At 37.7% G+C, this 53,750-nt stretch carries 49 protein-coding genes, 1 tRNA gene and 1 pseudogene; 40 read left to right on the forward strand and 11 right to left on the reverse strand.

The features are described 5' to 3' along the window. A partial coding sequence (locus CL42_RS06395) for a muconate/chloromuconate family cycloisomerase (RefSeq protein WP_035266329.1) occupies positions 1–726 on the reverse strand: 726 nt, incomplete at its 3' end. Between the two features lie 114 nt (positions 727–840). Here CL42_RS06395 and CL42_RS06400 point away from each other — a divergent pair. The 5 genes from CL42_RS06400 to CL42_RS06420 all read left to right on the forward strand — a co-directional run bounded on the left by CL42_RS06400 (position 841) and on the right by CL42_RS06420 (position 6,457). Then, positions 841–1,731 (forward strand): LysR family transcriptional regulator, encoded by an 891-nt coding sequence (locus CL42_RS06400; RefSeq protein ID WP_035266330.1) that lies wholly within the window; start codon positions 841–843, stop codon positions 1,729–1,731. 169 nt (positions 1,732–1,900) lie between these two features. Then, positions 1,901–3,247: a spinster family MFS transporter gene (locus CL42_RS06405; RefSeq protein WP_051586548.1), complete on the forward strand. Its 1,347-nt coding sequence runs from the start codon at positions 1,901–1,903 to the stop codon at positions 3,245–3,247. A 78-nt stretch (positions 3,248–3,325) separates the two neighbouring features. Beyond that, a complete protein-coding gene (locus CL42_RS06410; RefSeq protein ID WP_171076762.1) occupies positions 3,326–4,276 on the forward strand; it encodes a helix-turn-helix transcriptional regulator in 951 nt (316 codons plus the stop codon). Between the two features lie 88 nt (positions 4,277–4,364). Then, positions 4,365–5,480: an NAD/NADP-dependent octopine/nopaline dehydrogenase family protein gene (locus CL42_RS06415; protein ID WP_035266332.1), complete on the forward strand. Its 1,116-nt coding sequence runs from the start codon at positions 4,365–4,367 to the stop codon at positions 5,478–5,480. Then, positions 5,471–6,457, forward strand: coding sequence for a 3-hydroxybutyryl-CoA dehydrogenase (locus CL42_RS06420; protein WP_171076763.1), 987 nt, complete (start codon positions 5,471–5,473; stop codon positions 6,455–6,457). Before CL42_RS06415 ends, CL42_RS06420 begins: the two co-directional genes overlap by 10 nt. Positions 6,458–6,487: 30 nt before the next feature. Here CL42_RS06420 and CL42_RS06425 read toward each other — a convergent pair. Beyond that, positions 6,488–6,956, reverse strand: a pseudogene (locus CL42_RS06425) (MarR family winged helix-turn-helix transcriptional regulator). Between the two features lie 138 nt (positions 6,957–7,094). Between CL42_RS06425 and CL42_RS06430 the strand changes: the two are divergent. The 17 genes from CL42_RS06430 (at position 7,095) to CL42_RS06510 (ending at position 23,968) form a co-directional block, all read left to right on the forward strand. Continuing rightward, positions 7,095–8,228, forward strand: a complete 1,134-nt coding sequence (locus tag CL42_RS06430) for an amidase (RefSeq protein ID WP_035266335.1) — start codon at positions 7,095–7,097, stop codon at positions 8,226–8,228. Further along, a complete protein-coding gene (locus CL42_RS06435; protein WP_035266336.1) occupies positions 8,225–9,382 on the forward strand; it encodes an acyl-CoA dehydrogenase family protein in 1,158 nt (385 codons plus the stop codon). The genes CL42_RS06430 and CL42_RS06435 overlap by 4 nt, the downstream gene beginning before the upstream one ends. 24 nt (positions 9,383–9,406) lie before the next feature. Next, positions 9,407–9,766: a hypothetical protein gene (locus CL42_RS06440; protein WP_035266405.1), complete on the forward strand. Its 360-nt coding sequence runs from the start codon at positions 9,407–9,409 to the stop codon at positions 9,764–9,766. 10 nt (positions 9,767–9,776) lie between these two features. Then, positions 9,777–10,313, forward strand: a complete 537-nt coding sequence (locus CL42_RS06445; protein ID WP_035266337.1) for a nuclear transport factor 2 family protein — start codon at positions 9,777–9,779, stop codon at positions 10,311–10,313. Positions 10,314–10,343: 30 nt separating this feature from the next. Further along, on the forward strand, positions 10,344–11,621 hold the full coding sequence (locus CL42_RS06450; protein WP_035266339.1) for an aromatic ring-hydroxylating oxygenase subunit alpha: 1,278 nt from the start codon (positions 10,344–10,346) through the stop codon (positions 11,619–11,621). Between the two features lie 10 nt (positions 11,622–11,631). Further along, the gene (locus CL42_RS06455; protein WP_035266341.1) at positions 11,632–12,117 is read left to right on the forward strand and encodes an aromatic-ring-hydroxylating dioxygenase subunit beta; all 486 of its coding nucleotides are present in this window, start codon (positions 11,632–11,634) and stop codon (positions 12,115–12,117) included. Positions 12,118–12,126: 9 nt separating this feature from the next. Next, the gene (locus tag CL42_RS06460) at positions 12,127–12,864 is read left to right on the forward strand and encodes an SDR family NAD(P)-dependent oxidoreductase (protein ID WP_035266343.1); all 738 of its coding nucleotides are present in this window, start codon (positions 12,127–12,129) and stop codon (positions 12,862–12,864) included. A 29-nt stretch (positions 12,865–12,893) separates the two neighbouring features. Next, entirely contained in the window at positions 12,894–13,847 is a 954-nt protein-coding gene (locus CL42_RS06465; RefSeq protein ID WP_035266344.1) for a PDR/VanB family oxidoreductase, read from the forward strand. Between the two features lie 49 nt (positions 13,848–13,896). Then, the gene (locus CL42_RS06470) at positions 13,897–14,859 is read left to right on the forward strand and encodes a p-hydroxyphenylacetate 3-hydroxylase reductase component (RefSeq protein WP_035266407.1); all 963 of its coding nucleotides are present in this window, start codon (positions 13,897–13,899) and stop codon (positions 14,857–14,859) included. Positions 14,860–15,085: 226 nt separating this feature from the next. Then, positions 15,086–16,321: an OprD family outer membrane porin gene (locus tag CL42_RS06475; RefSeq protein ID WP_035266345.1), complete on the forward strand. Its 1,236-nt coding sequence runs from the start codon at positions 15,086–15,088 to the stop codon at positions 16,319–16,321. Positions 16,322–16,356: 35 nt separating this feature from the next. Next, positions 16,357–17,499 carry an ABC transporter substrate-binding protein gene (locus CL42_RS06480; protein ID WP_035266348.1) on the forward strand — a complete coding sequence of 381 codons (1,143 nt, stop codon included), beginning with the start codon at positions 16,357–16,359 and terminating at the stop codon, positions 17,497–17,499. 85 nt (positions 17,500–17,584) lie between these two features. Beyond that, positions 17,585–18,622: a branched-chain amino acid ABC transporter permease gene (locus CL42_RS06485; protein WP_035266350.1), complete on the forward strand. Its 1,038-nt coding sequence runs from the start codon at positions 17,585–17,587 to the stop codon at positions 18,620–18,622. Next, positions 18,619–20,421 carry an ABC transporter permease subunit gene (locus CL42_RS06490; RefSeq protein WP_035266351.1) on the forward strand — a complete coding sequence of 601 codons (1,803 nt, stop codon included), beginning with the start codon at positions 18,619–18,621 and terminating at the stop codon, positions 20,419–20,421. The genes CL42_RS06485 and CL42_RS06490 overlap by 4 nt, the downstream gene beginning before the upstream one ends. After that, positions 20,418–21,191, forward strand: a complete 774-nt coding sequence (locus CL42_RS06495; RefSeq protein WP_035266352.1) for an ABC transporter ATP-binding protein — start codon at positions 20,418–20,420, stop codon at positions 21,189–21,191. The genes CL42_RS06490 and CL42_RS06495 overlap by 4 nt, the downstream gene beginning before the upstream one ends. 38 nt (positions 21,192–21,229) lie before the next feature. Further along, a complete protein-coding gene (locus CL42_RS06500; protein ID WP_035266353.1) occupies positions 21,230–22,231 on the forward strand; it encodes a ketopantoate reductase family protein in 1,002 nt (333 codons plus the stop codon). Beyond that, positions 22,221–22,964 carry a class II aldolase/adducin family protein gene (locus CL42_RS06505; protein WP_228133237.1) on the forward strand — a complete coding sequence of 248 codons (744 nt, stop codon included), beginning with the start codon at positions 22,221–22,223 and terminating at the stop codon, positions 22,962–22,964. Before CL42_RS06500 ends, CL42_RS06505 begins: the two co-directional genes overlap by 11 nt. 17 nt (positions 22,965–22,981) lie before the next feature. Then, positions 22,982–23,968, forward strand: a complete 987-nt coding sequence (locus tag CL42_RS06510) for a TauD/TfdA family dioxygenase (protein ID WP_035266355.1) — start codon at positions 22,982–22,984, stop codon at positions 23,966–23,968. Positions 23,969–24,578: 610 nt separating this feature from the next. On the opposite strand, the gene CL42_RS06515 is transcribed toward CL42_RS06510, so the two are convergent. Next, positions 24,579–25,940 (reverse strand): spinster family MFS transporter, encoded by a 1,362-nt coding sequence (locus tag CL42_RS06515; protein ID WP_035266356.1) that lies wholly within the window; start codon positions 25,938–25,940, stop codon positions 24,579–24,581. Positions 25,941–26,114: 174 nt separating this feature from the next. Between CL42_RS06515 and CL42_RS06520 the strand changes: the two genes are divergently transcribed. Both CL42_RS06520 and CL42_RS06525 read left to right on the forward strand, forming a co-directional pair. After that, positions 26,115–26,564, forward strand: coding sequence for a MarR family winged helix-turn-helix transcriptional regulator (locus CL42_RS06520; RefSeq protein WP_035266357.1), 450 nt, complete (start codon positions 26,115–26,117; stop codon positions 26,562–26,564). 98 nt (positions 26,565–26,662) lie between these two features. Beyond that, a complete protein-coding gene (locus CL42_RS06525; RefSeq protein WP_035266358.1) occupies positions 26,663–27,739 on the forward strand; it encodes a nitrilase-related carbon-nitrogen hydrolase in 1,077 nt (358 codons plus the stop codon). A 48-nt stretch (positions 27,740–27,787) separates the two neighbouring features. Here CL42_RS06525 and CL42_RS06530 read toward each other — a convergent pair whose 3' ends face one another. From CL42_RS06530 to cysS, 3 genes are all read right to left on the reverse strand, one after another. Then, complete coding sequence (locus CL42_RS06530; protein ID WP_035266359.1) at positions 27,788–28,447, reverse strand: cupin domain-containing protein; 660 nt, start codon at positions 28,445–28,447, stop codon at positions 27,788–27,790. A 227-nt stretch (positions 28,448–28,674) separates the two neighbouring features. Continuing rightward, positions 28,675–28,750: transfer RNA gene (locus CL42_RS06535), tRNA-Gly, on the reverse strand. Positions 28,751–28,814: 64 nt separating this feature from the next. After that, a complete protein-coding gene (gene cysS / locus CL42_RS06540) occupies positions 28,815–30,236 on the reverse strand; it encodes a cysteine--tRNA ligase (protein WP_035266361.1) in 1,422 nt (473 codons plus the stop codon). A 195-nt stretch (positions 30,237–30,431) separates the two neighbouring features. Between cysS and CL42_RS06545 the strand changes: the two genes are divergently transcribed. The 11 genes from CL42_RS06545 (at position 30,432) to CL42_RS06595 (ending at position 42,268) form a co-directional block, all read left to right on the forward strand. Beyond that, positions 30,432–31,424, forward strand: coding sequence for a KpsF/GutQ family sugar-phosphate isomerase (locus CL42_RS06545; RefSeq protein WP_035266363.1), 993 nt, complete (start codon positions 30,432–30,434; stop codon positions 31,422–31,424). Positions 31,425–31,427: 3 nt separating this feature from the next. Continuing rightward, on the forward strand, positions 31,428–31,967 hold the full coding sequence (locus CL42_RS06550; protein ID WP_035266365.1) for a KdsC family phosphatase: 540 nt from the start codon (positions 31,428–31,430) through the stop codon (positions 31,965–31,967). 39 nt (positions 31,968–32,006) lie between these two features. After that, a complete protein-coding gene (gene lptC, locus CL42_RS06555; protein ID WP_035266366.1) occupies positions 32,007–32,552 on the forward strand; it encodes an LPS export ABC transporter periplasmic protein LptC in 546 nt (181 codons plus the stop codon). 25 nt (positions 32,553–32,577) lie between these two features. Further along, positions 32,578–33,108, forward strand: coding sequence for a lipopolysaccharide transport periplasmic protein LptA (gene lptA, locus CL42_RS06560; protein ID WP_416202010.1), 531 nt, complete (start codon positions 32,578–32,580; stop codon positions 33,106–33,108). Then, entirely contained in the window at positions 33,108–33,854 is a 747-nt protein-coding gene (gene lptB / locus CL42_RS06565) for an LPS export ABC transporter ATP-binding protein (RefSeq protein WP_035266369.1), read from the forward strand. Before lptA ends, lptB begins: the two co-directional genes overlap by 1 nt. 1,426 nt (positions 33,855–35,280) lie before the next feature. Then, positions 35,281–36,684, forward strand: a complete 1,404-nt coding sequence (locus CL42_RS17730) for a TolC family outer membrane protein (RefSeq protein WP_035266409.1) — start codon at positions 35,281–35,283, stop codon at positions 36,682–36,684. Next, the gene (locus CL42_RS06575) at positions 36,681–38,816 is read left to right on the forward strand and encodes a type I secretion system permease/ATPase (RefSeq protein WP_035266372.1); all 2,136 of its coding nucleotides are present in this window, start codon (positions 36,681–36,683) and stop codon (positions 38,814–38,816) included. The genes CL42_RS17730 and CL42_RS06575 overlap by 4 nt, the downstream gene beginning before the upstream one ends. Continuing rightward, positions 38,813–40,000 (forward strand): HlyD family type I secretion periplasmic adaptor subunit, encoded by a 1,188-nt coding sequence (locus tag CL42_RS06580; protein ID WP_035266373.1) that lies wholly within the window; start codon positions 38,813–38,815, stop codon positions 39,998–40,000. Before CL42_RS06575 ends, CL42_RS06580 begins: the two co-directional genes overlap by 4 nt. A gap of 108 nt (positions 40,001–40,108) precedes the next feature. Further along, a complete protein-coding gene (locus CL42_RS06585; RefSeq protein ID WP_035266374.1) occupies positions 40,109–40,711 on the forward strand; it encodes an IMPACT family protein in 603 nt (200 codons plus the stop codon). Continuing rightward, positions 40,689–41,315: an acyltransferase gene (locus tag CL42_RS06590; RefSeq protein ID WP_035266377.1), complete on the forward strand. Its 627-nt coding sequence runs from the start codon at positions 40,689–40,691 to the stop codon at positions 41,313–41,315. The genes CL42_RS06585 and CL42_RS06590 overlap by 23 nt, the downstream gene beginning before the upstream one ends. Before the next feature lie 110 nt (positions 41,316–41,425). Next, complete coding sequence (locus tag CL42_RS06595) at positions 41,426–42,268, forward strand: universal stress protein (RefSeq protein ID WP_035266378.1); 843 nt, start codon at positions 41,426–41,428, stop codon at positions 42,266–42,268. A 279-nt stretch (positions 42,269–42,547) separates the two neighbouring features. Here the strand turns inward: CL42_RS06595 and CL42_RS06600 are convergent, their stop codons facing one another. The 4 genes from CL42_RS06600 to mutS all read right to left on the reverse strand — a co-directional run bounded on the left by CL42_RS06600 (position 42,548) and on the right by mutS (position 47,411). After that, on the reverse strand, positions 42,548–43,213 hold the full coding sequence (locus CL42_RS06600) for an O-methyltransferase (RefSeq protein WP_035266381.1): 666 nt from the start codon (positions 43,211–43,213) through the stop codon (positions 42,548–42,550). Between the two features lie 136 nt (positions 43,214–43,349). After that, a complete protein-coding gene (locus CL42_RS06605; protein WP_035266384.1) occupies positions 43,350–44,069 on the reverse strand; it encodes a D-Ala-D-Ala carboxypeptidase family metallohydrolase in 720 nt (239 codons plus the stop codon). A 131-nt stretch (positions 44,070–44,200) separates the two neighbouring features. After that, complete coding sequence (gene fdxA, locus CL42_RS06610; RefSeq protein WP_035266386.1) at positions 44,201–44,524, reverse strand: ferredoxin FdxA; 324 nt, start codon at positions 44,522–44,524, stop codon at positions 44,201–44,203. Positions 44,525–44,759: 235 nt separating this feature from the next. Next, positions 44,760–47,411, reverse strand: coding sequence for a DNA mismatch repair protein MutS (mutS, locus tag CL42_RS06615; RefSeq protein WP_035266388.1), 2,652 nt, complete (start codon positions 47,409–47,411; stop codon positions 44,760–44,762). A gap of 298 nt (positions 47,412–47,709) precedes the next feature. Between mutS and CL42_RS06620 the strand changes: the two genes are divergently transcribed. Genes CL42_RS06620 through CL42_RS06640 form a run of 5 tightly spaced genes read left to right on the forward strand, consistent with a single transcriptional unit; the run spans position 47,710 to position 52,569 of the window. After that, positions 47,710–48,960: a dienelactone hydrolase family protein gene (locus tag CL42_RS06620; protein ID WP_035266390.1), complete on the forward strand. Its 1,251-nt coding sequence runs from the start codon at positions 47,710–47,712 to the stop codon at positions 48,958–48,960. A gap of 21 nt (positions 48,961–48,981) precedes the next feature. Beyond that, positions 48,982–49,767: an SDR family oxidoreductase gene (locus tag CL42_RS06625; protein ID WP_035266391.1), complete on the forward strand. Its 786-nt coding sequence runs from the start codon at positions 48,982–48,984 to the stop codon at positions 49,765–49,767. A 21-nt stretch (positions 49,768–49,788) separates the two neighbouring features. After that, positions 49,789–51,027, forward strand: a complete 1,239-nt coding sequence (locus CL42_RS06630) for a styrene monooxygenase/indole monooxygenase family protein (protein ID WP_035266394.1) — start codon at positions 49,789–49,791, stop codon at positions 51,025–51,027. Between the two features lie 19 nt (positions 51,028–51,046). Then, positions 51,047–51,571, forward strand: a complete 525-nt coding sequence (locus tag CL42_RS06635; protein WP_035266396.1) for a flavin reductase family protein — start codon at positions 51,047–51,049, stop codon at positions 51,569–51,571. Between the two features lie 53 nt (positions 51,572–51,624). Continuing rightward, the gene (locus CL42_RS06640) at positions 51,625–52,569 is read left to right on the forward strand and encodes a SphA family protein (RefSeq protein ID WP_035266397.1); all 945 of its coding nucleotides are present in this window, start codon (positions 51,625–51,627) and stop codon (positions 52,567–52,569) included. 48 nt (positions 52,570–52,617) lie between these two features. Here the strand turns inward: CL42_RS06640 and CL42_RS06645 are convergent, their stop codons facing one another. Further along, complete coding sequence (locus tag CL42_RS06645; protein ID WP_035266399.1) at positions 52,618–53,655, reverse strand: AraC family transcriptional regulator; 1,038 nt, start codon at positions 53,653–53,655, stop codon at positions 52,618–52,620. Positions 53,656–53,750 lie beyond the last annotated feature (95 nt).

A 53,750-nucleotide genomic window follows, 5' to 3' on the forward strand; every position in this document is an offset into this window, starting at 1 on the left:
GATGGCAATATCAAAACGACGAGTTAAACGCTCCATGGCATCAATATTGTCAATCGCACATGGCTGTTCAATTAGATCCACACCACCATCTTGCAGCAGTTGAATACCTTTGATCGCTTCTAACTCAGACCAAGCACGGTTCACATCGACACGGATAGAAATATCAGCACCTAACGCTTTTTTGATGGTGAGAACATGCTCAACATCTGCTTCTACAGCACGAGAACCAATTTTTAATTTAAAGAAGTTATGACGCTTAGCTTCGATCATCTTTTTCGCTTCAGCGATATCTTTATCCGTATCACCAGAAGCCAACACCCAAAGCACAGGAACGCTGTCACGCAGACGACCACCTAACACTTCAGACAGCGGCAAGCCTAAACGTTGAGCTTGAATATCGAGTAAAGCAGTTTGAATGGCACATTTTGCAAAACGGTTACCATTAATATTCTTCTTCAACACTTGCATAATTTGAGCAACGTTGAGATCAGTAAAAGTTTTGAGTAGTGGAGCAAAATAAGTATCGATATTGGTTTTGATACTTTCAGGGCTTTCTTCACCATAGCCTAAGCCACCGATGGTGGTTGCTTCGCCCCAACCAATGAAACCATCCGAAGTTTCGATTTTAATGAGGACTAAGGTTTGAGTTTGCATCGTTGCGACCGCCATCTTGTGTGGGCGGATCGTTGGGATTTCAACGAGCAAGGTTTCAATATTTTTGTACATGCAGCAATATATTCCATTAATATATGCTAAATACCTTATTTGAAATAAAGTATTGAAAATAGAGGTTAAGTAGTATATTAAAATACTAAAAAAGTATGGATTAAGGAAATTTCAATGGAATTAAGAACATTAAAGTATTTTGCTACGGTGGTCGAAGAAAAAAGTATTACAAAAGCTGCTGAAAAGTTATGTATCGCACAACCACCACTTACACGACAAATCAAAAACTTAGAGTCAGAGTTAGGTGTCGTATTATTTGAAAGAGGCATGAGACCGATTAAAACAACTGAAGTTGGAGAATTTTTTTACCAATATGCTGTACAGATACTGACCTTAACAGCACATGCTAAATCGATGGTAAATCGATATAAAGTGACAGATACAACGGTACGAATTGGATATGTTGGTTCGCTTTTTTATTGGAAATTACCTGAGATCATTGATTATTTAAGAAAGCATATTGCAAATATAAAAGTTGAATTAGTGGAATGCGGAACCAGGGACCAGGTAGAAGCTTTGAAATTGGGAAAAATTGATATTGGGTTTGGTCGATTAGGAATTAGTGATCCTTCAATAAAAAGAATAGTGATCGAAAGAGAGCAACTTTTTTTAGCAGTGCACAAAGATCATACATTAGTGACCCAAAATGTTAAGGAAGTACATTTATCACAATTGGTCAACGAACATATTTATATATATCCAAATACTCCTAAACCAAACTTCTCAACTTTTGTTCAAGGAATATTCTCTGAACTTGACTTAATTCCCCAAAATCTGATCGAGACGAGAGAAATCCATATGGCATTGGGGATGGTGTCATCTGGTGAGGGGGGGTGTATTATTCCAAAGAGTGCATGCTCTATAGGTATGAAAAATTTGAAATTTATACCTATTCTAGATAATGAGGCTGAAAGTCCAATTACAGTTGCCTATAGAAGTATCGATAATAATGAATACATAAAACAAATATTAGATTATCTAGACGAATTGAAGAGCATGAACTAATTTTTTTTAAATTAGATTAATATAAAATATCTATTTATATGTAATATTTAATGGAAAAATAAATAGAATAATAGTGTTAAAAATGATATTTATTTTATAAATCAGTATAAATTGGCATGGATTTGTCATAGGGATAGCGCTGATCTATAAAATATTTAGGATGATTTCGATGGAAAAAATTTCCGAGTTAAAGAGCAATGATGCGAAAAAAAAGGATATTTATGCTTGGTATGTTGTAATACTTTGCATGGTTGCATATATATTTTCTTTTATCGATCGTCAAATTTTGGCTTTGATGATTGAACCGATAAAAGCAGATTTGAATTTAACAGACACGCAATTTAGTCTACTCCATGGACTAGCTTTTTCTTTATTTTATGCATTCATGGGTCTGCCGCTGGCTTATATCGCAGATCGATTCTCAAGACCAAAATTAATTGCTGCCGGGATTGTATTTTGGAGCATTGCAACAGCTTTATGTGGTTTAAGTAAGAACTTTATCCAGTTGTTTTTGAGCAGAATGGGAGTAGGAATTGGTGAAGCTGCTTTGTCACCTGCAGCCTATTCAATGTTTAGTGATATGTTTGCAAAAGATAAATTGGGTCGAGCTGTCGCTATTTATTCGATTGGTTCTTTTGTTGGTGGGGGAATCGCATTCTTAGTAGGTGGTTTTGTCATTGGATTACTCAAGGACATGTCTCTTATCGCTGTACCCTTATTTGGAATGTTAAAGGCATGGCAAGTGGCGTTTATTTTAGTAGGTTTACCAGGAGTCATTATTGGCATATTGGTACTTTTAACTGTTAAAGATCCTAAGCGTAAAGGGCAAATGGTCGATGCGCAGGGGAACGTGGTAAAAGTAAAGCTTAGTGATACTTTTAAATTTTTGAAAAAGCATAAAAAAACATTTACATGTCATTATTTAGGATTTACTTTTTATGCTATGGCATTGTTTTGTTTAATAAGCTGGACACCTGCATTTTACATACGACATTACAATATGACAGCCACTGAAGTGGGCTATATGTTGGGTGCCGTGTTACTGATTTCAAATACTTTAGGTGTATTTGCGGCTGGTTGGATGAATGATTATTTTATTCAAAAAGGCAGAAAAGATTCGCCTATGTTTGTGGGTGTGATTGGAATTGTAGGTCTGATTATTCCAATGATTTTGTTTTCACAAGTTAATGAATTATGGTTATCAGTTACATTGTTGGTTGTTGCAATGTTTTTCGCTTCTTTCCCAATGCCGATCTCAACAACAGCAATGCAAATGCTTTCGCCAAATCAATTACGTGCCCAAATCTCATCTATTTTTTTACTCATCAGTAATTTGATTGCTTTAGGTATTGGTACCACATTAGTAGCTTTAATTACGGATCGTTTTTTTGAAAATCCTTTAATGGTCGGTTCATCGATATCTATTGTTGGTGCAATATCATGCGTATTGTGCTTTGTATTATTGAAAGTGGGTTGTAAAGCCTTCGAAAATAGTTTGCAAGTTGAGTGTAAATAAATCATGTCTGAATAAAATAATGAGGGTACACCTATCATGTATTTATCGAATCTGAAACTTTTAAAGCAATTCAACTTATTGTCTTCAAAAGATTATTTTCAGATTAGAGATGTGATAGGACAATACTTGTGCCCTCATCAATTTGAAGTATTGAATGATGAATCTTTAGAAGTAAAATTAAGTGGGTTTTCATTTGGTCAAGTTGCACTATTTGAATTAAGTTACAATGCTCCAGTTCAAATTAGTTTTGGTGCTGAGTGTCAAAGTTATCTGTTTAGATTTAATTTGGAAGGGGAATGTAAAGTCAAATATGATCATTCAACTTATCAACAACGTCCTGGATTACTTACAGTTTCTCATCCTCATTTTGAAAATAGAATTGAACTCCAAGCCAAATGTAGAAATATTATATTAAAAATTGATCATGAGTTGATCAATACTGTTTTATATCGCTTATTGGGATATATACCTCAAAAAAATCTTATTTTCGATAGTGGCATTTCCTATACATCTGAAGAAAGAATTTCAATTTTAGAAACCCTGAACTACTTATGCTTTGCATATTCAAATATTGAAAACTGGTGGCAAATTTCTGATAGCTTTAGTTCATATTTGACTGAGTTATTACTGATCAAAATTCCACATAATTTCAGTGAACGAATCGCAGATAAAAAAAATCAACTCATCCCAAGTTATATCAAAAATGCAGCTCATGTGATTGAACAACATTATATGGAGGCAATCTCGATTGAGGAAGTTGCGAGGCTTGTAAAAGTCTCGGTAAGAACGCTTCAAAAGGGATTTAATACCTATTTGAACCAAACGCCTCTCAGTTTCATGACATCAATCAAATTGGACCGAGTTCATCAAGAACTTAAACACACTCAGGTTGATCAGCCTATAATTGATATCTTCAATGCTCATGGTGTAAGAAGCTTTGGACACTTTACTCGGCTTTATAAAAAACGTTATGGATGCACGCCTTCAGAAACCGTGAAACAAAACAAATTAATAGAAATAATTTCGTAATTCGAATAGCAGTACCGCTTTTTGACGCGAGCAAAAAGAAGAATCTTTCCTACTATCACAATACACAATAAATATGTAAGGGAAGAAAATGAAAATCACGGTTCTTGGCGGTGGACATGGATGTTATGCATCAGCAGTGGAGATGGCGGAAAAAAATCACGAAGTTAAATTATGGCGAAGAGATCGAGATTCACTAAAAGAATTAGCGAAATATGGTGAGCTTACTGTAAAAGACTTTCGTGGCACTAGAACAGTATCTGTTGGGGATGAACATCAAAAAATCCAACTTGAAACTGATTTATCCAAAGCTATTGAAAAAGCTGAATTGATTATTATTCCTTTACCCGCAACAAGCCATGAAGATTTATCGATTGAAATAGCACCCTACTTAACATCTGGTCAAGTCGTATTTTTACCCCCAGGTACTTTTGGAACATACCTATTTGCTCAAGCAATGCTTAAAGCTGGAAATAAGTCTGACGTGGCTTTTGCCGAAACGGGTACTTTGCCATATTTAGTAAGAAAACATAGTCCGAATTCTATCGTGATTAGTGTATATGCGACGCGATTGCCTACTGGGGTCTATCCAGCAAAATTAAAAGATTATGCTATTAGAATATTAAAGCAAGCTTATGACAGCATCGAGCCTATAGAGGATGCTTTGAGTGGGGCTTTAATGAATGCAGGACCCATTATTCATCCTCCATTAATTATGCTCAATGCTGCACCTTTAGAACACTTTGATGTATGGGATATTCACAATGAAGGTACTCAACCTTCAGTGAGAAGAATAACGAGCTTATTAGACCAAGAGCGAATGAATATTCGTGAAGCATTGGGATACTCGAAACAGCATTTCCCACTCGCAGATCACTATAACAAAGAGGGTGAAGGAGATGAGTGGATGTATGGTAGGGGGGCACATGGTAAGTTAACGGACAGTGGCGATTGGCGCGAGAAAATAGATTTACATTCACATCGGTATATGCTCGAAGACACACGATTAGGCCTGTCATTTATTGTATCGGTTGGTAAGTATGTTGGGGTCAAAACACCGATTGCTGAAGGACTTCTGAATATCGCATCAGCAATTACTGGTAGGGATTTGTATAGTGAAGGTCGCACTCTTGAAAATCTAGGGCTATTTAATTTAACGCAGCAACAATTAAAAGATCTGTTGAACTACGGAGAGCAATCTGCATGATTAAAAATATAATTATTGTAGGTGCAGGCAGAATGGGTAATGCGATTGCGATCGCATTCGCATATGCAGGAATTGAGATTGCACTTGTAGACGTAAAAGATCGAAACCCAGCAGAAAAAAATGAATTTCTGCAAAAATGGAATGACAGCCTCGACCAAGAGTTGCATCTCTTAGAACATATCGGGATGTTAGTGAATGATCAATGTAAAGTATTAAAAGAAAGAATTCATTTCTATTTCAAAGATAATCAAACTATCGATTGGAAAAATTGTGAATTAATTATTGAAGGTGTACCTGAAATAATGACTCATAAACAACACTGTTTTCGGTGGTTGGAACCCTTAATTTCTAAAAACTGTATTGTGGCATCAACGACTTCGACCTTTTTGGTCACTGATATAGCAAAATTAATTTCTCATCCAGAACGTATTGTTAATGCGCATTGGCTTAATCCTGGATATTTAATGCCTTTAGTTGAGCTAAGCCGATCTGAGCATACTGCTGATATAGCAGTAGAAAAACTAAAAACATTACTTGAGGCAATTGGTAAAGTCCCTGTGATTTGTAATGCAGTCGCTGGATACATTGTTCCAAGAATTCAAGCATTGGCAATGAATGAAGCAGCGAGAATGGTTGAAGAAAACGTAGCAAGTGCTGAGGATATTGATAAAGCGATTCGTACAGGTTTTGGTTTGCGTTTTTCAGTGTTAGGAATGTTAGAGTTTATCGATTGGGGGGGAGGAGATATTTTGTATCATGCTTCAGAGTATTTGAGAGAAGAACTTGGTGAGCGTTACACAGGCCCTGATATTATCAAAAAAAATATGCGCGAAAATAGAAATGGTATTAGAGAACTATCAGGTTTTTATAAATATGAAAGCATGGATATTTATCAATATAAACTAAATGTGATATCAAAATTCGCTGAAAATTTGCGATTTAATAAGCTTATTCCACAATATGAAATTATGAAATAAGCGCTAGTAGGTAAAAAGATTTTAGTCTTTTTACCTATTTGGCATTAAATTGAATATTTTCTTTAATTGTGAATTTAGTGACTCAAGTTCTTGTTCATCAAAAGAATTTAATATACCAGCTAAAGTAACACGATTGATCTGATTAATTTCATCCACAAGACCATATCCTTTTTCAGTGAGCTTCACCATAGAAATCCTTTCATCATGAGGGGATGAGAAAACTTCAACTATATCTTCTTCGACTAATCTATAGATTGCCTTAGTTGCAGTTGTTAATTTGATTGTTGCTAAATTTGCTATTTCAGTGATATTGGCTTCACCAAGAGCATTTGTACTCAAAATGATTTTTCTTTTTGTATTATCGAGACCGATTTTTTTTTAAAGATTTATCAATCAATTGGGAATACTTACCATTAACTTGAGATATCCAAAAAAATGGGAAATTTTCCAAACTTTTGGGATCGTTATTTGGCAAATAATTTTCAAAATTTTTTAACATGAGCAGCAATTAAACTTAAAAAAATATAATTGATTATACAAGAAAAAAGACAAAGATTATTTTATTTCAAAATAACTTGACAAATACATTAATTTTTCAGATATTGATGTTGAGTATAAAAATACATGGAAAAGTGAATTGAATATTATATCTAGAAGTCTCTCTTTAGGAGATGGAAAAATTAGAGTCGTGGTTAAAGACTCAATTGATATACAAAATGAAGTGACGACACTTGGAACTCAGGCGCGCGTTGAAGCATGCCCTGCAAACTCACACGCTGAAATTATAAAAAAAATACTCAACAGTGATTGCAAAATTATTGGAAAAACTCATCTTCATGAACTTGCATTCGGTATAACTGGAGTAAACAAAAACTTCGGAACACCATTAAATGTTAAGTATCCGAAGCTTATTCCTGGAGGTTCTTCCAGTGGTTCGGCTGCAGCTGTTGCGGCGGGTCTAGCAGACTTCAGTATTGGTACAGATACAGGTGGCTCAATTCGTATGCCAGCCGCTTGCTGTGGAGTGTATGGTTTAAAACCTTCATTTGGGCGTGTTAGCCGTGTTGGGGTTTGGCCAAAAGATACCACTTTAGACTGTGTTGGGCCATTCGCATCAGATATCAATAATCTGATTCTTGCTATGCAAATCATTGATCCTACATTTAAAGAAATCCAAATCGATCTACAGCAGATTCAATTAGGAATATTGCGTGTCGAAGCGGATTCTGAAATTTGGCATGTATTAGATGCTGAGTTAACAAAAATTGATTTGCCTCAAAAAAATCTAGTCATAAACAATATTGATGAAGCATATCAAGCAGGCATGTCGATCATTAATTATGAAACTTGGGGTGCATATCATGATCTTACTCAAACTGGACTTCTAGCCAATGATGTTCAGCAGCGTTTATTAAAAGCATCTGAAACCACTCAAAAAGATGTAGAAAATGCTGAATTAATCAGAACTCAATTCACAGAGCAGATCAATGATTTACTCAACAATGTTGATGTTTTGATACTGCCCACACTACCTCAATTTCCACCTAAATTAGACGAAGCTGAAAATACTGTTGCTTTCCTCAATTTAACTAAGCTCGTGCGACCATTCAATCTATCGGGCCATCCAGCGCTTACGATTCCATATGAAACATCAAATGGCTTACCTGTCGGTATGCAATTAATTGCTAAGCATGGTGAAGATGAAAAATTGTGTGCTATTGCACAACACATTGTCGATATTACGAAGCATTCACAAGGAGGTGGCAAATGAGCAATTTAGCCAAAGATCAAACAGAGAGCTTGATTGATCTTGAAGAATTATGTCAAGAGATTAGACAGCGAGCGTGTTCAGGTGAATTTGACGAACAAGCATACGTGAGTCAAGACATTATTCAAAAACTGAAATCAATTGGGGTATATCGTGCTTTAGTTCCTAAACGTTTCGGTGGTGATGAGGTTTCACCGCGTACGTTTTGTGAACTTATTGAAAGGCTCTCCAAAGCAGATGGATCAGTAGGTTGGGTTGCAAGTTTTGGTATGAGCCCAGCTTATCTTGGGAGTTTACCTGAAGAGACACTTTCCGAACTTTATAAAAATGGTCCAGATATCGTTTTTGCTGGTGGAATTTTTCCACCGCAAGCTGCTCAAGTGACCGATGAGGGTTTAGTTGTAAAAGGCCGTTGGAAATTCTCAAGTGGTTGTAAAGGTGCAGATATCGTTGGTGTAGGCATTGCCCCGATCAAAGATAATGAATCTCATGGCTTACCACGTATGGCTGTCTTACCAGCGCATAAAGCGCAAATTGAAATGACGTGGGATACAGTAGGTTTAAAAGGCACAGGTAGTCACGATCTCATTGTCGATAATGTACTAGTACCTGAGCACTGGACTTTTGTTCGGGGTGAGCCATCTAAACTCAGCGAACCATTTTTCAAATATCCATCTCTCTCTTTGGCGACACAAGTTCTCACTGTAGTCGGTATCGGCGTAGCCTCGGCGTCATTGGAAGAATTTAGAAAATTAGCTCCAGGTAAGTCGTCGATTACTGGAGGTGCAGAAATTGCTAATCGACCTATCACTCAGTACGAATTTGCGAAAGCTGAAGCTGAGTTCCTAGCTGCAAGAACATGGTTCTACAACACCATGGATATTGTATGGGAAGAAGTACTCAACGGACGAAAACCTGCGCCACATTTAATTAGTGATATGCGTCTATCTTGTACACATGCGGCAAGAGTCTGTGCAAAGGTCACCCGCAAAATGCAAATGTTAGCTGGCATGACTGCCATTTATACCAACCATCCATTTAGTCGCTTTGTGAATGACACGAATGTCGTTACACAGCATGCATTTATGGGTGATGCAACTTTACAAAATGCTGGTGCGATGAGCTTTGGGCTTAATCCGACACCTGGATATTTATAAATGACCGAAAAGAAGGAAATCGAAATGGAAGCTAAAAAATCATTACGCGTATTGTTCTGTATGGGGATTAACCAAAACTTCTTTGATGCAGAGCCAGCAGAAGCAAAAGCAGTATGGGCAGCATTTGGTGAAATGTGGAATGGTATCCATGATTTACCTGGCGTGCATGTATACGGCAACTTAGATGATGATCAAAGCATGGTAGGTGCAAGTACGGGTTGGCCTTGGACAACCTATTTATTGGCTGATGTACCTGATATTGAAACAGTTCATGCTGCATGTAACTTATTCCGTACGACTGTGGTCGGAGAAGGTCCATATAAACTTTGGAAGTATTGCAAAGTTGAAGCAAGAGTTGGTCGTGAATTAATTATTCAACGATAAGGATATCGATATGGTCGACTCTAATGAACTCAAAAGCATTCTTCAACGTCTTCAAAAGTTGGAAGCGCAGAATCAAATTCGTAATTGCCTAAATCGCTATATGGAAATTTGTGATGAACTTAATCAAAACACAAATTTAGAAGCGCTGATGGATTTATTTGATCCTGAGTGTATTTGGGAGGGGGTAGGGAAAAAATACGCCCAGTCATTTGGTCGACTTGAGTCTTGGCAGGCAGTATATGACATGTTTAAAACATACACGCTGAAGGACTCGCATTTTGTTATGAATGCACATTTTGTGAATTCTGAACAAATTTATATTGATGGTGATGTGGCTGTTGGTCACTGGTTGATGTTGCAAACATCAACTTTCAAAACGGGTGCAAGCCACTTGAATGCAGCCAAACTGACAATCCGTTTTAAGCAACAAAATAATGGCATTTGGAAAATCAAACACTTCCAAACAGAAAATATTTTCAGTCGACCAGTAACGCATTGGACCAGTGATGATGAGTTACCAGTACCGCAATCAAATTTAGTCGGTTGAGTTGCATAAACAGTTATAAGGGAATACATGATGAATAGTGCAATACCAGTTCAAAATATTGAAATTGATTACAATGAATTAGTTCAAAGTGACCGAGTGCATACCTCTTTATATAAAGATGCACAAATCTTTGAAGATGAAATGGAAAAAATTTTCTACAGCACTTGGGTTTGGGTTGCTCATGCAAGTGAAATTCCAGATGCTGGAAGTTATAAAACGATTAATATTGGTAAACAACCTGTAGTTGCTGTACGAGATCGTAAGAAAAAAGTCCACGTTTTACTCAACCGCTGTCGCCATCGTGCTGCTACAGTTTGTGAGCATAAAAAAGGCAAAACAAATAGCTTTGTATGTCCATATCATGGTTGGAGTTACGCTTTGGATGGTACATTGCGTGGCGTTCCTTCACCTGAAAGTTATGGCGAATGTTTAGATAAATCTGAATTTCCACTGATCAGCCTACGTGTAGAAGAATATAACGGCATGATCTTTGCGACCTTCAAAGACGATATTGAGCCATTAGAAGACTTTTTAGGTGCTGCGAAAAAGTGGATTGATCTATTCATGAAGCAAGGCGCAGGTTATCCAGTCAAAGTATTAGGTGAACATCGTTTTACATTCCCAGGTAACTGGAAAATTCAGTTGGAAAATACAACTGACGCATATCATTTCCCATTAGTTCATAAATCATTCTTAAGTTCTGTAGACGAAAAAACAGAAGAGCTTTTCAACTTTGAAAACCAACCAGGCTATGTTGAAGATCTAGGAAATGGTCACAGTGTGATGGTGATGATTCCAGAATTGGTAGATCTTGATGAAGAGTTGATGGAGCGACCAATCCAAGAGCGTTTTGAAGAACTTGCCCAAGCGCTACGTGAAGAAGGTCATGAGGAACTTGAAGTTCGTCGAATTTGCCGAGCTGTCGGTGGTTCGGGCTTTAACTTAAATATTTTCCCTAACATTGCATGTTCTATGGCGTTCTTCCGTGTAATGCAACCATTAGCGGTAGATAAAACTGAAATTCACCACTCAGTGATTACGATGGATGGTGGACCACAAATTGCCAACCAATATCGCCTACGTCTACATGAACATTTCCAAGGTCCTTTCGGTTTTGGTACGCCAGATGATGCGGAAGCTTGGGAGCGTGTACAGCATGGTGCAAATGCGGGCAATGATCTTTGGATCATGTTGAACCGTGGTTTACCAGGAGAAGTCAAAACTGAAGATGGTCTGAAGAGTGACGTGAGTGCTGAAACAGGCATGCGTGGCGCTTACCAACAATGGAAAAAGTTGATGACGGCTTAAGGGGAAGAGCATGAAAATTAATTTAAATCTTTTGAACGAAGTAACAGCATTCATTTGGGCTGAAGCTGACATGTTAGACCATTCAGAGTATCAAGCATGGTTAAGTTTATGGAATGAAAATGGCAAATACATCATTCCAATTGATCCATCATTGACAGATTACGAAAACCATTTGAACTATGCATATGACAATCACCACATGCGTCAATTACGTGTAGAGCGTTTAGAAAATGGTGAAGCAATCTCGACAGCTCCTAAGGCCAATACTGTTCGAAGCTTGTCACGTGTGCGAATTATTGAAGAAACTGATCACAAGATAATTTTACGCTGTGCACAAAATTTAAGAGAGTTCCGAAAAGAGAATTTGCGTCATTACACTGCTGATGTGATTTATGAGCTAGTACGTCAAGAGAATGGTGAACTCAAAATAGACCGTAAAATTATCAATCTAGTCAATTCGACAGATACCTTAGCTGGTATCAGTTACATTCTATAGGAGGTGACCATGTCACATGTTGTTTTGGTTACTGGTGCTGCCTCTGGTTTAGGTAATGTGATTGCTGAATATTTTGCTAAACAAGGGCATCAAGTTATTTTAACTGCAAGTACCTTAGAAAAAGCGGAAAGCGCTAAAGCTGCGAGTCAGTATCCATCGCAGATGTATCCCTTAAAACTGGATATATCAGTAGAGCAGGACTTTAGAGATGCAGTGAGTTGGATTGAAACTCATTTCAACAAGTTGGATGTTTTAATCAATAACGCCACAGTAACTAAAGCAACTCCTGTCCTTGAAATCACTGCGAGTGATTTTGATTGGGTGACACAAGTCAACCAACGAGGAACCTTTCAGTCATGTCAAATTATTGGTCAATATATGGCATCTAAAGGCTTTGGTCGAATTATCAACATGGCTTCGTTGGCTGGTCAGAATGGTGGTACTGCAACAGGAGCACATTATGCAGCTTCAAAAGGGGCAATCGTAACTTTGACTAAAATTTTTGCAAAAGAATTTGCCGCTAAAGGTGTGACGGTAAATGCCGTAGCACCAGGACCAATGGAGTCTCCAATAGTACACAGCGTTGTTTCAGATGAAAAAATGGAAGCGTTTATCAATAACATTCCTGTCAAGGCTTTAGGCAGTATGAGTTTTATCGCTGAAACTTGTGCTTTGTTAGCATCCCCACAAGCAGCTTTTGTGACAGGAGCAACATGGGATATTAACGGAGGACTATTTATGCGCTAAGCATTTGCTTAGTCATAAAGGGGAACATTATGAACGAAAAATACTCCGTAATTGTCAATAAAAGATCAGTAGAAGCGGAAAATGTTGTTGTCTTAGATTTAATTTCAGCAACTGAGTCTCCATTACCTGAAATCGAAGCTGGATCACATATCGATCTATTCCTGCCTAATGGTTTAATCCGTCAGTATTCTCTATGTCAAGATCCTAGTTTAAAAGGTGTTTTTCGATTAGGGATCTTAAAAGACGAAGCATCAAGAGGGGGATCACTGTCGGCCTTTAATGACATCTTTGAAGGGATGCAACTACAAGTCAGCCATCCTAAAAATTTGTTCCCATTGTTAGATGCATCTCACAGCATTTTAGTTGGTGGTGGTATTGGGATTACACCGTTAATTACCATGGCTTATGATTTATTGAATAACAATAAGTCATTTGAATTGCATTATTGTGCAGCTTCCAAACAAACCGCTGCATTTGTAGATGAAATCAAGCAAGGTCCCTTAGCGAGTTATACAACTTTCCATTTTAAAGATGATGGTGCAAATCATCGTGAATTTTTTGATCACGCAATGAAAGATATTGCCAAAGATTCACATTTATATACCTGTGGTCCTAATGGATTTATGGATTGGATTATTAATCTTGCTGAGTCTAAGGGTTTTAGTTCCGATCAATTACATAAAGAATATTTTCAGGTAGATATTGATTTGGGTGGCGCTGGTTTCGAAGTTGTTGCACAACAAAGTGGTAAAACGATTCAAGTAGCTCCAGAGGAAACTATTCTGCAAGCTTTAGCGCGAGAAGGGATTAAAGTCGAGTTATCGTGCGAACAGGGCGTTTGTGGAACGTGTATGTGTGATGTGCTTGAAGGCGAACCCGATCATCGAGACGTCTACTTTACTGACGAAGAAAAAGAAAGTAATGAGCAGATTTTAGTGTGTTGTTCTCGATCAAAAACACCGAGATTAGTTTTAGATATTTAATAGTTGAATTGCCATCATGGAAGGTCATTTTGGGATTCAGGAGAAGGGAATGAATAGTTATCAAAAATCGGATGAACAAGCTATTGATCCGATGAAATTCCGCAGAGCACTCGGTAATTTTGCAACTGGGGTTACCATTATTACAGCACAAAATGCGCAAGGTGAAAAAGTGGGTGTAACTGCCAATAGTTTTAACTCAGTTTCATTAGACCCACCTTTAATCTTGTGGAGTATTGATAAAAAATCGACCAGTTTTGAAGTTTTTAAAAACTCTAGTCATTTTGCAGTCAATATTTTATCTGGATCTCAAATCGAGGTATCGAATAAATTTGCTAAACGCAATATTGATAAATTCGAAGGAGCAAACTACCGTTTGGGTGTAGGTAATGCTCCAGTTCTGGAAAATTGCTCTGCTGTTTTTGAATGTGAATTATTTCAAATTGTAGAAGGCGGGGATCACTGGATTATTATTGGAAAGGTCGTTAATTTTCAAGATGAAGGTCGTAGTCCATTAGTATATCACCAGGGTGCGTACTCAACAGTAACACCACACCCAATGTTAAGAATTAAAGATTCAAATCCAGTCCAAACTGATGATTTGGGTCAACTATATCAAGGTAACTTATATAATAATGTTGCCTATCTCATGAGTCGAGCATTCAAGTTTTATCAAAATGATTACATCCCAAAGCAATTAGTCACAGGTTTTAGAACGAGTGAAGCTCGAATGCTTTTAGTGCTAGGCAGTGGTGCAAGTTCATGCAAAGATGATTTACCACGTGATATAGCAATGCCTATGCGAGAAATAGAAAGAGCAGCGGAAATCCTTAAGAAAGATGAGCTACTAGTTGAAACAGAAGAATTCTACCAATTAACGGATAAAGGTAAAAAAACCGCACATTATTTATTTGATATAGCTGATGAGCATCAAAATGAAGTATTTGCAAAATACAGTGACCAAGAAAAAAATACCTTTATCACCATTCTAAAAGATATTGCGGGTATTCATTAAATCTAATTGGGCTAAATGTTAGATCATTTGGCCTTTTTTTCAATCTATGAAGATTTAAAAGGGATTTAATTATTAATTAAGGTATATAAATATACTTAAAAGAAAATTGAATTTTCTATGGAATTGGAAAAGAATTGGGTTGAATATATGAAATTTCATATAGCTGAATAGAAAAAATTAAACAGGGTTGAGTGAGAAAATCAGTAAAAAACTAAGGGGAAGTTGAGTGAAAAAGTTACCTACATTTGCAATACTAGCAATTTGCTGTAATACAGCAGTTTATGCGGACTTGGTAAAAGATAGTCAAACGACAATAAATTTAAGAAATTTCTTTATTGATCGAAATAACACAACACAGCCTGATGTTGGTAGTTGGTCACAAGCATTAGGTCTAAAGTTTAGTTCAGGTTATACCAATACACCCGTTCAGGTGGGTTTTGACGTGACTTCAAGTTACGCACTAAGATTATCAAATCATAATGCTGAAAGGTCTGATTCGATCTTACCATTTGATCCCATAAAAAATGAGCAAGAACGTAGTTATAATAAATTTGGTGCAACCTTAAAGCTGAAATATAAAGATTCTGAGCTATTAGTTGGGGAACTTTCGCCAAGAACACCTGTTGCATTTATTGATGATTCACGTCAGTTGGTGACAACATATGCTGGTGCGGCATTTGAAACGAAAGCGATTCAAAATTTAAAATTTTCAGCTGGAAGAATCACTCATATAAACGCGCGTAATGATGATGAGTTTGAAAAACTAAGCTTGTTTGCACCAGGTAAAGCGAGAATAGAAAGTAATGGTTTAAGTTATGTTGGTTTAGACTATAATTTTAGCCCTAAAATTTCAGGCTCTTACTGGTTTGGTCAGTTGGAAGATATTTATAACCAACATTATCTAAATGCAGCATATAACACTCAAATTGGCGACTCTAAAATCAAATTAGATGCACGTTATTTCCATAACAGTGAAGCTGGTGACAAATACTATGGAAATATAGATAGCAAAACATTTGGCGTTCAGGCCAACATTCAAAATGGCTCACATAGTTTTGCTGCAGGTGTTCAAAAAAATTCCGGGGATACCAATTTTCCAACATTTGATGGATTCGCTCCTCAACCTTTCCTACATACTTGGTCAACTTTAGGTTTCATCAAACCTGAAGAACTTACTTATCATGCACTTTATTCTTATGACTTTAAAAATGTTGGTTTGCCGGGTTTAAGAACGACTTTGCGTTATTTATATGGCACGAACATAGAGCGTAATGGCCTACCAGATAATAAAGAGACTGAGGCTAATTTCATTGTCGGCTATACCGTTCCAGAAGGGTCTTTTAAAGGGTTGGGTATAGAATGGAGGTATATCGACACGACTACTAAATATGGTGCAGGAACAACCAATGGTAATGATTTTGTTGAAAATCGAATCATTACTACATATAGCTATAAATTCTAATTACATAAACAGTTAATGGACAAACTGGAGATTATATGATGTTTAAAAAATTATTATTATCAACAAGCTTAATCGCAATTGCCACTTATGCTCAAGCTGATATCACGATTGGAGTTGTGACATCATCATCCGGACCTGTAGCAATGGTAGGTATACCACAAAAAAATACAGTTGCTTTATTACCTAAAAAAATTGGTAATGAAAATGTTCGATATATTTCTCTTGATGATGCGAGTGATCCTACAGCATCTGTCAAAGCTGTCGAGAAACTAATTAAAGAAAATAAAGTTGATGCAATTATTGGTCCTTCTGGTTCACCAAATGCTTCTGCAGTGATAGGGACAATTGCTAAAGCGAAAGTACCTCTTCTTGCACCTGTTGGTACTTCCTCGATTGTAATGCCAATGACGGATCAAAAAAAATGGGTGTTTAAGACCACTCAGAATGATGAAATTATCGCAGAAGCGCTTGTGCAAGATATGGTGAAGCGAAAAATTACAACTCTAGGATTTATCGGTACTGCTGATCCGTATGGAGAAAACTGGGGAAAAGTCTTAGCGAATTTAGCAAAGAAAAATGGGATTAAAATCGTTGCTCAAGAATCATTTCAACGTCAAGACACCTCTCTAACTGGTCAAGCGTTAAAACTCATAAGTAAAAAACCACAGGCAATTCTAGTTGCAGCACCAGGCAGTTCAGCAGTTCCTCCACAAACTGCTTTATATGATCGAGGCTATCGAGGGCAAATTTATCAAACGCATGGTGCGGCTTTAGATCAATATTTAAAAATGGGTGGCAAGAAAGTAGAAAATACGATTTTAGCTGCCAGTTTAATGCTTGTTTTAAATGAAGTATCTAATACACATCCTTCTAAGAAAATTGCTACTAAATATATCAATGATTATAAAGCAAAATATAAACAAACACCTGCAACCTTCGGGGCAAATGTGTATGACGCAGGTATTTTGCTTGAAAAAGCTGTACCGACTGCTTTGAAAAAAGCAAAGCCTGGCACAGTGCAATTCCGTGAAGCTCTACGTGATGCATTGGAATCTACAAAAGAAGTCGCAGGAACTCAAGGCGTGTATAACATGAGTCCATCTGATCATAGTGGATTTGACAAGCGTGGGCGTGAAATGATCATTGTTAAAAATGGTCAGTGGAAACTACTGAAGTAAATTTAGCTTTTCATAAATGAACTCAGAGCGATATGCATATATCGCTCTAGGTAAATTCATCCTCAAAAAAGGGTAGGAAGATGTTATGGATTTAAATATCGCGTTAATTTTGGGGCAGGATGGTATTACCAGTGGTGCTATTTATGCATTATTAGCGCTATGTATCATTTTAGTTTTTACTGTCACTCGGATATTACTTATTCCATTGGGTGAATTTGCTGTATTTGGTGCATTGACTTTGGCATCCATTCAAGCAGGTATTCCAAGCTTAATAGTTTGGCTGGTAGTTGCGTTTTTTATTGTCAATACAAGTTTGGATTTATACGCTAAATTTTTTAAAAATCAAATATTTAATATCAAAATTTTTATTGCGTCATTGATTTATATTTCTTTGATCGTTATCGCGATGTACACACTACCTTTAGCAACGCTTCCAATGCCAATTCAAGTTTTATTGACTTTGGCTGTGATTACACCGCTTGGTCCTCAAATGTATCGCACTTTTTTTCAACCTTTAGTGGCAGCCAAACCTTTAGTTTTATTGATCGTGTCGATAGCGGTTCATGTGGCATTAGTCGGTTTAGGACTCGTGATATTCGGTCCAAATGGTGCTCAAACACAACCGTTTAGTGACAAAAGCTTTGAGATTGGGACTCTTGTTTTAAGCAGTCAAACTTTGATCATTATCGTTTCATTCTTTGTGATGATTTTAGTGCTTTGGTATTTCTTTGAAAAAACACTCTATGGTAAGGCTTTGCATGCAACCGCTGTCAATCGAGTTGGTGCACAGCTCATGGGTATTTCTCCAATCTTTGCGGGCAAACTGACTTTTGTTTTAGCTACATTTATCGGAACGTTATCAGGCATTTTAATTGCACCGATCACAACCCTGTATTACGACTCAGGATTTATTTTAAGTCTGAAGGGATTTGTAGGGGCAATCATTGGAGGACTAATCAGCTTCCCAGTCGCAGCAATTGGTGCCGTGATTGTTGGTGTTATTGAGTCTTTCTCCATGTTTTGGGCAAGTGATTACAAAGAAATCATCGTCTTTACATTAATTATTCCTTTCTTACTTTGGAAATCACTCACAACTCGTCATGTTGAGGAGGATGAAGAATGAAATCAAAAACTTATTTCTTTATATTTGCGCTAATTGTATTCATCAGCCCATTTTTTTTACCGACATATCAAGTCACGTTATTGAACTATATTGGTCTAAATGCATTAGTCGTGTTAGGTCTTGTATTGGTGACAGGCGTTGGAGGCATGACTACATTTGGTCAAGCAGCCTTAGTTGGAATTGGCGGATACGCAACTGCTTACTTAACTGTGACTGAACAATTACCAAGTTTCCTCGCATGGACAGGTGGCAATCCTTGGTTTGGACTTCTGCTCGGAATAGTCATTACAGTCGCATCTGCGATTTTGGTGGGTGGTTTAACACTTAAACTTTCAGGGCATTATCTGCCTTTAGGTACGATCGCTTGGGGTATTTCACTTTATTATTTCTTTTCGACCATTGAAACTTTAGGTGGGCATTCTGGAATTTCGAATATTCCCTCTATTTCTATCGCAGGATTTGCCTTTGATAATGGCAACAAAATGTTCTACCTCATTTGGCTCATTGTATTTATTGCCATTATTTTGACAAAAAATCTTTTAAATTCTCGAGAAGGTCGAGCAATCCGCGCTTTGAAAGGCGGACAAGTAATGGCTGAGTCTATGGGAGTAAATACGTTTAGAGCAAAAATGATCATCTTTGTGATTGCTGCAATTTTTGCATCAATTTCAGGGTGGCTTTATGCACACACGCAAACTTTTATTAACCCGACACCTTTTGGACTCCAAATGGGTATCGACTACTTGTTTATGGCGTTGTTAGGCGGTGTCGGTAGTATTTGGGGGGCAATATTAGGTGCAGGCATATTCACCATGGTACGCCAATGGTTGCAAGATGCTTTGCCTATTATTTTTGGCGGACAAGGTCATTATGAAACAATCGTATTTGGATTAATCATTGTTGTATTGATGCAAAAAGCACCATCAGGGATTTGGTCATTTATTACTAAGTTGATCCCAAATAAATATAAGCCTGTAGATTTATATCCTTCAATCCACCCCATTCCTCAAATGGACAAAGTAGAAAATCAAATCAACAAGGGTGAATTGATATTAGATGCGAAGAACATCACGAAAAAATTTGGTGGCTTAGTTGCGAACAATGAAATGAATCTGAAAATTCATGCTGGAGAGGTTCTCGCTTTAATTGGTCCGAATGGTGCTGGTAAAAGTACCATGTTCAATCAAATATCAGGTGTAGATGTTCCAACAAGTGGTGAAGTTTTATTTAAAGGTAAAAAAATAAATGGCATACCATCCAGAGAAATTGCCAAATTAGGATTAAGTCGCACATTCCAACACGTAAAAATATTGCCTGAAATGACTGTATTAGAAAATACAGCCATAGGTGCACATTTGCGCGGAGAAAAAAGTGTCATCTCATCCATGTTACTTCTTGATCGAGTTGAAGAAAATGAACTTCTCAATGAGGCTAAATATCAACTAGAACGTGTAGGGCTTGGAGAATATTTGTATGTCGAAGCTGGCAGTTTAGCACTCGGGCAGCAACGTATTTTAGAAATTGCACGTGCTTTATGTGCGAACCCAAGCTTATTACTACTTGATGAGCCCGCAGCAGGATTAAGATTTAAAGAGAAACAAGCCTTAGCTGAACTTCTATCTAAATTACGTGCTGAAGGTATGGCAATTCTCTTGGTCGAGCATGATATGGACTTTGTCATGAATCTCGCAGACCGAATTGTGGTCATGGAGTTCGGTCAAAAAATTGCTGAAGGATTACCAGAAGAAATTCAAAAAAATGAAGCTGTATTGGAAGCTTATTTAGGAGGTGCTGCATGATCACAATGCTTGGAAATCAAGAGGGCACGCCTCTGCTAGAAGTAAATAATTTGAGTGTTGCTTACGGAAAAGTCGAAGCGCTTTCAAATTTTAATATGCGTGTTAATCAAGGCCAAATTGTTTCTGTTGTTGGTCCAAATGGTGCGGGTAAAACAACTTTATTGTCTGCAATTATGGGGGTGCTGGGTTCTAAAGGAAACGTCGATTTCGATGGGCATGTGGAGCAATGTCCACAGGTTGAGCAAATGGTCATTCGTGGGCTCGGATTAGTGCCTGAAAAACGGGAGTTATTTGGAACAATGTCTATTGAAGACAATCTTATGCTTGGCGCTTTTCAACGCTATCGCCAAAGAGACAAAGAAATTTTCAGCACTTTAGATGAAGTGTATGACATTTTTCCTCGTTTGAAAGAAAGACGATCTCAGCAAGCAGGAACACTTTCTGGTGGTGAACGACAAATGCTTGCAGTGGGTCGTGCACTCATGGCTAAACCTAAATTGTTGATGCTTGATGAGCCGAGTTTGGGATTAGCACCACTCATCACTCGAGAAATTTTTAAGGTCATTGACCAATTAAGAGGACATGGCGTGTCTATCTTGTTAGTTGAGCAGAATGCCAGAGCTGCTTTAAAACTTGCAGATTATGCTTATGTCCTTGAAATGGGAGAACTATCAATGGAAGGAAGGGGCTCTGATTTAGTTGAAGATCCAAGAATCATCGAAAGTTACTTAGGAATTAATAGTAAGCATCAAGACGTATTAGCTATTTAGAACATAGCAAATCATACGATTTTCAGGGATTTGAATGGATGTCAAAAAAAATTTTGGTATATGGTGCTGGAGCCATAGGCTGTGTGGTTGCTGCTAGATTAACGCTAGCAGGACACCAAGTCACTGTTCTAGCACGAGGGGAAAAAGTCGAAACGCTAAAGCAAAAAGGGATTCATTTAAAAGATGTACTGGGTGAATTTCAAGTACATCCATCTCGAATTGTGGATACTGAAGAATGCATTGAAAAACAGGATTTTATATTTATAGCAACCAAGTTTAACGCTTTATATGAAATTTCAACTCAGCTGAAGCGTTATATGCATAACGCGACAGTCATCGTGCCGTTAATGAATGGAATACCCTTTTGGTATTTTTACGGTTTAGAGAATAACTCTGAACATTCAAGCATAAATTGTTTAGATCAACAGGGCGTTTTAAATGACCATTTTCCATTAGAACATTTAATTGGCGCTGTCGTATTTATTACAGCGCAAAGTGTCAATGAAAATGAGGTCAAATCAGACAATCCATATTTGTTGATCTTTGGTGAGCCGAGTCATCAAATGACTGAACGATTAGATGCGCTTGTTGAATTGTTTGAAAATACAAGTATCGAAGCACGACCCGTAGAGAACATCCGAGATCAAATTTGGACCAAGGTTATGGCTAACTTGAGCTCCAATCCATTATCGGTTGTGGCTGATGCTTCGCTAAGTAAAATTTATTCTGATCACAATTTAACTCGAATTACGCAACAAATTTTATATGAAGTTCGAGCTGTTGCGGCTTGCTATGGCGCTCGTATCAATATCGACCCAAACACATTTTTAAAATTGGGTTCAGAGATGGGGGAAACATATACATCAATGTGGCATGACTACAAAAATCATCGCCCTTTAGAGTTAGCACCCATTGCAGAAGCTGTATTTGAATTGGCAGATGCTTATGAATGTCCGATGCCGACATCCAAACTTATATATGAATTAACGGTCTATTTAAGCGAACAAGCCAGAACAAGGAATAATGAAGATGAAAAATAATGTATTGAATGTGTCTGAAGCTGAATGGGCGCTCAGAGTTAAATTAGCGCATTGTTATCACCTTATTGATTATTTTGGTTGGACGGAAACAATTTTTAATCATGTCTCAGCGCGCTTACCTGGAGCTGAACACTATTATTTAGTAAATCCTTTCGGCTTGAACTATACGGAAATCACACCCGAAAATTTATTAAAAGTTGATTTAAACGGTAATAAAGTGATTCATTCTGAATATGATGCCAATCCTGCAGGATTTGCTTTACATAGTGCTGTTCATGGTGCTCGTGATGATATTCGATGTTTAATACATACACATACCACACCAATCAGTGCCATTGCACAAAAGAAAGATGGCTTTAAAAATGACAATTTTTATGGTGCGCAGTTATATGGTCGGGTAGGCTATCATGCCTTTGAAGGCATTACTCTATTCGAAGAAGAAAAACAAAGAATGATCAAAAGTTTAGGTGATAATCACATTCTGGTACTTAGAAATCATGGTGTAGCTGTGGGAGAGAGTACGATTGAAAAAGCTTTTTTCCTACTCTGGACAGTTCAACGAGCCGCAGAAATACAATGCCAAGCGGATTCAATGCGTGGTGACGATGTTGAATTAGATCATATCGTAAAACAGAAGTGTGCAGACTTAACTCAAATGTTAATTCAAGAAAGTGCTTTCGCAGATAAGTTTTTCAATGCGATGGTTCGAAAAATGCAGGAAAACAAACACTAGTTCAGGGATAGATTGCGATGAATACGATATTAAAAGAGAAAATCAGTCATAAGTCGGCATGGGTGGGCAAAGACCTAAAAAATCAGACAGATTGGATTTATTATTTAAGCGAAGAAATGCTTCATGAATTAAGCCAAAATTTGCAATTGATAGAACAACAAGATCTAGAAATTGATCAATTGAATAACACGCATTTAACGATTAATAATCCACAAGTTTTATCTGAATTTAAAAAATATGCCGATGAGCTTGAGAATGGATATGGTTTCTTTCTATTAAAAGGTTTGGATGTCTCTAAATTTAGTGAACGCCAATTGGCGATTATTTACTATTTAATAGGCATGTATATGGGTCAACCCGTTACCCAAAATCCTAAAGGCGATTTATTGGGTAAAGTAGAAAACGTTGGTGATCTTAACAACAAATCAACGCGAGTTTATGAAACAAACGCATATCTCCCTTACCACACTGACTTATCTGACGTAGTTGGATTGCTATCAATTAGAAAAGCAAAGAGTGGAGGATTGAGTAGTCTCGTCAGTGCTGCCACAGTCTACAATAGAATTTTAGAAAATTATCCTGAATATCTAGGTTATTATTATCATCCGACTTATTGTGATCATCTTGGTGACTCAGAACCAACACTCACGCCTATATTTAGCTTTTATGACAATAAATTAAGTTGTCGATACTTAAGAGCATATATTGAACTAGGACATGAGCGAAAAGGAATCCCTTTATCCAGAGTTCAAGTCGATGCGCTTGATATTTTCGATCAGTACATACAAGATCCTGATCTCAGACTAGATATGATGCTTGAACCGGGTGATATGCAGTTCTGTAATAACTATTGTGTAATGCATTCACGATCATCATTTATAGATGATGAAGACATCTCAAAGCGAAGAAAATTATTAAGATTATGGTTAAAAATGCCTAATGCCCGATCTTTAGCCAAGGATTTCCCAGGTAGAAATGGTATTCAAAAAGTAAATCTTTCTTAAAAAATGCTCAATATTTGACTACAACCTGACTCGGACTTTTAAGGCCGAGTCTTTTTTTTTTTGCGATTACTCAAAAGTTGTAAGACTCAATCTGATTTAGAGATGAGTATAAATAATAATTACGCACTCATCTGATTGATCACCTAAACAATATTCTTTTTTGTTAACGCGCTATATGGTTCGGCATCATATCGTCTAACAATATTCACACTTTGAATGAGTTAAGTTAAATCAGCTTCTGGAAGTGAGTTTTCCTCATTCAGCAGTCCTGAACGCATTTTAGTAAATTTGAGAGTGATTTCTATTCAAGTTGTTGAGGGAGAATAATCTGCTCTTCAAACGAAAAATGTTGAAAGCCTAGACCTGACAGGGGATACTTCGTTTATCTTTATTTAATCGGGCATCGGACATGGGTCATCATCATAATGCTGCTTTGGCTTGCAAGAAGTAGACGTTGATTATTTTTTATACCTTTGATTAGTTTAATTATTATTGACTCTCAGTTGAGAAAAAAGAACTCGAACAGATGTTCGAGTTCTTTTTCTAAAATAAACTAAATATGAGCTTAGATTTGAGAAAATGCTTTATGTAATTTTGCTCAAATCACGTCTTATCTGACCATTTCATCTTTTTCTACATCTAGACTTTTCACAAAATGTTTACATCCTGTTTTAAGTAAAATAATAGTCAATAGCGCTGAGAATCCACCTACGATTGAAATTGAATAACCCACCATGTTGGTATCCCCGAATACTTTATCGGTAATTAATGCGACTAAAGTTGTTCCAATACCTAAACCAATTAAGCTACTGATTAACAAGAAAATTGCAGAAATTTGAGCTCGTAATTGATTTGGAGCTAAAATTTGCATAGCTGCTGTTGAGGTTGGCATTGGGAAAGATGCAAAGAACATAGCCACTGTAAAAATAGCAACAGATAACCACAGTGAGTCTACTAATGTATAGCTAATAATAGGTAAGATAATTCCTAAACCACCTAAATAACCAGCATACATTGCAGCATCACGTCGACCTTTACTTGTCAGATAATCAGTTAACCAGCCTGCAAAGAAAACGCCAGATGTGTTTGCGATAAGTAGAATCGTTCCTAACATATAACCTGTTTCAACAGGACTTAGACCAGAGTTACGCATATAAAATGCAGGCGACCAGCTCATGACACAAAACAATGCCATTGCATAGAATGTGAAGCCCATGTAGTGACAAGTAAATGTCTTACTGTGCTTTTTTAAGAATTTAAACGAATCCGTAAATTTAACTTTTACGACATTGCCTGAGGCATCGAGTTTTTGTCCTGTTCGTTGCGGATCTCTTACTGTTAAAATAAATAAAAGACCAATAAAAACGCCTGGCAATCCAACCAGAATAAAGGCAACTTGCCAAGCCTTCATCATGCCGAGTAAAGGAACATCAATAAACGTTGCATCTTTTAATAAGCTGATCACATAGCCGCCAACGAGAAAAGCCATCCCTCCACCGATAAAAGAACCAATGGAGTAAATACCAACGGCTTTACCTAATTTGTCTTTACTGAACATATCACTAAACATGGAATATGCTGCGGGTGATAATGCTGCTTCACCAATGCCAATCCCCATTCTTGAAAGAAAAAGTTGAATGAAGTTTTTACTTAGACCACAAGCCGCTGTTGCTAAGCTCCAAAAAATAATGCCAATTGCAATAATTTTTGGTCGGGAAAATCGGTCTGCTAAATAAGCGATAGGCAATCCCATAAATGCGTAAAATAGGGAAAAAGCTAAACCGTGCAATAGACTAAACTGAGTATCAGTTAAATTTAAATCTGCTTTGATCGGTTCAATCATCAAGACTAAAATTTGTCGATCAATATAAGAAAATACATAAGCCAACATACATAGTGTGACTACGTACCAAGCGTATCTCGTATTTTTTTTGACCGAAGCGGGTTCTTCAGCATTTAGAGTATTCTGCATTTTCGTATCCTATATCCTTAAGGGTTTGATTTTTATTCCATTATTTTTTTAGCTAAACTGTGACTAGGTATTCAAATTTAAGCAGCATTAGTCATATATAATGCAAAGTTAAACTCAAATACTTTTTTATCAGCATACTGATAATATTTATGATTTTATAAAAGGGCAATAGGTATGTTTAAAAAAAATACGAATTCACCTGAAATATTTGATAATGAATCGGGTTACCTTGGATTTTTATTAAGAAAGACATCCCATGTATATCGTTTAAAAATGGAGCGTGTACTTGCTGAATATTCAATCACTCCACCACAGTTCACAATTTTGAAAATTATTTTGACTTACCCAGGTTTCACAAATGCGGAAATAGCACGTTTTGCTTCATTAACACCGCAAACAGTAAATTTGATGATCTCAAAATTAGAAAAACAAAATATTCTCTACAAAACTTCTCATTCTACGAATAAGAAAATTCAATTAATTGAGATATCAGATTTAGGGAAAAAACTTATGGAAGATTGTGGTGATGCTATTGATCTTTTAGAAGATTCTCTAGTCGATGGTTTTAGTGAAAGTGAAATAAGAATCGTCAGGAATTGGATGAAAAAAATTAATGAAGAATAATTTTCTAAATTATTTGGTTTTTGAACTTGCATAATTATCAGCACACTGATAATTTTTAAGTACATTAAAAAAACTGAATGGATTTAGAGGAAAACAAAATGATCAAACCTTATGGTGTAGTAGGATTAGTTCCAACAATATGGGGCACAAGTTGTAGAGCAGATATTATGAAAAATATCTCTCATTTAGAGGAACTTACATCCGGTGCATTATGGTTGAGTTCTTTAGATATTCCAGTAAAACTGTTGGTTCTCCCAGAGGGAGCATTACAGGGCTTCAACGATGAAGCACTCGATGTTGATATTCAAGAATTCTTGGATGATGGTGCGATCGATATACCAGGCCCTGAAACAGATCGTTTAGGTGAATTAGCTAAAAAGCATAATGTTTTTATCATGGCGCAAGCCAAAGCTAAAAATGAGGATTGGCCAGGCATTATGTTTAATGTCGGATTTGTTATAAATCCTCAAGGCGAAATTATTTTAAAACACCACAAAATGTCTGCTTTATTGCCATGCGAGCGTTCAGCATCACCTCATGATTTGTATGATGAGTGGGTAAAAAAATATGGCGAAGAGCTTCAATCATTTTGGCCAGTAGTTGATACGGAAATTGGTCGATTGGGCATCATGATGGCAATGGAAGGTAATTTTCCAGAAAATGGTCGAGGCCTAGCGATGAATGGTGCTGAAGTGGTCTATCGTGCATCTTTACCAGCTTCATTTACTGAAAATGATGTATTTGAAATCTCCAACCGTGCTCGTGCTTTAGAAAATAATATGTACGTAGTAGCACCTAATATTGGTGGAATGTATCTTGATGAAAATACATTAGCACCGATCGATTGTGGTGGTGGTCTTTCTATGATTGTGGACCATAAAGGTAAAATAGTGGGTAAACAGCATGATACCAATGGATCTACCTATGTGACCGGTGTAGTTGATATTGAGGCACTTCGTTATCATCGTACACACGCTCAGGTGACCAATTGGATGAAAGATATACGTGCAGAATGCGCACAATTAATTTATAAAAAAAATATATATCCTAAAAATTTGTATTTGCAGCAAAAACAGGGACATCACGACGAATATAAAGCGGAAGTGATTGATAAGCAAATTCAGAAGCTTATTGATATGGGTGTCTGGAAAAAAAGCGCATATGATGAGTCTTAATCAATGCACTAGCTTAAAAACCCAATAATGTATTGGGTTTTTTTGGGTTTATATATTTTTTAAATGATCTTTTTTTACATAAATCAAAGCGCCAGAAGCACCTGCTTTGAATTCAATACGATGTTGAGTCGGAAACCTCATCCACGAACCAGCTGAATAATTTCGTTCATTCATCACCAATTCACCTTCGATAATGAAAATTTCAATACCGTTATGATATGTTGATTCGAAAAATTGTTGGCTTTCGAGTTTTTCGAGAAAGGTGTGTTCATACTCAGATTGAAACAGTTGGCAAATCTTTCTGTTGTTTAAATAGGTCCAGTTTCGCTCGTCACGAGTATCAATTCGGGTAGCTAATTTTTCTTCTTCAGACATTTGCATGAGTTTCACCAAGATCAGACATCCATCTAAGCTCGAGACAATATGTTTAGAAAGGTGAGGATTTCGCATATACCATCCAGATGGATAGTGCTGATGATCATCTTCAGTAAAAGTCCCGTTTAACACTAGAACTTCTTCACCGAAGGGGTGTTGATGCTCTGGGAACTGAGAATTTGAAGGGAACTCAACTAGGCTGGTTGCTCTTGCTTGTTCTAAGCCAACACGATCGAACATCATTCGTTTAACTTCGCCTCTTGGGGATTGAATCCATTGATAATCCTCTGGAGTAATTATTACAGGTTGAGAGAAGTCAGCATTTAATCTCATGCTTTTAGCCTAAAAAAGAGCATTAAAGTAATTAATATTATCAAAAAAAGCGTGAATGTAAGATGAAAACCTGTTCAAGTTCGAGAGTGATTGCGCGTGGAGCAAATTTGACTTTGGTCGGCTAGCTTCTCTTTTCTCTTTCGAATAATTTAATCTAGGTCGACTTTATTTGAGAATTTAAGTCAATAAAAAAAGCCTCAATCTTTCGATTGAGGCTTTTAAAATTTTGGAGCGGGAAACGAGACTCGAACTCGCGACCCCAACCTTGGCAAGGTTGTGCTCTACCAACTGAGCTATTCCCGCAATATGGTGTGAATTATAGTGATTTTGCACACCCTGTCAACACTTCCAAAACTTAATTGATGAATTAATCAGCACGTCGCCATAAAGTTCCTTGACGCGTATCTTCAAGCACAATGCCTTGATCAAGAAGATTTTGGCGAATCTCATCTGCACGTGCAAAGTTTTTCTCTTTCTTGGCATCTTTGCGTTGTTGAATGAGATCTTCAATTTCATCATTACTCAAAGATAAGCTTTCTTGACCAATATCTGATTTTAGGAATTCATCAACATTATGTTGAACAAGACCTAAGATATTGGTCAGATGGCGCAAGGTGGCATAATAGATGGCAGCCTGTTCAGCAAGTTCGTCTTTTACGGCACGATTTAATTCTTTATTGATTTCAAACAGTACCGCAATCGCTTCAGATGTGTTGAAGTCATCACGCATTGCTGCATTAAATTTCTCAACAAGTACTTCATCGTATTGCGAATTAATTTCCGCGCCATATATCTGTTGATATGCTTTGAATGAATGATAAAAACGACTTAATGTGTTTTTAGCTTCTTTAAGTGCGGTATCAGAAAAATTCACAGGACTACGATAGTGTGATGAAACAATGAAGTAACGAATAACTTCAGGATGGAATTTTTCCATGACATCGCGAATCGTGAAAAAATTGCCTAAAGATTTAGACATTTTTTCACCATCGACATTGATGAAGCCCACATGCATCCAATAGTTTACATATTGTTCGCCAGTTGCAGCCTCACTTTGTGCGATTTCATTTTCGTGATGGGGGAAGGTTAAGTCAGAACCACCACCATGGATATCAAAATGATTACCAAGGCAACATGTAGACATTGCTGAACATTCGATATGCCAACCTGGACGACCATTCCCCCAAGGAGATTTCCAAGAAGGTTCATTTTCTTTTGCATGCTTCCATAGCACAAAATCGAAAGGATGTTTCTTTTCAACTTCAACATCAACTCGTTCGGAAGCACCTGCTTGCATGTCTTCGAGTTTACGACCAGACAGACGCCCGTATTTTTTAAATTTTTCAACTTCGAAGTACACATCGCCGTTTGACGCAGGATATGCAGTGCCATTATTGACCAAAGTACCAATCATATTTTGCATTTGATCGATGTACTCTGTCGCACGTGGTGCTTCATCAGGTGTCAAGCATCCTAAATTGGCAGCATCTTCATTCATTGCCTGAATAAAGCGATCAGTGAGTGCTGTAATGCTTTCACCATTTTCATTTGCACGTGCAATGATTTTGTCATCAATGTCAGTAATATTGCGAATATATTTAACTTTCCAACCTTGGCTACGAAGAAAACGAATAATATAGTCAAATGCAACCATAACCCGAGCATGACCGATATGACAGTAGTCGTAAACTGTCATCCCACAGACATACATATCAATATGTCCTTCTTTGCGAGGTACAAACTCAACTTTTTTTCGTTGCTCTGAGTTATATAGAACAAATGGTTGCATAGGTCTTCAAAAAGCTAAAAAAATGGTGGTTCATCTTAACCTAAGGCTTATCTTTCACAAAGTTTTATGCGTAAAAAATCTATGCAAATGAAATTTATACATTTAAGAAAAAGATACTTGCATGCTTATGTTAATATATGAAGAATAAATTAATGATTAAAATTGTGGCTGAATCCAGCTTCAAGGTGCCCAGATTTGAATTCTGAAAATACTACATATCCAATTGATTTTCAAAAGGTTGCAAAAGAAACCTTGGAGATTGAGCGTCAAGCTTTATCGGTACTATCTCATCAGATTGATGATCGCTTTTCCCAAGCATGTCAAATTATCCTGCAGTGCCAAGGTCGTTTAGTGGTCACAGGTATGGGAAAATCTGGTCATATCGGTCGAAAAATGGCTGCAACATTTGCATCAACAGGAACTCCGTCTTTCTTTATGCATCCAGGTGAAGCTGGCCATGGTGATCTCGGGATGTTAGTGCGTGGAGATGTGCTGATCGCGATTTCGAACTCTGGTAAAAGTGACGAAATCATGATGTTAATGCCACTCATTAAACATTTGGGTGTGCCACTGATTACAATTTCAGGTGATGACCGTGGACCAATGCCACAGAACGCTGATGTTGCGCTTACACTTGGTCATATTCAAGAGGCATGCCCACTAGGTTTGGCACCAACTTCAAGTACGACAGCGACTTTAGCTTTAGGTGATGCTTTAGCGGTTGCTTTGCTTGAAGCGCGTGGATTTACTGCAAATGATTTTGCCATGTCGCATCCAGCTGGTGCACTCGGTAAGCGATTACTGTTGCATGTTAAACATCTGATGCACGTGGGTGAATCTCTACCAAAAGTTTCACCAGATACACCAATGAATAAAGTTCTATACGAAATAACTAACAAACGTCTCGGATTAACCACAATTGTGGATGAAAATGATGTTTTGTTAGGTATATTTACGGATGGTGACTTGCGACGTCTCATTGATAAGCAACAAGGTTTTGATGTTAATCTTGCTGTATCAAAGGTTATGATTGAAAATCCTCTAACCATTTCACAAGAAGCAAGAGCGGTTGAAGCGCTAGAGCAAATGAATGCTAAAAAAATCAATCAATTTGTAGTAGTCAATGATGCCAAACAAGTGATTGGTGTGATTAGCATGCACGATTTAATTCAAGCTGGGGTAAATTAATTCATGGCATCTTATGTATTGTTAGAACAAGCACGACATATCGAAGCGTTGGTTTTGGATGTGGATGGTATTCTAAGTGATGGTTTTGTAACGTTAACGAACTCAGGTGATGAAATTAAGTCATTTGATATTCGTGATGGACTTGGGATGAAACTTGTTCAGCAAGCTGGAATTAAAGTTGTCATTATTACCGGTCGCCAAAGCAATATTGTGACAAAGCGTATGAATGATTTAGGTGTAGACTTAGTTTATCAGGGGCGTGAAGACAAAGGGACTGCCTTACAGCAAGCTTGTACGCAACTGGGTTTAAAACCAGAAGATTGCTTGTATATGGGGGATGATTGGCCAGATTTATCAGCTTTTGCGATTGCGGGAATGAAAGTAACAGTGCCAAATGGTCATGTTGAAGTTCGTCGTCGTGCAGACCTTGTAACCCAAGCTTATGGTGGTCGTGGTGCTGTGCGTGAAATTTGTGACATGTTATTGTTGTCAAAAGGGGTTTACCATGAACTTCTTGAAAAATATTTGGCTGTAACGCATTAATACACAGTTGATATGAACGCTGAATATAGTTGATGATTTATGGATACTAAAGTTTTATACATTACTGCTGTTATTGTCGCTGCTATAAGTGGTGGCTATTATTATTACAGCGGTAAAGGGAAAAAATTAGAGGGTTCATCCGCTCAATCGATGACATATTCAGCAAAGAATATTAATCTTTTGCAAACTGATGAAAAAGGCATGCTTTATGTTAAGGCTACAGTGGATGAGCTGAACCAAGATATGAAACAGAAAACATCAAGCTTGCAGAATTTAAATGCCAGCATGTTTACTGATAATGTAGAAGACGCTACGTTTTATGCTAAACAAGCACATGGTTTCAATGACAATCAGAAGATTGTGTTATCTGGAGATGTTGTTGCAACCAAGCAAGGAGAAATGGGCAAAATGGTTTTTCGAACCGATGCGCTTACAGGATATCCAAAAACAAGAAAGCTTGAAACATCTGAGCAAGTTACTGTACAAACACCAAATGCAGATTTTGTCAGCCAAGGCTTAGAAGCAGATTTGAATGAAGGTCAGTACGATTTTAAAAATATTCGAGGAAAGTATGCACCAAACTAAACCTTCTTATTTATCAGGTTCAAAAATGCTTAAAGCAATAGCAATGGTGGCACTCAGTTCTATTTCTGTTATGGCATTTGCATTGCCAAGTGATCGTAATCAACCCATCATGCTTTTAGCTGATCGTGCGACCTATAATGACAAAACAGGTATAACGACCTATGTAGGGAATGTTTCTGTTGAACAAGGTACTTTCAAGTTAAATGCAGCCTCTATAGTTGCTAATCTCAATGCCAATCGCCAAATTAGCTCAGTAAATGCGTCAGGTTCCCCTGCAAAATTCCAACAGCAATTAGAGTCTAAACGTGGCATTGCACGTGGTGAAGCCTCTAAAATTGTATATAACGCTGATACAGGCATTATTACTTTGACGGGTAATGCATATTTGTATCAAGATGGCGCAAGTATTCGTGGGAACACTTTGCGTTATAGTATGAATAAGGGTGATATCGAAGTTGTAGGCGGTGGCAGTAGTGAAACGGGTAGTTCAAAAGGTCGCGTACAAATTATAATTCCTCCTTCTGCCTCAAAATCATTCTCTGGAGTACGTGATTAATGAGCGTCGATGAATCACAAATCCAAACATTAAAAATTAAACATCTTGCCAAAGTTTATAGTAAACGCTGGGTGGTGAAAGATGTTTCATTTAGCATGCAGAGTGGTCAAATTGTTGGTTTGCTTGGACCGAACGGGGCGGGAAAAACGACAAGCTTTTACATGGTAGTCGGACTGGTTCGAATGGACAAAGGTGAAATTCATTTAGATAATCTTGATCTTTCGGACCTTGCAATGCATGAGCGTGCTCGTCATGGAATTGGTTATTTGCCACAAGAGGCTTCAATTTTTCGTAAATTGACTATTTCAGATAATATTATGGCGATTCTTGAAACGCGCAAGGATCTTAATAAGCAACAACGTAAAGAGCGACTTCAAGAGTTATTAGAAGACTTTAAAATTACACATATTAAAGATTCTTTGGGGATGAGTGTGTCAGGGGGGGAACGTCGCCGTGCTGAAATCGCTCGAGCATTAGCCGCCGATCCTAAGTTTATGCTCCTTGATGAGCCTTTTGCTGGGGTAGATCCAATTTCTGTAGGTGATATCAAAGACATTATTCGCAATTTAAAAGAACGAGGAATAGGTGTGCTTATTACAGATCATAACGTCCGCGAAACGCTCGCGATTTGTGAGCATGCTTATATAGTCAGTGAAGGATCCGTCATTGCAGAAGGGACCCCAGATCAAGTACTTATGGATGAAACTGTCCGTAAAGTTTATTTGGGTGATGATTTCACAGTTTAAAAAAATAGTGTGATATCTATAAAATAATGTTGTTTTATAGATATTTAGACTGTAAATTAACTCAAACAAATCGTAAGTTTACAATTGACGCAGAAATAATATAAAAATCATTGTAGAATACGATTGATTTTATGTGACGTAGTTCACACTTTTTTAATAGAGATTACAAGTGGCTAAACATCAATTAAGTCAGAAGGATATGGGGTATATCACGCTGTTTGCGATCAGTTTATGTGCGACACAAGTACATGCTGAAGATGCAATCGCTCCTCTAGCAATTGACGATACCCAACGTGCACTATCAGCAGAATTACAAAAACCCAAAATCAATTTTAGTTTGGAAAAAAAGACTGTTGAAGATATACCTGAACAGCTTGAAAAGCCACGTTTTAAATTATTCCAATCGAAATCCAAAATCTCGAAAGAGCAAGTGAAAGAACAGGTTCTTGTTCCTAAAGTTATTGAACAAGTTCCTGATTTAGACGACATAGTCCAAAATGAAATTGCTCAAGTTAACACTATACCTTTATCTAATTCGCAGTCTCAGAATGAGTCGAAGGAAAAGACTCAAAAGAAATCTTTCTTTGCATTTGTTAAGCGTGAAAAAGCGGCATCTGAACCAAAAGTATTGCTGCCAAAGGTAAAGCAGGATATTGAAGAGGCTTCAGCGCCAAATGTTCTAAAACCTACTATTTCATCTACTGTACAACCCGCTACTAAAGACACTCGTCAGGTTTTAAAACCGCTTAAACCAAAGATCCAAAATCAACCAACAGAATCTTTAATTGAGGCGCAACACGCAAAATTACTAGAAAATGAAACATCGGTTTCAGAAAACAAAACAGAAAAACCAAAAAGTAAACTCTTTTCATTTATTGGGAATATAGGCAAAGATAAAACTAAGCTGGATGAGGGTCCTCACCAAGCTGCTGGCAATGTTTCAAATACAAAAGTTTTGACACCGTCTTTACAAAAATCGGTGAGTGAATCTTCATTGAAAGTGTCTAGTACACCAAAACCGAAGATTGTTAATGATCAACAAATTAACAGCCAAAACAACTTGCTACAAGCTCCACCTTCAACAGTAGCACAAGTTGAACATCGTCAAAGTATTGTATCTAAAGCCAAAGCTTTTTGGCCTTTTAAATCAGGTTCTCATAATAAGTTAGAAACACAGAATGTAATTGAGCGTCCAAACTTGATCGTTCAACAACAGACTAGTGCTTTGGCTGTAAATAAACCTACAATTGTTTATTCAAAACCAATAGAGCAGAAAGCGAAAATATCTGAACAATCGCAGTCGATTAAGCCAGTTGTAAATATTAAGCCTAAAGCTGATAAAGTCGTATCCGAACAAAAATACAATACGGTGAATGCTGAACCGCAAGCAAAGAAAAAATTCAGTTTAACTGCATTAAAATCAAATATGGATCAGTTTTTTAAACCTAAAGCTGATGATGACTTTAGACAAGTTAAGTTAAATGAACTGAGTGATTTTAGCTTTGATCCTAAACAGGTTGAGCAATTGCCTGTGATCACGACACAAGCTTCGCCAAGTGCTCCAGTATCTATGCCACTTATGAATGGTACGGCTGATAAACAAACGTTAAGCTTATACGATGCGATCAAGATCGCAGTAGCGAGACATCCTGAAGTGACACAAAGTGTTTCTTCACTCGCATCACAAAATGCATTTATTGATGTTGCTAAAGCAGGTTATTACCCACAGTTGAGTGCAGGTGTTTCAACTGGAGATATGACTTCAGGAGAAAGAGGGCGTCAATTATTTAATGTCAATGCGACACAACTACTTTTTGACTTTGGTAAACAAAAATCACTAGTGGGTACAGAAGAAGCTAAGTTACAGTTTAGTCAAGCTCAAGTTCTTGTCACAATTGACCAAATTGCTCTTGAAGTGGCTTCTGCCATTGTGAATATTAAGCGATATGAAGAAATTACACGTATTGCACGTGAGCAAATTGCTGGTATATCACGAATCCGAGAAATTGCTAACTTACGTGCAGAGGCAGGTATCAGCAGTCAGGCCGATCCAATTCAAGCGCAATCATATTATGAATCTGCACAATCAAATTTAATTCTGCAAGAAACACAGCTCAATGTATTTAAACAACGTCTTAGAACTTTGATGGGAACAGATATATCAAAATATAACTGGGAAATTCCTGAGAGTTTAATTAAGGCTTCAGATATTTATTCAGAGCCAAAGTTTAACGAAATTCCGAAAATGATGGCTGCCAAAGCTGAAGTTGATGTTGCAGAATTAGAAAAAAAACAAACTCAATTGAGTCGTTATCCTACGTTAAATGTTAAAGGTACATTGAGTCAAGCAGTCAACGGACGTAATCCGAATAACAACCAAGACGATGGAACAGATAGTTCTATTATGCTTGAAGCAAATAGTACTTTCTTCCAAGGTGGTGCAATTAGTTCACGCAGTCGTGCGGCATCGTTTGCAGAAGAAGCTGCCAAAGCAAAAGTAAATGCAGTTTATTTAGAAACAATTGATGAAATTCGTCGTGCTCAAGAACAAGTTGAAAATAAACAGCGACAAATGAAAGTATTAATTGATCAACAAGCGACATCAGTAAGAACAAAAGAGTTATATCAAGAACAATATAAACTTGGCACTCGTACAGCTGTTGATCTTTTAAATGCTGAGCAAGCGATTCACCGTTCGAATTCAGATATTGAAACGGCACGTTATGATATTTACGAAAACTTAGTTCAGTATATAGCTGCTTCTGGTAAGAGCCGTGATGTATATCAACTTAATAATTTGACCATTCAAGGGGTAGAATTGAAACCATGAATACAAGAATAAATTATCAACCATGGTTACAAGGTGTCCTGACGGTTGCACGTCACTATCGAATTGAAACCTCTGCTGAACGTATTCGATTAGAACTTAATTGGAATCAGAACCAGTCTGTCGATGACATCTTGGCAATTATGACACGCCAAGTAGGTTTACATGTCCGTAAAGTGGATTTTAGCCCTGATATTTTAAATCCGTGGCGTTTACCGGTATTGGTCGGATTTAAAGATGGGCAAGTTGGCGTCATTGATCGTGCAGATGCACAAGGTAACGCAAGTGTTCAACTGAGCGGTGATGAAGGGTTAGCGCAGACATTTTCAGTAGATACATTGTTAGATGTCATCGACTCAGTCTATATTTTAAGACCAGAAACCTCAGTACCTGATGCGCGTATTGACGAATATATCAAGCCATACGAAAAAAATTGGTTTTGGGAAATTGTATTACGCGATTGGAAACGCTATATCGATATTATGTTTGCATCATTGCTTGCAAACGTATTAGCACTCGCGACAATCGTCTTCTCGATGAATGTGTATGACCGTGTAATTCCAGCACAATCTATTCCAACCTTGTGGGTATTGGCAGGTGGTGTATTACTTGCTGCAATCTTTGAATTCGCATTGAAATACTCACGATTAATTCTTTCAGATATGATTGGTAAGCGTGCGGATTTAAGAGTCTCAGATCGGGTCTTTGGTCATGCTTTACGTATTAAAAATAGTGAACGATCTAAATCCACGGGAACGTTTATTTCACAAATTCGTGAACTAGAAGGTGTACGTGAGCTTGTAACATCTACAACGATTACCGCCTTTGCTGATTTACCATTCTTCTTCCTGTTCCTTGGTATTTTTTGGCTTATTGGTGGCAATCTTTTCTGGGTAATTTTGGTGGTTGTACCGCTGATGATTATTCCAGGGCTTTTGGCGCAAAAAAAATTAGCGCAATTGGCTAAAGAGGGTATGCGTGAGTCATCAATACGAAATGCGATTCTTGTTGAAGCCGTTCAAGGTATTGAAGATATTAAACTGTTACGTGCAGAGTCTCGTTTTCAAAATCAGTGGAATCACATGAATGATGTTTCAGCTTCTATCAGCATGAAACAACGTAAAATAGTAGGCGTATTGAATCTCTGGACTCAAAAATTACAGGGGTTGACCTTTGCAATTGTAGTATTGGTGGGTTGTTTTGCGGTAATGGATGGAGAAATGACCACTGGTGCGTTAGTGGCATGTTCGATTCTATCTTCACGTATGTTAGCGCCAATTGCGCAAGTTACTGGTGTTCTTGGTCGTTATCAGCAAGCCAAAACGGCGAAAGAAAGTCTTGATGAATTAATGAGTAAACAGGTTGACCATCCTGAACGTTCACAATTGATTCAGCGATCAGTACTCAATGGTCATTATGAATTAAATGGTGTGGTCTTTAAATACGGCGAAGAAGATCCTAAACCAAGTATTGTTATTCCTAAACTTGAAATTAAACCAGGTGAAAAAATTGCGATTCTTGGGCGTAACGGTGCAGGTAAATCGACCATTCTTCAATTACTTTCAGGTATGCAAACCGCAGTTCAAGGTAAAGTTCAATTAGATAATATTGATATTACCTTGTTGGACCCATCAGACGTTCGTCGTGACGTAGGTTTGTTGAATCAAAATGCGCACCTATTCTTTGGTACAGTCAGAGAAAACTTAACGTTAGGTGCACCATTAGCTACAGATGATGATTTATTAAAAGCACTTGCTGTAACAGGTGCACTCAACTTCATTCAAGAAAAAAAAGAAGGACTAGATCATATTATTTTAGAAGGTGGTGTAGGCTTCTCTGGTGGACAACGTCAGGCACTTTTATTGTCAAGACTCCTCATTTGTCAGCCAAATATTCTGTTGTTAGATGAACCTACAGCTGCGATTGATGATGTATCTGAAAAACAATTAATTGATCATATGAAGAACTGGCTTGGACATCGCACATTGGTTGTGGCAACCCACCGCCGTGCAGTTTTAGAGTTAGTGGATCGTATTATTGTGGTGAATGATGGTCGTATCGTTATGGATGGCCCACGTGATCAAATTTTAAATAATTCTGGCCAGCAACAAGCAAATTCAGGGGCTAAATCATGAGCGAAGAATTAAAACAACAACGTTCATTAAAAGTGTCTCAGTTAGAGCCACCATTACCGAAGGTCAGTATTACCATTTGGATTATTGGTCTGGGTTTGCTTGCACTCATTATTTGGGCAGCTATTTTCAAACTTGAAGAAGTTTCTAATGGTACAGGTAAAGTGGTTCCAACTTCCAAGGAACAAGTGATCCAATCTTTAGAGGGCGGGATTCTAACCAAACTTGAAGTTAAAGAAGGTGATATTGTTGAAAAAGGGCAAACCCTTGCTCAACTTGATCCGACACGATTTGCTTCAAATGTGGGTGAATCAGAATCTTTACTACTGTCATCGCAAGCAACAGCTGCGCGTTTACGTGCGGAAGTGAATGGCGGTCCACTGGTATTTCCAGAATCAGTTCAAAAAATTCCAAAATTGGTTGCTGAAGAAACTCAGCTTTATCGTTCTAGACGTGCCAATATGGAAGAATCTATTGCTGGCTTAACGCAAGCACTTACGTTAGTTCAGCAAGAATTGAGAATGACAGAACCGCTTGTTGCCAAAGGTGCTGCGAGTGAAGTTGAAGTTTTACGTTTAAAACGTCAAGCAAATGAATTAACCAACCAAATTAACGATATTCGTAATCAGTACTATGTTCAGGCACGTGAAGAGTTATCTAAGGCGAGCACGGATGTCGAAACTCAACAACAAGTGATCAAAGGTAAATCTGATAGTCTGAATCGTACAATCTTTAAAGCACCAGTCCGCGGTGTAGTGAAAGAAATTGATGTGATGACTTTGGGTGGTGTTATTCCTCAGAATGGTAAGTTGATGACCATTGTCCCTTTGGATGAACAACTTTTAATTGAGGCGCGAATTTCACCGCGTGATATTGCATTTATTCATCCTGGACAGGAAGCTTTAGTTAAAATCACTGCGTACGATTATTCAATTTACGGTGGCTTAAAAGGAGAGGTAACAGTCATTTCTCCTGATACGCTTCGTGATGAAGTTAAACAAGATCAATTCTATTATCGTGTGTATATTCGTACTGATTCAGACAAGCTTTATAACAAAGCTGGGCAAGCTTTCCCAATCACGCCGGGTATGGTATCAACGGTTGATATTAAGACAGGTCAAAAAACGATTCTTGAATACCTGTTGAAACCATTCAATAAGGCGAAGGAAGCGTTACGCGAACGATAATCTTTATTTTTCAGTCTGTTTAAAACCCAATCAATGATCTTTTGATTGGGTTTTTTAATATGATTGAATCACGCATAATGTGTTTGAGTTCAATTGTTGTAATTTACCATGCCATTTACTCTTGCTCAGACTTATATCTATGAAGAAGATATTAAGAAAAGCCGTTTTCAGGCGATCACCGCACCTGTGGAAAATGAACAGGATGTAAAAGAATTTTTAAACCAGTATTTTGATGCCTCGACGACCCATCAATGCTGGGCATGGAAAATTGGGCATCAAGTCCGTTTTAATGATGATGGAGAACCTTCAGGAACAGCTGGAAGACCCATACTTGTAACGATTGAAGGGAATGAGCTCACTAATATTATTGTATTGGTAAACCGCTGGTATGGTGGTATCAAACTCGGAACTGGAGGCTTGGTACGAGCATACGGAGGTGTAGCAGGGCAATGCTTATTACAGGTCGAAAAAATTGAACTCATCGATAAGAAAACTGTAAATTTTAAATGTCAATTTAATGAGTGGTCTATTTTTCAATATGAGTTAAATCAACAAAAAATTGAATATATTGAAGAATATGTTGATTCTGGAGTATTGATTACTGCACGTATGCAAATTCATGAAATTGAGCCGTTTAAACTGAAAATCCAAGATGTGACTCGTGGACGTGAGCAATTGAATATAGAGGATGTCGAACGTGACGGAACATGATCCTTTACTCAAGTACCGAGAACAGCATAAACATCGTTTGAATTACATGCCTTGGTTATATTGGTCACTCAAGGCAAAGCATCGTGAATGGGCAGAAGCTTGGCAAAAAGATTATCAAGCCTATTTAATGGATATGGAGACTGTTGAAATTGGGAAAAATTGTTTCATTTCCCCTTTAGCCCATATTTTTGCTGAGCGTGGTCGGAAGATTATTATTGGGGATAATACTTTTATTGCCGCGGATTGTACCTTGCATGGTCCTTTAGAAATTGGGTCTGAAGTCGCCATTAATCATCATTGTATTTTAGATGGTGGACGCCTTGGGATTAAGATTCATGACCAAGTACGGATCGCAGCTTATTGTCATCTTTATGCCTTTGATCATGGCATGAGTTTAGATCAACCTATTTACCAGCAAGCAGTACGCTCAAAAGGCATTGAGATTCATCGTGATGTTTGGGTAGGGGCGCATGTGGGTATTAAAGATGGCGTGACCATACATGAACAGGCGATTGTAGGTATGAATAGTATGGTTACTAAGGATATTCAGGTAAGAGAAGTTGTTGCAGGGAATCCAGCTCAATTTATACGAATGCGTGAATAATTGGTAACGCGAAAGATCGAATTAAATTACATAAACCATGTTCATTTGCCCGAAAGCTATGATAGTTTAAAGAAAAGAACAATCAGACATCGTGTCATAGTGAGGCAATCATGAACCGTGTAATTGCGTGTATTGATTCATCCCCATGTATTCATGCCTTAGCTGAAGCAGCAGCTTGGATTGCGGATCGAACTAAACGTGAGTTAGTCCTTTTACAGGTTTTAGATTACTATCCTGCAAGTTATCATCTGGGTGAAATTAGTGGTGTGATTGGATTTGAAAGTAATGCGATGCTCTTAAAAGAACTTGCGGAATTAGAACAAAAACAAAGTGAATTAGCCTTAGATTATAGTAATAATTTGCTTTCACATATTTCAGAAGTGATTGAAGAAAAATATGGTATTACGCCTATAAAAATTCAAGAAAAAGGCGATTTCCTCGAACAGAGTTTCAATGTTTTAAATGAAAATGACATTGCGATTATTGGTCGAGTGGGTGAGCGCTCCGCGGAAAAACACAAAAGCTTAGGGAGTAATGTAGAGAATTTTATTCGTGGTGCTCGTTGTACGGTTTTAACTGTTGGTGAAACCTTTAAGCCACCAACACGTTTTATTTTCGCCTATGAAGATTCTCAGACTTGTAAAGAAATGATGCATCGTGTTGCTAAAAGTGATTTATTAAGAACACTTCAGTGTCATTTGCTTTATGTGGGTGATCATCCCGAAATTCTTGATATCCCAGCTCAGTATTTACGTGAAGCTGGATTGGATGTGGTTGTTGAATACCGTTTTGGTGATGTCGCTGAGAATATTTTAGATTATCAGCAACAACATCAAATTCAATTAATTGTGCTAGGTGCTTATAGTCGCAGTAAAGTAAAACAATTTTTCTTGGGCAGTATTACGACCAATATATTTAGAAATTCAGTCGTTCCATTGTTGGTTGCTAAATGATCAATCAATTTTGATTAATTTTACTTGATAAATATTGGTTCAACTTTACTGGTAGAAGGTGGATAAATTTTTAGAACAGTAGGGTTTTATGGTTTGATTATTTTATAATCTTTTGATTAAAGCTTATGAAAATCAGGTGTTTGCCATAATATTTTATTTTTATCCACAGGAATACAAACAGGAATCGGGGATAACTTTTTCAGGGCTTTAGTGCAAAAAAAAGGAGTATTCAAATTGATGAATACTCCTTTAAGTGATACTAATGACTAGTATTAAGATTTATTTGACAATCGCCAGTGCAAAACCATCATGTCCTTTACTGCCGACGGTTTGTAATGCTGTACTCGACAATAGTCGAGGATGATTCTGCATAAGGCGGTACATTTCACGAATACCTTCGATGCTTGGTTTGACATTTTTTTCATCCAAAATATCACCAGCGCGAATCACATTATCTAAAAAAATAATGGTACCTGAGCGTGAAAATTTAAGTGATAGTTCTAAATACTCTGGGTAACTTTGTTTATCAGCATCAATAAATATAAAGTCAAATGGCTCAAAATTTTCAGGTAAAGATTTGAGAATATCCGCAGCGCGACCAACTTTTAATTCAACCGTTTGCTTTAATTTCGCATTGTCGATATTTTCTTGACCGAGTGCTGCATGTGTATCACGACCCTCGATCGTGAGAATATATCCATCCTCAGGAAGAGCTCTTGCTAGCCACATGGTGCTATAAGCCGCAAAGGTTCCAAGCTCTAACACACGCTTACACTGATTCATTTGAATCAACATTTGTAATAACATGCCTTGGTTAGCAGCAACTGCTAGATGGTCAGGAAAACCCTTATCAGCTGTATTTTGTAGAGTCTGAGTTAAAATTGGATCTTCTGGCATCAGATGAGATTCAATATAAGCATCAATATCTGACCATTGTTGTTGCATAACTGAGTACCTGTAGGGAGTTCAGTGCATTGTAATCGTTTCGAGTGAATGTGCAAATTTCTGATGCTTTGATGCTGAAAAATCAGTCAAAAAAAAAGAGGTCAAAGACCTCTTAATTAAATGTGATCATCTAAAATTAGTAATGGCATAAAGATGTATTTCGAGTCAGATCGGGTCCCCAAGTTCGGTAACCTTGAGTATCAATATGTATTTGACCAGTCGCATACAAACCTAAGCCCATATTTAAGCTTTGACCATAATTCTGCCAAAATTGGCACAATTTAAATTTAGAATTTTCGATGAATGCATAATCTTCAGCCTGAGGAAATTCAGGACCGATTCTGAAATCAATGGCTGAGTTATACAAGTGTCGAGACGAACCTGCGCCACCAGCACACTGATTTAATGGAAGGTCACGATATACAGATGTAACCTCAAAATCAGTTAAAATCCTTGCTGCAACGAGATATTTAAATACTTTCAGTGTTGGTAACTGATTCGACCATAGCTCACGGTTTGGAACCATATATTCAGATTTACCACATTTCTGCCAAGCACGTGCTGATTTAAAGAGTTCAAAACTTGGGATAATATTGCCAACATTATTACGTTCTAAGTATTGTTCATATTCTCGTGCTTGAGCTTGGTTATTACCTTGCATCAGCCAAACACGATAAGAATTCGGCATGACTTTTGGTCGCGCTGGACGTTCATAGGTTATTTTTTCTTGTGGAATATATATGCGTTGACCATCATTGGTGACGATTGTTCGTCCTTTTTGAGGGGAGGACGTACATCCAATCAATATCAACGATATTGCACTGATTGAGCACAAGCCCTTCAAAATTAATTTCATTATAAATAAATTTTACTAAAGCAAATAAGTTTCTATTTTATGCTAATTGATTATCAAGAATACGTATAAATTGCAAATAAATGTACCAATTGGGTATAAAAAAGATCAGCCGAAGCTGATCTCTCATTGGATTATTTTTCTAAATATTGCAATTTGTTTGGTTTGCCATTCCATTCTTCACGGTCAGCTGGCTGATCACCAATCTGAGTAATATTTGGCCATTTTTCTGCAAGTTCAGCATTGAGTTCGATAAAGACTTCTTGACCTTCAGGCAGTTCATCTTCCGAGAAAATGGCATTTGCAGGGCATTCAGGCTCACATAACGCGCAGTCAATACACTCATCTGGATTAATGACTAGAAAGTTTGGACCTTCATAGAAACAGTCAACTGGGCAAACTTCTACGCAGTCTTGATACTTACATTTAATACAATTTTCAGTGACAACAAAGGTCATGGCGTCAGCTACCTAAAAAATATGGTTCTAATAACGAATGCTGTATTTTAGGCAAATTGAACGAAACTAACAATTCCTTTTCTTGATATTTAATATAGGGGATGCTACTAAATCAGTAATATTTATGATGAGATCGTACTAATTTGCAAATTCTCAGGCATTCTGCCTCTGATTTCAAAAATCATGATTAAAAAAAGCCAGCAGATCGCTGGCTTATTGATTGAGTGTGCTTGAACTAAGATTTTTGGAGTAATTGTTTGAGTTGGTAGAGTTGATCTAAAGCCTGTCTTGGACTTAAGTCATCTACAATAATTTCTGAAAGAAGTTGTTCAACTTGAGAAGGTTTACGAATTTCAACCACTTTTTCAACTTCAATAATTTTTTCTACAGGGTTACTATTTGAAAATAAATCTTGAGAGAACAAATCTTTTTGCACAGGTTGGGTTTGCAGTTGGAGTTTCTCCAGTTTTTTAAGTTTAGCTTGAGCCTCTTTAATCACGTTTTGAGGAATACCTGCTAGTTTAGCGACCTGTAAACCATGACTTTGACTTGCAGGACCTTTTTGAACCTTATGCAATAAGATGAGATGACCATTCACTTCTTGCGCAGTGACATGATAATTATCAATACACGGATCCATGCCTAATTCTGTTAATTCAAAATAGTGCGTTGCAAAAAGACATAAACATTTAATGCGATGCGTCAAATCAAGGACACAAGCCCAAGCTAATGACAAACCATCATAAGTACTTGTACCACGACCCACTTCGTCCATTAATACCAAAGATTGTTGAGTGGCATGATGTAAAATTTGAGAAGTTTCCGTCATTTCCACCATAAATGTAGATTTGCCTGAAGAAAGATCGTCTGCTGAACCGATACGCGTAAAGATCCGATCAATAGGTCCCAATTTGGCAGATTTCGCTGGAACGAAGCTACCGCAATATGCCAAGAGCGTAATTAACGCCGTCTGACGCATGAATGTGGATTTACCACCCATATTTGGGCCTGTAATAATCGACATACGATGCTGTACATCTAAATAAGTATCATTTGGGGTGTAAGGCGTTTTAATCAGTGATTCAACAACGGGATGGCGTCCTGCTTGAATGTGTATTCCAATTTCAGGGCTAAATTCCGGACGATTCCAATTATATAATCTTGATAGATGTGCGAAGTTTGTCAGTACATCCAGTTGAGCAATGGCACTCGCCATCATTTGAAGATTGGCAATATCTTGACGTAATTCATCCAATAACATTTCAAACAAAAGTTTTTCACGAGCCAATGCACGCGATTCACTTGAAAGCACTTTATCTTCGAAAGACTTCAATTCAGGGGTGATGTAACGTTCAGCATTTTTTAATGTTTGACGACGAATATAATGGGCAGGAGCTTGTTCTGCTTGCGCTCTGGTTAATTCAATATAATACCCACTCACTCGGTTATAACCGATTTTTAGTGTGTTTATACCTGTTGTTTCTCTTTCTTTGATTTCTAAATCAATTAAAAATTGTCCTGCATGATCGCGTATTTGACGAAGTTCATCCAATTCATGATCAAAACCATTTGCAATGACATTGCCATCTCTGAGTAGAACAGGTGGGTTTTCCACAATGGCTGACATGAGGCGATGATGTAAACCATTAAAGTCACCCAATTCCTCATTCAATTGATCGATTAAAGCGGATTGCTGTGTTGAAGTCATTGGTGCTAATGCATGGCGTAAATACGGAATCTGAGCACAGGCTTGACGTAGTTGCACTAAATCACGTGGTCGCGCACTTCCTAATGCCACACGGCTGAGTACGCGTTCGATATCACTGATTTCTTTTAATACCAGACGAATCGGAGCTTCATGATAGCCAGATAATATGGTTTGTATCGCATCTAAACGCTGGTCTAACAACGCAGTATCACGAATGGGTTGCATCAAGATTCGACTCAGCAGTCGGCTACCCATAGCCGTTTGGCATTGGTTGGTTAAATCAAATAATGAAGTGCCATGCTCAAATAAAGGATCAATAATCTCTAGATTCCGTCGCGTCACAGGATCAAGAGCGATAAAATCGGAGCTTTGTTCAAGTCGAATTGAACGAATATGTGGCAATGCTGTCTTTTGGGTATCTTTAGCATAATGAATTAAAGCTGCCGCGGCTGCTTTCGCTAACTCAAGATGTTCAATTCCAAAGCCAGATAAAGTACTTACGGCAAATTGATCACATAAAGTTTTTTGCGCATTATTCAGATTGAAGTCTACATTTGGGCGTTTTGTAACGGGACAATCAAGAATTTGCTTAATCTGTTCAACCACTTCTGGATGCTTGAAATCTTCATCAATCAAAACTTCACTTGGCATAAGACGCGCAAGTTCCAGAGGAAGTTGTTCAGCTTGAAAACTTTGTTGTTGGACTTTAAAAATACCTGCACTGAGATCTAATAGGGCGATACCAATTTCATCAGATTTAATACAGATGGATACTAAATTTGAACTCTGATGGGCATTCAGCAATGCATCGTCTGTCAATGTACCCGGTGTAATAATTCTGACTACACCACGTTCGACAGGTCCTTTACCAGTGACTTCCCCAAGTTGTTCACAAATAACAACGGTTTCACCTTTTTTAACTAAACGCGCTAAGTATCCTTCTGCTGCATGATAAGGAACCCCAGCCATTGGTATCGGTTGTCCATTCGCTTTACCACGGTGGGTTAACGTAATCCCTAAAATTTTGGCGGCTTTATGCGCATCGTCAAAAAATAACTCGTAGAAATCACCCATACGATAGAACATTAACGAATGCGGGTGCTGTAATTTCACCGTCATGTATTGCTGCATCATTGGCGTCAATGTTGAAAGATCGATATTGGATTGATCTAAAGTCATCTGTGAAAAAAACCTGTAGTTAAATTTTGAAACGAAGAAGTACTGCTCAAGCTTAGCATGAGAAAAAATGCGTAAATCGATTATAAGATCTATTTTTAGCAAAAGATAAATGAGTCGAACCAATATTATAACCAACGACTCAATTTCGTTCATTGAATAATTAAATTCGATATCCATTTATGCAAATTCTTTGTGTAAAGAATCAGCAGTCTCTGGATAGTCTCCGCATCTTTTGGACAGTTTGTTATCGCATTTCATTTCATGATCAGATCATATTTGATGTCTTAGGGAAGAAAAAATGACAGGTCAAACGATTGAGATCACCACCAAATCAGGGAATCGTTATTCAGGATATTTGGCAGTGCCAGAAGCGAAGAAAGGTCCAGGGATTGTATTGTGCCATGAAATATTTGGTATTAATGCAGCGATGCGAGCTAAAGCTGACTTTCTCGCAGAGGAAGGCTATACCGTTTTAGTCCCTGATCTATTTTGGCGTACTGCACCAAACATTGAGCTAGGTTATACACCTGAGGATTTTGAAAAAGCTTTTCAACTTTATCAGCAATATGATGAAGATCAGGGTGTAAATGATATTCGTGAAAGTTTAGATTTTTTTTCAACTTTAGATACGTGTGACACGACTACGGGTCAGTCAGTGGTCGGATACTGTCTTGGTGGAAAACTTGCATATTTGGCTGCATGCCGTATTGATAACTTAGCGTGTTCGGTTGCTTACTACGGTGTAGGCATTGAAAAAGCGCTCGATGAACTCTCGAATGTGAAGGGTAAGCTTGTGTTACACATGGCTGAACTTGATCAATTCTGTCCAGCTGAAGCGCGAAATCAAATCACTGAAGCATGCGCACAATTTAAACATATTCATGCTTATGTTTATGAAGGTGTTGATCACGCATTTGCACGACCGAATAGCGATCATTATCACAAACCATCGGCGCGATTTGCCCATGAACGTACCGTAACAGCATTACATGAAACGGTTGGCCCTCACTATGACTTAGTTGCATTGTGGGAAGAGCATATCAGACATGAGTTCGACACGCGCGATGTACCAGCAACTATGGCAACGATGGTCGCTCAACCATATGTGAATCACATTCCAACATTGACAGGTGGTGTGGGATATAGCCAGTTAGCGCGATTCTATCGATATCATTTTGTACATCAAAACCCTCAAGATATGAAAATCACCTCAATTTCAAGAACCGTGGGATCTACTCAGGTTGTGGATGAATTCATCATGAGTTTCACTCACGATACTGAAATAGATTGGTTATTACCAGGTGTAAAACCGACTGGAAAATATGTCGAAATTCCGATGTTGGGGGTCATTCAGTTTAGAGGTCCAAAACTTTGTCACGAACATATTTATTGGGATCAAGCTTCTGTACTTGTCCAAATCGGACTACTTAATCCAGAAGGATTACCTGTCGCAGGCGTAGAAACAGCGAACAAACTTTTAGATGAAGATATTCCTTCAAATGGCTTGATGCCAAGTTGGGAGTCGAGTGCTGGTAAGCCAATCGAATAATCAAAATATGTGGGGCAAAAAATGGAATTAAAAATTAAAGATAAAGTTGCCATTGTCAGTGGTGGATCAACATTGATTGGACAGGCTGTGGTTCAAAGTCTCGTGAATTTAGGGGCTAAAGTTGCCATTTTAGACATTGATGATTACGGAAAAACCATAGCTGCGCAACATCCTTATGAAGTGATGTTTATACAAACTGATCTAACTTCAGACATCGCAATTCAGGAAGCGGTGAACAGCATTAGAAATCATCTAGGTGAAGTCAGTTATTTAGTGAATTTGGCATGTACCTATCTTGATGATGGTTTCAAATCACCACGATCAGATTGGTTAAAAGCATTGGATATCAATTTGGTGTCTATTGTTGAGCTAACGCGTGCCGTATATGAAGATTTGCAAAAAAATAAAGGGTCAGTGGTGAATTTCACCTCGATTTCAGCGCAATGTGCTCAAACGGGGCGTTGGTTATATCCAGTGTCTAAAGCAGCAATTTTACAACTGACCAAATCAATGGCAATGGATTTTGCGCCAGATGGTATCCGTGTCAACTCAGTTTCACCAGGTTGGATTTGGTCGAGAGTGATTTCTGAAGTGAGTGGACAAAATCGTGCGAAAGCTGATGCTGTAGCAACTGATTATCATCTCTTGGGACGTTTGGGTAATCCGGCAGAAGTGGCAAATGTAGTGACATTCTTATTGTCGGATGCTGCAAGTTTTGTGACTGGCGCAGATTATGCGGTAGATGGTGGGTATTCAGTCATGGGGCCTGAAACGAATCAACCCGCAATACCACGTTTAGCAGAATAAATTAAATATTGGAGAATAAAGATGAGAAAAATTGCAATTGTTGGTGCAGGTCAGTCAGGACTTCAACTTGGATTAGGACTGCTTGATAAGGGATATGACATCACGATTTTGTCGAATAAAACTCCTGATGAGATTCGTCAAGGTAAAGTCATGTCTAGTCAATGTATGTTCCATACTGCGTTACAGACTGAGCGTGATTTAGGATTAAATTTTTGGGAAGAGCATTGTCCAGCGGTAGAAGGTATTAGTTTTGCTTTGGTTGATCCAGCAAGTGGTGAAAGAGCATTTAAATGGAGTGCGCGATTAGAGCGTTATGCTCAATCTGTTGATCAACGTGTCAAGATGCCTTATTGGCTTGAAGAGTTTCAGCGCCGTGGAGGCAAGTTTGTTCTCCAAGATGTCGGTCTAAATGAATTAGAACATTTGGCTGACGAGTATGAATTAGTGCTATTGGCTGCGGGTAAAGGTGAAGTTGTTAAAGAGTTTGCACGTGACGCAGTACGTAGTACTTTTGACAAACCTCAGCGTGCATTGGCTTTGACTTATGTGAATGGAATGAAGCCAATTTCACCATACTCGAGAGTGAGCTTTAATATTATTCCTGGGGTGGGTGAGTATTTTTGTTTTCCTGCGCTTACAGTAAATGGTCCATGTGACATTATGGTTTTTGAAGGGATTCCTAATGGTCCTATGGATTGCTGGGCTGAAGTTAAAACACCAGAAGAACATTTAAATAAAAGCTTAGAAATTTTGAAAGAACATTTGCCGTGGGAATATGAGCGTTGTAAAGACGTAACGCTGACAGATAATGGCGGATATTTAGCAGGACGTTTCCCACCAACGGTACGTAAACCTGTCATGACATTGGCTTCTGGTAAAAAAATATTTGGTATGGCAGATGCATTGGTGGTGAATGATCCAATCACAGGTCAAGGATCAAATAATGCAGCTAAGTGTAGCAAGGTTTATTTCGATGCGATCTTAGCACACGGTAATCAAGCGTTTACTGAAGATTGGATGGAGTCAACATTTGAAAAATATTGGTCATATGCTGAAAAAGTCGTGAGCTGGACAAATAGTTTATTGGTTCCACCTCAACCTCATGTTGTTGAGCTACTGGGTGCAGCATCTCAAAATCATAATTTAGCTTCTCAGATCGTTAATAATTTTGATGATCCACGTAACTTTTCACCGTGGTGGTTTGACGAAAACGCAGCGAAAGAATTATTAGAAACAGATCAAGTTTCTCAAGTGGCTTGATGGAACTGAGGTGTTAAAAATGGATGTATTAGATAAAATTAATCTGCAAGAGATTGACATCAGTAATCCTCGCGAGATTCGTAATCTTCTTGGTCAGTTTGCCACAGGTGTTACCGTAATCACCACACGTGGAACGGATGGACGAAAAGTGGGTATGACAGCCAATTCATTTTCTTCGTTGTCATTAGATCCACCGCTTGTGTTGTGGAGCTTGTCGAAAACAGCACCAAGTTTGCCCGATTTTGTTGCAGCTGAGCACTTTGCAATTCATATGTTAACGAAGGAGCAGCATCAGCTTTCTACCCATTTTGCCCGTGGTGCACAAGATAAGTTTGCCACAGTTGATCATGGTGAATGTGATACAGGTGTTCCATTACTGAACGAAGCACTTGCTACACTTGTCTGTAAAAATGTACAGCAATACGAAGGTGGCGATCACTTGATTTTTATCGGTGAAATTCAAAAATATCAACAAACTGCTGGTGAGCCCTTAGTGTTTCATGCTGGTCGTTACCAAATTGCAGCGAGCCATCCAGACCTTTAATCATTGCTTTAAAAACCACGATGAATAATCGTGGTTTTTTATGGGAAATACACATGAAAAATAAAATTATATTAAGTGCTTTAACCTTGTTTACTACAGCAAATTCATCACATGTTTTTGCTTATGATTTACCGACTGTGAATTTGGGTATGACCAGCTTTCTAGATGGTGGACTACCAGCTGGACCTGGTTGGTATTCGCAAACGTATTTTCAACATTATGACAGTGATAAGTTGAGAGATACGAGTGGACAAAAGCTTCCGCTGCCCAAAACAGATTTAAATTATCAAGTGATTGTCGAGCAATTAAGTTACATGTCGACCTATAAACCGACTGCTCATTCAAGTCTAGGTCTGAATTTACTTATCCCTTATTTAAGTAAAATCAGCGTTGACGATGGTTTAAATAATCAAGCCTTAAAAGCTAAAAGTGGATTTGGAGATTTGATGATTGGTCCATTTCTCCAGTTTGATCCAGTCATGGGTGAACAGGGACCAAAATTTGTCCATCGAATAGAATTACAGATAAATTTGCCGACAGGGGAATATCAGCAAAACCGTGATATTAATCCGGGTAATAATGCATTTTCCTTCAATCCATATTGGGCTGCAACGTATTGGTTTAATCCGAAATGGACAGCTTCGACACGCGCTCATTATTTGTATAATTTTAAAAATGATGATCCAACTTATGGTTTTGGTGCTGCTGATGACATCCAAGCGGGGCAAGCAGTACACATTAACTTAGCATCTGAATATGCTGTACATGATCAGATTCGATTGGGGTTAAGTGGGTACTATTTAAAACAGCTTACCGATACTAAAGTTGATGGTGTAAAAGTCGATGGTCGCAAAGAAAGTGTGTGGGCAGTTGGACCTGGACTTATGTATAGCCACTCGCCAAAAAATCATGTAGTCGCAAATGCATATTTTGAGCATGATGCAAAAAATAGAACTGAAGGCGATCGATTACAAATTCGATACATTCATCATTTCTAATCAAAAAAGCCTGTGATTTCACAGGCTTTTTTATTGGCAGACATAAAATTAAGAGAAGAGTGAATTTTGTGTAATCTTACGCGTTGATGATGGCAGCTCGCCATAACGACGTTTGTACTCTTGTGAAAAACGACCTAAATGAGTAAAGCCCCACTTAAATGCAACATCAGTGACCGTGGCATGTTCATTATTCATCAGTTCAAGATGAGCTTGTTCAAAACGAAGCTCACGTAAGTATGCCATAGGGGTAATGCCAAAATGGTTTTTGAATCCTGCAAATAGTGTTCGTGCACTTACACCTGATTGTTCAGCCAAGACTTCTATGTTGAGTGGTTCATGCAAGTGGTGGTGAATGTATGCTTCAGCCCGTTTGATGAAGTAGGGCGCTAATTTTTTCTCATGATGAGAATTTGCTTTAAAAAAAGCATTATTTGGTTGTCCATAAATAAGCGCATTAAATAGATTTGATTCAAACTGCTTAAATGCAAGTGGGTGGTGGAGAGGATGATGCTCACATTTAAGTGCATCCATCATGGTTCTCAAAAGTTGCAGAAAATAACCACCAGATTGAGTGGTAAAATCAAGTCGAGGATTAAAAATTACATTTTTTTGTTCAGATTTCACGATATGTTGCTGACAATGATGTGCAAAATCATCTTTTGAAATTTTGAGAATGAGTTGAGGGGAGTGAGCTCGCCAGCGCATTCTGAGTGATTGGTCAGGTGAGATAATTGACGCTACTTCTGAGTAAGAAATAAATTTATCTTTACCGAATTCAATTTCTGCATAGCCTCGAGTAGGAATCTGAATAAGATAAAACTTTTCAAGTTGATCTGGTTCGATCAATACATCTGCGCCATATTCCAAGCGGCTGATAGAAAGAGCCCCAGTTTGAACATGGTGCATGCTTGCACTAAAATTTTTAGCTAATTTTAACACTTTTAGTGCATGAGGCTTAAAAATTTGCCCTACATTTTTACAAGTTTCGCTCAAATCTGCTTGATTGAAGACCAAGTTTTGGCTGTTGAAAATTGATTCATTACTAAAATTTTGCCCAGTTAGCTGAGAGGAATGAAGCTGGTTCATTGTGAATCCTTTTGGCTCATTAGTAGTCCGTACCATGACAGTAGTGTTAAATTGATATCATGGAATGAGATTTACGATATAAATAAATGAAGCAA

The sequence above is a fragment of the Acinetobacter sp. Ver3 genome (assembly GCF_000632455.1).
Taxonomy (GTDB): Bacteria; Pseudomonadota; Gammaproteobacteria; order Pseudomonadales; family Moraxellaceae; genus Acinetobacter.

Bases quoted from the DNA above. Each gene is read 5' to 3' on its own strand.
- CL42_RS06460 (WP_035266343.1), top strand. From the start codon at position 12,127: ATGTCACATGTTGTTTTGGTTACTGGTGCTGCCTCTGGTTTAGGTAAT.
- CL42_RS06450 (WP_035266339.1), top strand. From the start codon at position 10,344: ATGAATAGTGCAATACCAGTTCAAAATATTGAAATTGATTACAATGAA.
- CL42_RS06415 (WP_035266332.1), top strand. From the start codon at position 4,365: ATGAAAATCACGGTTCTTGGCGGTGGACATGGATGTTATGCATCAGCA.
- CL42_RS06480 (WP_035266348.1), top strand. From the start codon at position 16,357: ATGATGTTTAAAAAATTATTATTATCAACAAGCTTAATCGCAATTGCC.
- mutS (WP_035266388.1), bottom strand. From the start codon at position 47,411: ATGACTTTAGATCAATCCAATATCGATCTTTCAACATTGACGCCAATG.
- CL42_RS06575 (WP_035266372.1), top strand. From the start codon at position 36,681: ATGAATACAAGAATAAATTATCAACCATGGTTACAAGGTGTCCTGACG.
- CL42_RS06445 (WP_035266337.1), top strand. From the start codon at position 9,777: ATGGTCGACTCTAATGAACTCAAAAGCATTCTTCAACGTCTTCAAAAG.
- CL42_RS06530 (WP_035266359.1), bottom strand. From the start codon at position 28,447: ATGAGATTAAATGCTGACTTCTCTCAACCTGTAATAATTACTCCAGAG.
- CL42_RS06500 (WP_035266353.1), top strand. From the start codon at position 21,230: ATGTCAAAAAAAATTTTGGTATATGGTGCTGGAGCCATAGGCTGTGTG.
- CL42_RS06580 (WP_035266373.1), top strand. From the start codon at position 38,813: ATGAGCGAAGAATTAAAACAACAACGTTCATTAAAAGTGTCTCAGTTA.
- CL42_RS06485 (WP_035266350.1), top strand. From the start codon at position 17,585: ATGGATTTAAATATCGCGTTAATTTTGGGGCAGGATGGTATTACCAGT.
- CL42_RS06640 (WP_035266397.1), top strand. From the start codon at position 51,625: ATGAAAAATAAAATTATATTAAGTGCTTTAACCTTGTTTACTACAGCA.
- CL42_RS06605 (WP_035266384.1), bottom strand. From the start codon at position 44,069: ATGAAATTAATTTTGAAGGGCTTGTGCTCAATCAGTGCAATATCGTTG.
- lptA (WP_416202010.1), top strand. From the start codon at position 32,578: ATGCTTAAAGCAATAGCAATGGTGGCACTCAGTTCTATTTCTGTTATG.
- CL42_RS06515 (WP_035266356.1), bottom strand. From the start codon at position 25,940: ATGCAGAATACTCTAAATGCTGAAGAACCCGCTTCGGTCAAAAAAAAT.
- CL42_RS06625 (WP_035266391.1), top strand. From the start codon at position 48,982: ATGGAATTAAAAATTAAAGATAAAGTTGCCATTGTCAGTGGTGGATCA.
- lptB (WP_035266369.1), top strand. From the start codon at position 33,108: ATGAGCGTCGATGAATCACAAATCCAAACATTAAAAATTAAACATCTT.
- CL42_RS06520 (WP_035266357.1), top strand. From the start codon at position 26,115: ATGTTTAAAAAAAATACGAATTCACCTGAAATATTTGATAATGAATCG.
- cysS (WP_035266361.1), bottom strand. From the start codon at position 30,236: ATGCAACCATTTGTTCTATATAACTCAGAGCAACGAAAAAAAGTTGAG.
- CL42_RS06595 (WP_035266378.1), top strand. From the start codon at position 41,426: ATGAACCGTGTAATTGCGTGTATTGATTCATCCCCATGTATTCATGCC.
- CL42_RS06440 (WP_035266405.1), top strand. From the start codon at position 9,407: ATGGAAGCTAAAAAATCATTACGCGTATTGTTCTGTATGGGGATTAAC.
- CL42_RS06455 (WP_035266341.1), top strand. From the start codon at position 11,632: ATGAAAATTAATTTAAATCTTTTGAACGAAGTAACAGCATTCATTTGG.
- CL42_RS06400 (WP_035266330.1), top strand. From the start codon at position 841: ATGGAATTAAGAACATTAAAGTATTTTGCTACGGTGGTCGAAGAAAAA.
- CL42_RS06600 (WP_035266381.1), bottom strand. From the start codon at position 43,213: ATGCAACAACAATGGTCAGATATTGATGCTTATATTGAATCTCATCTG.
- lptC (WP_035266366.1), top strand. From the start codon at position 32,007: ATGGATACTAAAGTTTTATACATTACTGCTGTTATTGTCGCTGCTATA.
- CL42_RS06620 (WP_035266390.1), top strand. From the start codon at position 47,710: ATGACAGGTCAAACGATTGAGATCACCACCAAATCAGGGAATCGTTAT.
- CL42_RS06405 (WP_051586548.1), top strand. From the start codon at position 1,901: ATGGAAAAAATTTCCGAGTTAAAGAGCAATGATGCGAAAAAAAAGGAT.
- CL42_RS06590 (WP_035266377.1), top strand. From the start codon at position 40,689: ATGTCGAACGTGACGGAACATGATCCTTTACTCAAGTACCGAGAACAG.
- fdxA (WP_035266386.1), bottom strand. From the start codon at position 44,524: ATGACCTTTGTTGTCACTGAAAATTGTATTAAATGTAAGTATCAAGAC.
- CL42_RS06585 (WP_035266374.1), top strand. From the start codon at position 40,109: ATGCCATTTACTCTTGCTCAGACTTATATCTATGAAGAAGATATTAAG.
- CL42_RS06630 (WP_035266394.1), top strand. From the start codon at position 49,789: ATGAGAAAAATTGCAATTGTTGGTGCAGGTCAGTCAGGACTTCAACTT.
- CL42_RS17730 (WP_035266409.1), top strand. From the start codon at position 35,281: ATGGATCAGTTTTTTAAACCTAAAGCTGATGATGACTTTAGACAAGTT.
- CL42_RS06465 (WP_035266344.1), top strand. From the start codon at position 12,894: ATGAACGAAAAATACTCCGTAATTGTCAATAAAAGATCAGTAGAAGCG.
- CL42_RS06470 (WP_035266407.1), top strand. From the start codon at position 13,897: ATGAATAGTTATCAAAAATCGGATGAACAAGCTATTGATCCGATGAAA.
- CL42_RS06645 (WP_035266399.1), bottom strand. From the start codon at position 53,655: ATGAACCAGCTTCATTCCTCTCAGCTAACTGGGCAAAATTTTAGTAAT.
- CL42_RS06550 (WP_035266365.1), top strand. From the start codon at position 31,428: ATGGCATCTTATGTATTGTTAGAACAAGCACGACATATCGAAGCGTTG.
- CL42_RS06495 (WP_035266352.1), top strand. From the start codon at position 20,418: ATGATCACAATGCTTGGAAATCAAGAGGGCACGCCTCTGCTAGAAGTA.
- CL42_RS06635 (WP_035266396.1), top strand. From the start codon at position 51,047: ATGGATGTATTAGATAAAATTAATCTGCAAGAGATTGACATCAGTAAT.
- CL42_RS06435 (WP_035266336.1), top strand. From the start codon at position 8,225: ATGAGCAATTTAGCCAAAGATCAAACAGAGAGCTTGATTGATCTTGAA.
- CL42_RS06490 (WP_035266351.1), top strand. From the start codon at position 18,619: ATGAAATCAAAAACTTATTTCTTTATATTTGCGCTAATTGTATTCATC.
- CL42_RS06505 (WP_228133237.1), top strand. From the start codon at position 22,221: ATGAAAAATAATGTATTGAATGTGTCTGAAGCTGAATGGGCGCTCAGA.
- CL42_RS06510 (WP_035266355.1), top strand. From the start codon at position 22,982: ATGAATACGATATTAAAAGAGAAAATCAGTCATAAGTCGGCATGGGTG.
- CL42_RS06525 (WP_035266358.1), top strand. From the start codon at position 26,663: ATGATCAAACCTTATGGTGTAGTAGGATTAGTTCCAACAATATGGGGC.